The sequence below is a fragment of the Massilia sp. FBCC-B171 genome (genome assembly GCF_059134155.1).
Genome location: NZ_CP101443.1, coordinates 3245694 through 3302394 on the forward strand (window position 1 = coordinate 3245694; position 56701 = coordinate 3302394).

The following is a 56701-nucleotide window of genomic DNA, read 5'->3' on the forward strand; positions in this document are numbered from 1 at the left end:
CATGTCGTGCAGGCCCCAGGGATTCGGCGCGAACTGGCCGACCGGCGTGGTGCCGCGCCGGTACTCGCCGCGCTGGCCGCCGTTCCAGGTGAAATTGCCGTCGTAATTGGCCAGGCTGGTGTCGATCGCGTCGCCGAAGCTGAAGGCGGTCTTGGTGCCGGCGCGGCAGGCGTATTCCCATTCGGCTTCGCTCGGCAGCCGGTAGCGCTGGCCGGTGCGCTCGGCCAGCCAGGCCAGGTAGGCTTGCGCGTCAATCCAGGTGACGCCCACCACCGGATGCGCGTCAGTCTGCGCGAAGCCGGGCGCGGCCCAGTTGACCTCGCTGTCGGGCTGCCAGCCGGTGGCCTCGGCAAACGGGCGCCACTCGCCCACCGTGACCGGATAGCGCCCGATCGCAAAGGGCCGCGCGATGCCGACCCAGTGCTGCGGCGTCTCGCGCGCCAGCCAGTTTTTCTGGGCGCCCGAGGCCATGGCGATCTTGCGTTCGTGTTCGGAAGAGCCCATCTGGAAGCGGCCGGCGCGCAGCACGACCAGTTCCGGACCCTCGCCTTCGGCGTCAAGAAAACGGTCGCGCAGCAGCGTGGGTGGCTCGGCAGGGACGGATGCCGGCGCCGGCGCCTGCGGCGCGGGCTGGGCGCTGGCGCGCTCCTGTTCGGCCAGGTAAGCGGCGGCGGCCTTGACCTGCAGCGCCTTGCGCTGGGCTTCGTCCTGGGCCTGGCGCGTCTTCGCCACTTCTTCGTCGCGGCGCGCAGCCAGCTGCTCGCGCAGCGCTTCGCGGCGCGCCCGGCGCGACACTTCGGCTTCGGCGCGCTCGCGCTTTTGCTGTTCGCGCAGGCGCTGCTGGGCGGCCTGGGCGGCAGCGGCGCGCAGGCGTGCGGCCGCGTCGGCGGCTTGCTGGGCCGCTGGGTCGGGCGCCGCCGGAGCGGGAGGGGCGACGGGTGCCGGATCGGCAACCGCCACGGGTTCGGCCGGCGCCGCAAGCGGTTCAGCCTCGGCTGGCGCAGCGGGCGCGTCGAGCCGATCGAGCAGCTGCGTCACGCTCTGCGGCCGCGCCGCGGGGTCCTGGGCGAAGCCGCTGCGCAGCACTTCCCATTGGCCGTCGCGCAGTCCGTCGGGGCGCTCGGCTGGTCCCATGGCCGGGGTGGCCATGCCCGACACCATCTGGTGCACCATCACCGCCACCGAATACACATCCAGTGCGCGCGATGGCGCCGAACCCGGGGCGCCCGCTTCCGGCGCGCGGTAGCCGGGCGTGCCCGACAGCGCCGGTGCTTCGGTCGACGTAGTCCCGCTGCGTCCCACGGCACGGGCGCGCGCCGCGATGCCGAAGTCGAGCAGCTTGACTTCGCCGCGCGCGGTGACGAACAGGTTGCCCGGCTTGATGTCGCGGTGGACCAGGCGGTGCCGCTCCCAGGCATAGTCGAGGGCCGCGGCCACCGGGCGCAGCAGCGCCAGCGAACGCGCCAGCGGCAGCGCGCCTTCGCGCGCCAGCAGGCTTTCCAGGTCCTCGCCCTCCAGGCATTCCATGATGAGAAAAAAGCTGCTGGTGGCCGGGTCCTGGGCCCAGTCGTAGACGCGCACGATGTGTTCGTGGGCCAGGCGCCGCGCGCGCGTCGCTTCCTGCACCAGCAGCTTGGCGTGGCCCGAACTCTCGGTCAGTTCGGGCGACAGGATTTTCAGCGCGACCTGGGCGCTGTGGCCCAGTTCCGCATGGGTGGCCAGGTCGGTCGCCTGCCAGACCTGGCCCATGCCGCCCAGCGCGATCAGGCGTTCGAGGCGGTAGCGGCGGTTGGCCGGCCCGACCTGCTGGCCGGCCATCAGCCCAAGCTCGGTGCCGCGCGCAGCCGATGGTGCGGCGCCACCGGCCGCCGCCGGCAGCGCGTGGGCGGCGTCGAGGATCGCGTTCTTGCGCAGGTCGAACTCCTGGCGGCTCAGCAGGCCGTCCTCATGGAGGGCGCGCAGTTCGCGGATCTTGTCGATGGCTGTTTGCATCTGGCCTTCGTCAGTCCAGCGGCGCGCCGCAGGCGCCGCAGAAACGCTCGCTGCCTTGCGCAGGATGGCCGTTGGCGCAGGCGCGCCGCGCAGCCGGTGCACCGGCGGCCACGGCACCGGCCGCCGCGGCGGCCACCTGGGCCTGGGCGCCGAGCGCCGTCTTGTTCACGTCGTTCTGCAGCGCCAGCAAATCGAGCTGGTGGCGCCGGTCCTTGTCGACTTCGATCTCGCGCCGCACGCGCTCGCGCTCGAGCGCCTCCTGCGCCAGGCGCGCCGCGTCCATGGCGCTGAGCGCGCCGCCGGCCGCCACGACGCCCGCCAGCGCGGACAGCTGGCCGGCGTCCATCGTCGCGTGCACCCGCGTCTTCAGGTAGTCGGCCAGCACCGCCGCGTTCGGCGCACCGGCCACGGCCAATTTTGTGGTGTCGTCGAGTGCGTCGAGCGATTCGGCCCGTTCAATCTCGAGGCGCGCCAGCGCCAGTGTGTGTTCGAGCTGGGCGGCGCGCTCAGCGCGTTCCACGCCCAGGCGGCGCAGCTCCTGCTGCCAGCTCGCTTCCTGCTCGGCGCGGCGCTGCTGGTGGCGCCGTTCTTCGGCCAGCAGCTCGACTTCCTTGCTCGCGCGCGCCTGGCGGTGCTCGGCCTCGATCGTGCGCAGCAGTTTTTCGTGCTGGGCGATCGCTTCCTGCTGGCCGCTAGCGCGCCGCAGCGCATCGATCTTCTGCTGCACGGCTTCGGCTTCCAGGTCCGCACCCAGGCCTTGCTGGCGCACCTTGGCTTGCGCCAGCAGCTCGATCCACTCTTCTTCACGCTCGAGCGAACGCCGGCGCGCGGTATTGGCCAGCAGCACCAGGTCGAACTGGGCCTTGTGCTCCTCGTCGTCGAGTGCGCGCGCGCGCTCGGCGGCGGCTTCTTCGGCGCCGCGCAGGCGCGCCAGTTCCGCCCGCTGGCGCACGGCGTCCTCGATCTCCCTGGCCTGCTCGACCTTGTTGCGGATCTGCTGGGTCAGCAATTGCTGCGAGAAGCGCTGGCGCGCCACGGTGCGCGCCTGTTGGGCTTCCTGCTGCGCCACTTCCAGCGCGCTGCGCATGCGAATGCCGGCCAGCGCCTGCAGCTGGGCCCACTCGGCCGCTTCGCCCGCACGCTGGCCGCGCTTTTGCGCCATCGCGTGTTCCAGTTCGGCCAGCACCTCGCCGGCGCCGCGTTCAATCGCATCGCGCCGCGATTTCGCTTCCATCACGCGCCCGTACAGCTCGATCTCGCGCGAGCGCATGCTGAGGGCCCGCTCGGCATAGTCGAGCGTGACCTGGCCCCGGTCCAGGGTTTCCTTCTCCTGCACCTCAAAGCGCCGCACGCGCTGGCGCGCAAGCTGCTCCTCGTGCGCGATACGGTGCCAGGCCTGCTCGTCGTAGAGTTCTTCGAGCTGGCGCGCATGCGTCATCTGCACGCGGCGCTCGTCGGCGGCCAGCCAGAGTGTGCCGATGCGCGCGCGGTTGGCGTCGAATTTATCGTGGCGCAGCGCCAGCGTGTCGACCTGCACCACGCCCAGGCCGTAGTCGGCCAGCAGCAGGCGCAGCGCGCCCTGCAGGCGCTCGTCGAATTGCGCGCGCAGTTCGTTCTGGCCCGCCATCTCGCGCAGCGAACGCGCGCCGACGAATTCTGAAGCCAATTGGCGCACGGCCGGCAGCAGCAGTTCGCGCAGCTGCGCCGTTGTTACCGTCCCCGGCATGGTCATGAAGTGGCGCGCAAAGGCGGGCACGTTCTCGATGCGCAGGCTGACGGAAAATTGCGCGCCGACCGCCAGGTGTTCGGCTGTTTCCAGGTCGTCGAAACTGAAATTCACCGGCAAGGCATTCGTGCGCGTGATCAGGATTTCGGCGTGGCCGTCGCGCAGCAGGTGGTTCAGGCGCGAGAAGAAGCCTTCGATCTCGTATTCGCCCTGCGGCACTTCGGTTGCCTGCTCGCCCTGCAGGATGTAGGCGCGCGCGGTGGCCGGCACGCGCAGGGTTTTCACGAACAGCCCGGACAGCGCCTTGACGCCAAAGAACACGGCCAGCTCGTCGGGTCCCGCGACCCAGCGGTTTTCGACCAGCACCGGCGCATTCCTCGGCGCGCCCAGGGTAATGCCGCAGGCCGCACAGAAGCCTGCGCCACCCGCATTCCTGTGCTCACAACGCGGACATTTGCTGCCGCCAAAACCGAACATCTGGACCATGATCCGACTCCATCCTCAGGTAATTCTCAACGTCCGACGGTCCGCCGCCTTCGATTCTATCAGGCGGCGCCGCCTCAAATGATGCCGATGCGCTCGACGCAGACCAGGCTCGCGCCTTTGCCGCGCAGCGCGTCGTGCAGGCCGGGCGGCAGGCCCGCTTCCCAGGCGCGCGGCAGCAGCACGCGGTCGCCAGCCTGGGCCTCGCGTTCGATCAGGGCGCACTTCGGCCCCAGTCCCTCCACTGCCTCCACCACGCCCGCATGCCAGGCGCTGGAACAGCCGCTGGCAATGATGCGTCCGCGCGGCACGAACTCGCGCCCGCGCGCCAGGCGGTCGGCCAGCACCAGCGCCAGTTCCCAGGAGTTGCCGGAAATCGCGGCCTGACCCAATCGCACGGTGGTGCGCCAGCGCGCCGCGCGCTCGCCATCGAAATGGCGCGCGCCCAGCAAGACCTGGCGCAGCGCCTGCTGGCGTGCGTTGTCGATGCCAGGGGCGGCAATCGCGTCTTCCTCGCCTCCATCGCCCTCGCCCAGCGGATAGACGCTGACTTCGACCCAGCACAAGGCGTCGTGGACGCCGCCGCTATGTAGCGGGAACCAGGCGCGCGCGCTCGAGACCGAGGCCGCCACGTCCGGTTGGCCGGAAAATGCACCAATATGGTGCAAATTGCCGCGACCGCCCAACAAGGCGCCAGCCGGCGGGTTAACGGCGTCATGGCCTTCGATGCGGCCAAGTTGCCAGGCCTCGGACCAGCCGTTTGCGACAGCGCCCTCGCGCAGCACCAGCAGGCCACGCACCGCGCGGTCGGCCAGCACGACGGCCAGTTCCCAGTCGCGTTCGGCGTCGAGCGGCGCGCGGTCCAAGCTGATGACGACCTGGTCGCGGCTGTCCTGGCGCGCTTCGGTATGGCGCGCCAGGCGCACGACCAGCGCCATGCGCGCGGCTACGGCTGGATCACCCGGCGCGCTGCATTTGACCTCGGCGCGTCCGGCGCGCGGCCGGCGGGTTGCCGTCACGGTCACGAAACCGCCGCCGGCGAGAACGCTGCGCAGGGTTACCGTGTCGGGTCGCTTGAGCAAAGGGGCGTTCATGCTTGCTCCTCTTCGTCGAAGCGCACGCGCTTGCGCTCGGCCAGCGCCTGCTCCAGATTGGCCACGATGCGGTCGGCTTCATCGAACAGGCCTGCCAGGTCCTCGTCTCCCGCCACTTCGAGCCGCGCCAGCAAGGCCCAGGCTTCGTCCAGCGCGGCCCCCGCCTGCAGGCTGTGAGTTGCCCTCTGCAGCTGGACCTCCAGCGCCAGCGGCTGCCCGGGTGCGGCCAGGCCGAGCGCCGGCATGGTCGACGCGGCCAGGCAGACCAGGTCGAGCCGCTGCAGCAAGGCCTGCTGCTGGCGGAACAGCTGCGGCCCCTGCGGCAGCGCCGCCTCGCGCACGCGGCACATCACGCAGGGCAGTTCGAGGAAGAGGCGCCGCAGCGCATGGGCGTCGCCGGCCGGGGTCGGTACATTGGACGCGGCGGCGTCCTGCATCGGCGGCGCTTGCACGCCAGGCGTGTGAGCCACCGCACGCGCCGCCAGCGCTTTGGCAAAATCGTGGGTATCGGCCAGGTCGACCGGCACGCAGTCGTCGACGGTGACGCCGAAGCGGGTATAGAGCAGCTGATTAAAACCGCCGCGAAAGGCGTTCCACTCGTCGAGCGTGGTGCAGGGCGGCAGCTCCAGGTTGCCCTGGGCCAGTTCGCGCTGCAAGGCTGCCTCGATGCGCGCGGCGAGATCGGCCACCGTCAGCTCAATCTGCGCTTCGCTCGCCAGGAACAGGTCGAAGCGCTGCTGGTGCACGCGCGGATCGGGGCTGTCGATGGCGAAATGCACACGCAGCCCGATTTCGGGCGCGGCGGCAAAGGGCACCAGGTCGCAGCCATACGGGCCGCCATGGAAGCACCACCCAAGCTCGCCCTCGGCCAGGTTGACCCGCCCGCCGGCGCTGATGCGGCGCGTGTGGCCGCTGGCGGCCACGGCGACGCCCACGGCGCCGGGCGGCAGCATGCAGCCGGCGCCGATCGCCAGTGCGATGCGCTGCGTGCCCAATCCGGCGGCGTCGAAGGCGGGCGCACCTGCCATGCGCTTGAACAGTTCCAGCATCGTCAGGGCGCCGGCTGCACGCGGAAGGCCGCGCCATGGCGCTGGAAGTGCGCGGCGGGCGCCAGCGCGAACGGCCAGGCCGCTTCGCACTCGCCATCAATATCCAGGCGCCCGGCCAGCACTTCTTCGCCGGCGCCATCGAGCACCCGCAGCTTTGCGGCGCCCTGCAGCAGGCGCGCGGCGAACGGGGCTTCCGGCATGAGTTGCAGGATCACGCGCTGTCCTGCTGCGCCATCGACAAAATGCAGGCGCCAGAAACCGTCGTCGGTGGCCAGCTCCGCTAATGGGGCGCCGCTGTCCGCCGCGCGCAGCATGCCGCTGCTGCCCTGCCAGGCCTCGACCGCCGCTGTCCGGCGTTCAAGCGCCAGCGTGCGCAGGCGGCGCGCTGTCAGGGGCGAGGCCTGCAGGGCCGCGCGCTCGCCGGCGCTCAGGGGCCGGCTGCCGTCGAGCGCCGCCTGCAGCACGGCGTCGCCCAGCATCAGGCGGTCGCCTTCACGCGGCGCAAGCAGCAGGCGTTCGCGCAGCTTGCGCTCCATATCGCTATTCGTCTTCATTCGCTTTTCTCCTTCGGTGCTGCTGCGCTTAGCCGGGCAATGGCCGCATCGCGCCGTTTGCGCAAGGACGGCAGCGAGACGGCGTCGAGCGCCGCCAGCTGCGCCATGGTCGGCAAGGCATTCGTCGCCGGATCGCGCCATGCGTCGGGATAACTGTCGTCATCGATCCCGAGCAGCTTGGCGTAGACCGCCAGGCGCACCGCCATCGATTCGCCGGCCAGCATGCGCGCGCTCCAGCTGCCCGGATCCTGCGCCGCGCCCGCTGCAAGCACAAAGCCGGGGGGCAGTGAAACCGACTGCGCGCGCAGCATGGCAATCGGGTCATTTTCATCGGCCACCGGCGTTGGTTCGGGGGCTTGCTCGGCATCGAGTTCGTCCGCCAGCGCCTCCAGGATCAGGTCCGGCCCCGGCGTGCTGGCGGCCTGCGACTCGTCGAGCACGCGCCAGTAATCTTCGAGCCAGGCGGCAGAGGTATCGAGGTCCTGCAGCCAGTCGCGGTCGCGGTTGGCCGACAGGGTTTCGTATTCGCCGATCTCGGCCAGCATCTCGCCGATCTTTCCTGCGTTGCCTTTCAGGCTGTCGAAGCGCTTCGAGCGCGTGTGCAGGGGGCCGGGCGAGCCGGTGTAGCGCTCCAGGCTCTCGCTCCAGCGCAAAATCCATTCGGGGCGGCAGCCGGCGATCGAGCTTAGCTGGCGCACTTCGATCGGCAGCGCCGTGTCCAGCGCCCGGCCGAGGATGGCGCCGACCTGGGCGCGGTGCGCGTGCCAGTCGGCGAACAGGCGGGCGATCTCGCCATAGGCCGTGTCGAGCATGCGGTAGGCATAGATACGGTTCGGGCTGCAGGGGCGCCCGCAGGCGGCCTGGTAATTGTCGGCGTCGACCTTGTCGCGCAGGAGGGCGAACATGTCGTTGACCTTCTTGCGCAGCAGCGCTTCTCCGCCGCCCTGGCGCCAGAATTCCGGCAGGCGCGCATGCTCGCCGGCCAGCGCCGTGCGAAACGCTTCCCAGTCGGCCGGGCGCGCGGCCAATTCATAGGCCAGCAGCAGCGCCAGTTCGACGACGCTGTCGCCGTAGCTGTTGCCCGGCGCCTGGGCGCGCGCGCTGCGGCTGGCGGCGTGCAGCGATTCGGCCAGCAGGTCGACGTACAGGGCCAGCGCCGCGCCGCTGTCATCAAGCGCCAGCAGCTCGGCCAGGTCGCAGCGGGCGAAGGCGTCGAGCGAACATTGTCCGAGCAGTTTGCGCACCTGCTCCCAGCCTGGCTCCTGATACCGGGTTCCCGGCAAACGCATACTTCCTCTTGTGGTTGATGGCGTATCCGCCAGATAACGGATTTTGTAAATCATGCCATACAAACACAAAATCGAGGCGCGCTGGAGAGGGCTAGAATCCCTTCTGTTCCCCCGTTTGCGCCATGCTGCGCAGGAGCGCGGCCACCACCGGCGCCGCATGCTCGCCGCCGGTCGCGCTTGACCTGCTGACAAACACGGCGAACGCCAGGCGCCGGCTCTGCCCGGGGATGCTGCCCGGCTCGAGCCAACCGGTGAACCAGACCGTGGCCTGGCCCGCATCGCCCACCGGCGCGGTACCGGTCTTGGCGTACAGGCCGGCGCGCAGGCGGTCGAACTCTGCGCCCTTGAACACGCTCGCCGCGGTGCCGTGGGTGACGACGCCGTGCAGGCCGGCGCGCACGCGGTCCAGGCGCACGCCGAGCGGCGCCCCTTTCTGCGTAGCGGCCGTGCGTCCGTCGAGCCCGAGCAGCAAGCGCGGCGCGATCGCCCGCCCTTCGCCGACGGCGCCCGCGGCCAGCGCCATGTGCAGGGGCGTTGCCTGCATGCGCAGGCCGATCGCCATCTGGCGCAGCTCGTGGCGCGAGCCGATCGGATCGAACCCGGCCACGCTCGCCTGCAGCGCATCCCAGCCGCGCCAGTCGTAATCAAGCGGCAGCAGGCCGCCGTCGAGCAGCAAGGGACGCTCGAAGCCGAGGCGGCGCGCCATGTCGGCAATCGGTCGCACGCCGGCCAGGGCCTCGGCGTCGAGCGCGCGCAGGCTGGGCGCCCCGCCCTGCGCCTTGCCGAGCAGGCTGGCGTCGGACAGTTCCGCGCCCCAGGCGAACCAGGTGTTCAGGCTGTAGGCCAGCGCCTGGGCCAGACCCAGCTTGCCGTCCTGGGCGCGGCGGTCGAGGTTACCGTCGCGGAAATTGGTGATGCGGGCGCCACTGCCGGTGTTCGGATAACTCGGCGCATCGGTGCGAAAGGCAAAGCCGCGTGCTCCGGCGTGTGCATTGATCTCGGTCAGCGGCATTCCGCCCAGCAGCGCGTCCAGGCGCGGATCGCGCTGGGCCGCCAGTTCCAGCCCGAGCGCGCTGACGATTTTAAAAGTCGAGCCGGGACTGCGCTCGGCGCCGCCGTCGTGCTGCAGGGCCGCCTGGCGCAGCGGGCTCCTGGCAGGGTCGACCCGGTCGAAGTCGCGCACTTCAATCCAGGGCGCGTTCGCCGGCAGCGCTTCGGCTGCGCTGCCGGCGGCGGCCAGGATGTCGCCGCTGCCGGTGTCCAGCAGCACCAGGCCCGCCTGGCGTCCGGCCGGCGCCGCCGCGCCGCCCTGGCAGCGCCGGCCGTCCCACTGTCCGCGCCGCATGCCGACGCAGTCCAGCACCGCACTGGCCAGGCGCTGCAGGCCGAGGTCGAGGGTGAGCGTGGCCGCATGCGCGCGGCCATCGGGCGCCGGCAGGCGCGCCAGCATGCCGGCCACGCTGCCGGCATGACCGGAGTTCAGCCCCAGCAGCGTGGCCAGGCCCGCGTCCCGGGCGGCCTGCGTCGCGCTGCCGCCTTCCCACAAGGGCGTGCCGCTGCGGTCGGCCAGGCTGACCGGGACGGGCGCCGCGCGCAGCACAGGACCGGGCTGCGCGAGCGCCTGCCAGGCCAGCCGCCCATCCTTGACCTGCAGGTGGCGGTAGGCCGCGTCGCCCGAGCCCATGCCGGCCAGGTCGAGCGGCGCGGCGTCGATGGCGATCTCGCGCGCGCCGCGCTCTGGCGCCAATACCAGCATGCGCACGTCGTCCAGCTGGCGGCAGGCGCGCCCGCCGCAGGCCGGCTGCACCGCCAGCGGCGCGGCGCCGAGAATGGCGCCGACCCGGCCGGCGACCATCAGCTCGATGCGTTCATTGCCGCTGGCCGGCTGCGCCAGTCTCAGGACCAGGCGCGCTGTTCCCGCCCCGGCCGGCCAGTCGGCCATGCGGCGCCACGGCGCCCAGCCCTGCGGCAGGCTGTCGAACAGGCGCGAGGCGGCGAGCGGCATCGTCTCGCTGGCCGCGGCGGCGCTCATGCCCGCCTGCGCCTGCCAGGCGCTTGCCTCCAGGCCGGGCCGCACGCGCCAGGCCAGCAGGCGCCGCTCGCCATTGAAGACCCGGACCTGTTCGCGCACGAAGGCGCCGTCGGCCCGGTAATGCAGGCGCTCGAGCAGGCGCCGGCCGCTGTCGTCGAGCTCGACCCGGTCCCAGCTGCGCAGGTCGGCGCTGCGCTGGGCCGGGCTGGCGGCGCGCCACTGCAGCAGGTCGCGCGGCGCCAGTTCGATCATGCCGTTCGGCGCCAGGCGCACCAGCCCGCGCGCGAGCAGGCTGTCGAACAGGGCGCCGTCTTCCAGCGCCGCCGGCGCCGCGGTGGGGATGCGATAGTCGCCGGGCGCCAGGCGCGCGCTGTGCATGCCCCCGTGCTCGGGGAAGGCGGCGACGAAGGCCGCAGCGCTGGCGCCTGCTGCGGCCGCGTAGCGCGTCAGTACCAGTTCGCCCCCTTGCGGACAGGCGGCGCTGGCGCGGCGCGCGATGCGCAGCGCCTCGTGTTCGCCCCAGGCCAGCCAGCCCTCGCGCCCGAGCAGCGCCGTGCCGCGTTCGCCGCGCGCGATCATGCCGCTGCTGGCGTCGCCGATCCAGCGCGCCGCCTGGCCGCGCCAGGCCAGCTGCAGCGGCGCGGCCAGTGAGCCCGTGACGTCGACCTGCGGCATGGCCGCCCCGCTCAGCACGACATTGCGGAGCGTGACGGGACTGGCCGCCGTCTCGTTGCGCGCGGCCAGGCGCGCGAGCTCGGGGAAGCGGTAGCCGATGCGCAGGGGCGCGAGCCGACCGCCGCTGCCCGCCAGCGCCTGGCTGCACAGGTCGATCACGACCGGCCGTTCGGCGCGCAGGTTCGACACCACCAGCAAGGCGCCGCCCGGCTGGGCCGACAGGTTCACGCCCGGCTCGGCGGCGACACTGAAGGCCACGCCCGGCAGCGCCGGCTGGAAGGCCGCCAGGCTGCGCACCGGGCCGCCGGCGCCGGCCGCGCGGCTGCTTGCGGCGGCGCCGAGCGAACGCGCATGGCCGGCGATGAGGACGGCGCCGCCGGCGGCCAGGCACAGGGCCAGCAGGATCAGCCACAGGCGCGGTCCACCCGTCAGCTTGAAGGCAGGCCAGCTGAAAGCAGCCCGGGAAGCCGGCGCAGGACGCCCCCCTGCACGCAGGTTGCGCGAACGGCGCCAGGCCCTGCGGCTGGTACCCAGTGCGGCAAACGCCGTGGCGAACATCTCCCCCATCCCTGCCTCCCTCGCGGCCCACATGGCCGCATTAGTCTTAGAGCGTCTAACAAAACCGTCAGGGCAAGGCGCATCGGCGAAGACAGTACGCTAGTACGGCGAGACGCATGCAACGCAGCCATGGCGGTTTTGTTAGGCGCTCTTAGTTGGGGGAAGGGAAAAGCGCGCCGATACGGCCGGGATCGGCGACGTTCGCGGCATCGGTCGATCCCGAATTTGTGCAGGCCATCCCGCATTTCATGCGCCTCGTCGCAATCCGATGGAGCTCCAGGGAGGCTTTGGCTACATTGGACACATCGAAACCCCACCCGCAAGGAGAACTACCGTGAACATCGCCAAGCACATGGAAGCCGTTTTCGTCGTTGCCCTCGCCGCCGCCGGCTCGGCCAGCTTCATCAACGACCCATTGCCACAAGCCCAGGCCCGCCCGGCCCTCATCCAGGATTCGAGCATCGCCACCGAAACCAAAATGGCCGTCGTCGTCGTGAAAGGCAAGCGTCCCGCCGCCGAGCAGCGGACCCTGCTGGCCGATCGCCGCGCCGGCGGGAGCCGGATTTGAGCGCCCGTGCGCGCCGGGCAGCCCCCTGACGGGCGCCCGGCCCGTTTTACTATTCCTCCTGCTTTTCTCCTCCCTTTTCCAGCCTGTTGCAGCCGAGCTGCTGCAATCTGTTTCAGTTGTAAGCACATGCGTCAAACGCACCATTTCACTCAAGCGATTGATATATTGAATCATCCGCTTTTGGAGATGGAGAACGACATGAAATCCAGCCTGACCCTCGCAAGCCTGATCGCCCTCGGCGCTGCTGCCTTTGCACCGCTGCCCTCGATGGCGCAAGATGTTCAACTGTATATTGGCTCGGCCCCGCCGGCGCCGATGTACGAACGTGCTCCCGCCGTGCGCCGCGGTTACGTCTGGTCGCCGGGTTACTGGGACTGGCGCGGCCATCGCCACTACTGGGTGCCGGGCAGCTATATCGTCGAACGCCCCGGCTATGCCTACGCGCCGCCGGCCTGGCATCAACGCGGCGGACGCTGGTACATGCAGCAAGGCGGCTGGTCCGCGCACCGCGGCGACGGCTACTACGGCGGGCGTGACGGCTATTACGGCGGCCGCGATGGCTATGGCCGCCAGGGCTTCTACAGCAGTGGCTACAACGACGGCGGCTACCGCGGCCAGGGCTACCGTGACCGCGACCGCGACGGCGTGCCGGACCGCTACGAGCGCGGCGGCCGCCGCCTCGACACCGACCGCGACGGCGTCCCGAACCGTTACGACAACGACATCGACGGCGACGGCGTGCGCAACACCCGCGACCGCGACCGTGACGGCGACGGCCGCCGCAACGAGCATGACCGCCGGCCGGACAATCCGTACCGCCGCTGATCGAGAAGCTCTACTTACGAAAGCGCCCTGTCGCAGGCTGTGTAAATAGTCTGCGTCGAAGGTAAACCAACAAAGCCTCCCGAGGTCAAACTCGGGAGGCTTTGTTCATTCCGGGGGGGGGGCAGATGGCACATCGAAGAGGTGAAAGCAGGACACAGGCGGCGTTGTTTCCCGTCATGCTCGATGATCTGGTAGGGCCCGATGCGCTGGTACGGGTTATCGACGCCTGGATCGGGCGCCTGAATCTGACGGCGCTGGGCTTTTCGAAGACCCAGGCACAGCGCATGGGCCGTCCACCCTATGATCCGGCTGATCTGCTCAAGCTGTACGTATGCGGTTACCTCAATGGTGTGCGCTCGTCCCGTGCTCTGGAACGAGAGTGCCATCGCAACGTCGAAGTGATGTGGCTTCTTGGCCGACTGGCCCCGGATCACAAGACTATCGCAGAATTCCGGCGCGAGAACAGTGCCGGCCTGGTCGCCGTGTCGGCCTCTTTCGTCCAGTTCGCACGCCAGGCACGACTCATCCAGGGAGAGTTGGTTGCGATCGATGGCAGCAAGATTCGTGCAGTAGCATCGAAGAAAGCCCTGGCCCGCAAGGTCGATTTGCAACGCACGCAGCAGGCCATTGCCGAGGAGATCGCCGGCTACCTGTCGCGGCTGGACAATACAGACCAGGACGAGCTCGGTGAGACAACGGACCGCAAGGCTGTGCAGGCTGCCTTGACGCGACTGCAGCAGCGACAAACGGAAATCCACGGCGAGATCGACCGGATGGACGGCAGCGAGTCGACGCTGTCGGTGCAGGGTGAACCGCAGGCACGGGCCATGAAATCGTTGCACGGGGCTCCCGGCTACAACCTTCAAACGGCGGTTGACGCCCACAGCCATCTGATCGTGCATCACGAAGTGTGCAACGACACATCCGACATCAAGCAACTCGCTCCGATGGCGCAGGCAACAACACAGGTGCTGGACGCTGTTCCCGCAGTGGTAGCCGATGCCGGCTACGCTAACGCAGACCACTTGCAATTGCTGGACCAGGCTGGCCAAAAGGCATTCGTCGCTACGCTCGAGAGCGGCAATCCCCGGGGCAAAGGACAATACTACCGCCTCGAGACCTTCAGTTACGACCGCGAGCGCGACTGCTATGTATGCCCAGCCAACGAACTCTTGCAGCGCAGACAGGTCTTGCGCAAGGAGAAAACCGTGGTGTACGCAGCCCCGGCCGAACGCTGCAGGGTCTGTATCCTCAAGCCGCAGTGCACTGGCGCCAAGCAGCGCTTTGTATCGCGGTTACTCAATGCTGATGCCGTCGAGGCCAATGCACGCCGTGTCGCACAGCAACCGGAAATGATGAAGCTGCGCCGCCGAACCGTCGAACACCCATTTGGCACCATCAAACACGAAATCCTGCGCAACGCGCGCCTGTTGATGCGAGGTCTGAGCGGCGCTAAAGGCGAACTGAGCCTGGCGGTGCTTGCATATAACCTGAAACGCGTGACCAACTGGAAGGGCGCTGGTTGGACCCTGGCTGCCATCAGGGCCTGAGGGCTTTTACGTCTCCCCAAAAAAACAATGCCCCGCAAGACGCGGGGCATTGTTTTTTACTGCTCGTCACTCTGCAGACTATCTACACAGCCTGTGGAGAGCGTTTTAAGAGGCCGAGTGTCGCCGGCGTGCTGCCCGTTTTGCGTTTTTACACAGCCTGTGTCGGGCGCTTTTTTTCGTCCATGTGCGGGAGTGCCGAAAACGGTTATGCTCCCTTCATGACCGAACTCGACCTCCTGGAAGGCGCCGCCAACCGCAGCGAACTGGCCGCCACCCGCAAGCTGGCCCAGCGTACCGGCCTGCCGTATGAGGATGCGCTGCGCGCCACGCTCGGCGCCAGCGCCGGCGAAGCAGGCCTGGCCGCGCTGCTCGAGGCCCGTACCGCCCTGCGCGCAGCGGAAGAAGCACGCGCGCTGGACCGGCGCGCGGCGCGCGAAGCCGCTGCCGCCCTGCGGCGCGCCCGCCACGACGGCGCCTTGACCCCCTGGCGCGCCTGGTTCGACGGCTCGGCCCGGCCCAATCCGGGGCGCTGCGGCATCGGCGCGCGCCTGCTCGGCCCCGCTGGCCAAATCGTGGAGCTATCCGAACCTGCCGGCTACGGCAACAGCAGCGAAGCCGAATACCTGGCGCTGATCGCGGTGCTGGAAGCGGCCAGCACACTGGGCGCGGCTGAGCTCACCATTTACGGAGACAGCAGGGTCGTGATCGACGACGTCGGCGCGCCCGCTACCCACAGCGCCGCCGCCCTGCGCGGCTACCGTGCGCGCGTGCACGCGCTGCTGGCCGGATTGCCCGGCGCCAGGCTGCGTTGGGTGCCGCGCCACAAGAATCTGGAGGCCGATGCGCTCTCGCAGCGCGCCAGCCTTATGCACACTGCAGAGTCCGATGCCGTTTCCTGAACCCGGCCGCCGGCGCGGCTCCGCTGCTGCGCTACGGAGCCCGGCATGAAAGCGCCGCTCGCGTCTCCCGACACCCAGGCCGTCCCAGGCACGGGCAAGCTCAATTTCGTGCTGGTCAGCGTCTTCATCGACGTGCTCGGCATTGGCCTGATCATTCCCGTGATGCCGGTGCTGGTAGGCGCGTTTGTCGACGGGCGAGACCAGCAGGCGCTCTGGTACGGCATCCTGGCGGCGGTGTTCGGCCTGCTGCAGTTTTTCTTCATGCCGATGCTGGGCGCGGTCAGCGACCGCATCGGACGCCGCCCGGTGCTGCTGTATTCGATGCTGGGCATGTGCGCCAGTTTCCTGGTCACGGCCTGGGCCCCGAGCCTGGCCTGGCTCTTCGTCGGGCGCGCCATCGGCGGCGTGTCGGCGGCAAGCATGTCGGTCGCCTCGGCCTATGCCTCGGACGTCTCGACACCGGAGAACCGCGCCAGGAGTTTCGGCAAGATCGGGGCCGCTTTCGGCATCGGCTTCATTTGCGGACCGGTGCTGGGCGGCCTGCTGGGCGAGATCTCGCTGGCCCTGCCCTTCTGGGTCGCCGCTGCGTTGGCGGCGACCAATTTTGTCTACGGCTGGCTGTACCTGCCCGAGTCGCTCCCGCCCGGCGAGCGCGGTCCCTTCGACCGGCGCCGCCTCAACCCCTTCCGTGCGCTGCGTAAACTGCTGGGGCGGCGCGACATCCGCGGCTTGGTGCTGGTCTTCGTGCTGACCACCTTCGCCCAGATGATGACCCACGGCACCTGGGTGCTGTACACCACCTTCCGTTTCGGCTGGAGCCCGCGCGACAACGGCATCGCCCTGTGCTGCGTGGGCATTGCGACCGTCGTCGTCCAGGCCTGGCTGCTGTCGAAGCTGATCCGGCGCTTCGGCGAGGCGCGCCTGTCCGTGCTGGGACTGGCCTCGGGGGCGCTGACCTTCCTGCTGTATGGCCTGGCCACCCAGGGCTGGATGATGTACGTGCTCATCTTCAGCAACCTGCTCGCGTTTGCCGCGGGACCGGCCTTGCAGGCCATCCTTTCACGCGCGACCGACGCCGGCGAACAGGGCGAGCTGATGGGTTCGCTGCACTCGATCAACAGCCTCGCGGTGGTCCTGATGCCGCTGCTGGGCGCGGCGGTGCTGGGCGAAGTGAGCCACCTGGCGCCGGGCGACTGGCGCGTCGGCAGCAGCTTTTACCTGTCGGCTGCGATGCAGGGGCTGGCAGTGCTGGCGGCGGTACGCTATTTCCGCCGCAGGGCAAACATTGCCCTGTAAAACATTAATTTACTGTCGGAAATCTTTACAGTAGCTTTTCGGAATTACAACTTCCTTTACGCAACTAATTGATTTATAACAAATCTTTCCCGCTGGCACGGTTGTTGCTAAACAGTAGGCAGAGTCAAACCCACTACTGAAAGAGAACAATATGAACTTCCTGAAGAAAATCGGCTGCGCAGCAGCAATCGCACTCGCCGCCGGCACCGCGCAAGCAGAGATCATGAACGACTGGTTCTTCAACCCGATCGGTACCGGCAAGGCCACCGCTCAGCCGATCAATGAGTACCTGGACGTGAACGGCAATGCCTTCATCCAGATTACCGCGACCGGCGGCACCAGCTTCTCGTTCGCCGAACACGCAGTGTTCAACATCGTCCAGGCTGACAGCAACGGTCAGCTGTTCCCGGTGACCTACCCAGGCGGCAACATCACCGCCACCTTCGAAGCCTACGGTACCGGTAACTTCAGCGGCGCCTTCACCTTCGCCGGCGGCACCATTCGCATGTACCAGAATCCGGCCAACGGCCAATACGGTAGCGCAGCAGGCGTGTACGGCGCCAACCTGGGCAACCTGATCGCCGAGTTCGCCGTCCTCGCCGGCGGCGGCGGCACGGTCGATGCGTCGGGCAGCCCGGTCAAAAATGGCCAGGTCAGCATCCGCGCCCAGGCCAACGTGGCTGACCTGGCGCCAAATTACTTCTTCGCCGATAACGGCATCGACATGTCGACCGTCATGAACACCGCGTTTGCCTTCACCAATGCGAATACGGTCGGCTCCCCAACCGGCCGCCTGGTTAGCGAAGTCGCCTGCCAATACGCCGGCTTCACCGGCCCTGGCTGCGGCCCCGTCACCAACCCAGGCACCTACGCCAACGCTCCAGGCCAGTACTTCTTCGTCAGCAACAACGGCCAGCTCAAGTTCAACGACGTGCCTGAGCCAGCGTCGGTTGCTTTGTTCGGCATCGCCCTGTTCGGCATCGGCGCCCTGCGCCGCCGCGTGAAGTAATTCTTCACCGCTCGCGAGAGCAAGAACAAAGCCTGGCTTGCCAGGCTTTGTTCGTTTACACCTTCACCCATGTCCACTTCAGTGATCCTCGCCGTCCTCGCCGCGGCCTTCCTGCATGCGGGCTGGAACACGCTCGTCAAGGCGCATGGCGGCGCCGTTCCCACCATTCTCGTGGCAGCCGGCGGGGGCGTGCTGTGCGCGCTCGCCCTGCCCTTCGCGGCCGCGCCACACCCCGCGAGCTGGCCCTTCATCGGCGCTTCCACGCTCGTCCACCTGCTCTACTACGCGCTGCTGATCGAGACCTACCGCAGCGGCGAACTGAGTCACGCCTATCCGCTCATGCGCGGCTGCGCGCCGCTCATCGTGGCCCTGCTCGCGCCCCTCCCCGGCGAACGCCTGGGCGCTGGCCAGTGGCTCGCGGTGGGCCTGATCTGCGGCGGTGTGCTGTCGATGTTGGGCGGGTCCGGCGGCAGGCGCGCCGGCGGGCGCACGACGCTGCTGGCGCTGGCCACGGCCTGCGTCATCGCGCTCTATACGCTGATCGACGGCGCAGGCGTGCGCCGCGCGGGCTCGGCCGCCGGCTATACGATGTGGATTTTCGTGCTGAGCGCCGCCGGCGTGCTGGCACTGGCCTGGCGCACCCAGGGCGAGGCGCTGCTGCCGTTCGCGCGGCGCCATCCGGGCGTGCTGCTGGGCGGCGGCTTGATGACGGTGGGTTCCTACGGGATGGCGCTGTGGGCGATGACCCAGGCGCCGGTGGCGGTGGTGGCCGCCCTGCGCGAGACCTCGATCCTGTTCGCTACCGCGATCGCAGTGCTGGTGCTGCGCGAACGGGTCGGCCCGGCGCGCCTGCTGGGCGCCGGACTGATTGCGCTTGGCGCCGCCGCCATGCGCTTGACTTGAACCTGGCTTAGAACTTCAGCTCGAGCGTTGCACGCACGCTTGGCCCGGCCTCGAAGCGCGCTTCACGCAGCACCGGGCCGCGTCCTTCTTCCACGAAACTGCTGCGGTTGATGAAATCCTGGCCGAGCAGGTTCGACAGCGCCACGCGCACTTGCTGCTTCGGCGTGAATTTATACAGCGCGTAGGCTTCCAGGTCGCGCCGCGCCACGAGGAACGAGGTCTGGCGCTCCGACAGGCGCACCGTACCGCCCTGCTTCCAGGCGAAGCTGGCGCCCGTGGTCAGGTCGGCCCGCTTGTAGTCGAAGCCGAGGTTGGCGGACAGCGGCGTCTGGCCGTCGAGGCGGTTGTCCGGTCCCGGCACGCCATCCACGCGCGACCAGTTCGCGGAAACGCTGGCGCGCAGGTCGATTGCCGGCGCGTCCTTCATCAGGGCTTTCAGGGGGAACTTGGTTTCCAGTTCCAGCCCGCGCGTGAGGGCCTGGCCGGCGTTCATCGGCATCGCCACCCAGCGCGCGCCGTCGAAGCTGACCAGGTGGCGCGTGTAGCCGTCGATGCGGCGCATCGAGGCGCTGATCGAGAACATCGCACCCTCGGCCCAGTAATGCTCGTACGAGGCGTCGAAGCCGAGCGCCAGTTCAGGCTTGAGGTCCGGGTTGCCGGCGTAGTCGGGATCGGTCGAGCGGTTGTCGATCGAGGTCTGGCGGCGCGGGATCAATTGCTGGAAGCTCGGCGCCTTGTAGGTGCGCGTGACGGCGAAGCGGATCTGGTCGCCCTTGGTATCCGGGATCTTGAACAGGGTCTGCATGACCGGGCTCCAGACGTTCGAGCTCGAGCGGCCGGTAGTGAAGGTATTGCCGGACGTGGTCGTGCGGATGCCTTCCCAGCGTGCGCCCAGGTACACCGACCAGCGCGGCGTCAGGCTCCACTCGTCCTGCGCGTAGACCGCCAGGCGCGAGACCTCCGATTCGGACTCTTCGCCATTGGGCAGCAGCGGGAACACGAGGCGCCCCGCTTCGGTCTCCTCGCGGCTGTCCTTGCGCACCGAGTGACCCGCGTCCCAGCCCATGCCCAGCGCGTGGCCGGAACCGATGGTCTTGCTGAACTTGCCGACCGTGGTCGCGCCCAGTTCCTCGGCTTCGAGGTGGACCCGGTTGTCGACCGGGCGCACGGCCCCCGGCGGCGTGATGCGGCCGGTGTCGGTGGTGTTCTGGCCGCCGATCAGGCTGGCCTTGACGTCGAGCTTGGCGCCCTCGGCCATTTTGTGGACCCAATTCAGTTCAGTGCGCACGACATCGTTGTCGGACCTGACGAAGGAATCGATCTCCGGATAGGCGGCCGGCGCGCCGAGGGTGGTCGTGGTCAGCTCATGGCCCTGGTTGCGAAAGCGCACCGAGTTCACGAAACTTTGCGAGGTCAAGGTGTCGCCGTTCTCCAGCGCCCAGTTCAGGCGCGGGGCAAAGCTGAAATGGTTGAAGCGGCCGTGCTCCTGGCCGTCGCCGAGGCGCACCAGCGTGGGCGTGCCCGCCAGGTCGTAGCCCTGTTCGATGCTGGCCTGGCTGCGCGCGTATTGTTCGAACATGGCACTGGCCGCGATCGAATACGACATCTTGCCCAGCTTGTCCGAGAGCTGCAGGTTGGCCGTCGGGCCGCTGAAGCCGCTGCCGGTGCGTGCGCCGAGCTTGAATTCGCGCTGGCCGCTGCGCACCGTTTTCTTGAGCACGATGTTGACGGTGCCCGCGACCGACTGGGTCGAGAACTCGGCGCTGGCGGCGCGCAGCACTTCGATGCGCTCGATCACGTCGGGCGAGAGCGAGTCGAGCGTGAAGCCGTTCGGCGCGCGTTCGCCGTTGATCAGGATTTGCGTATAGCCGGCGCCCAGGCCGCGCATGCGGATTTCCGCATTGCGCCCGTTCGGGCTGTTCACCGTAATGCCGGGCACGCGCTTGAGCACGTCTGCGACGTTGGTATCGCCATAGCGGGCAATCTCTTCCTGGCCGACCACGATCTTGGTGGCGGTATCGTCGCGGCGCGGGTCGTAGCTGTCGGCGCTGCCGCGCACTTCGACTTTCTGCATTTTCTGCTCTGCTGCGGCCGGGGCGGCGGGATCGGCTTTCGGGGCTGCGGTGGACTGCGTTTGCGCAGTGCCTTGCTGGGCCAATGCGGGGAAGGCGGCTGCGAGCGCGGCGGCGAGCAGGGTCAGGCGGATCGGTGAGAGCATATACATATCAGAAAGCCAAGTTTATGAGAATGTATTGTCCTCTACTTGGCCCACAGATAGATGCTATGGAGAATATATTTTCGATATGCATGACCCGGAAAACCACGAAGGCCGCGCTCGCGCGCCTGCCGGGAGCGATGCGCTACACTGCCCTGGGGCATGCACGCCGAAAACAAAGATATGCAGCTGGACGCCCCTTATTTATAATTCGCCATCATCACAAGTAATAAAGGGCTGCCATCGTGTCCGACCGTTTCAAAGTACTGCCGCAATACGTCATGCCGAAGCAGGCGCTGACCACGTTCGCCGGGCGCGTCGCCGGCCACCGCGGAGGCAAGGTGACGACCCGCCTGATCCGCTGGTTCGTCGGCAAGTACGGCGTCAACATGGATGAAGCGGCCAACTCCGACATCGCCAGCTACCCGAGCTTCAACGAGTTCTTCACGCGTCCGCTGAAGGATGGCGTGCGTCCGCTGGCCGACGCCGATTTCGTCTGCCCGGTCGACGGCGCGATCAGCCAGTTCGGCGCGATCGACGACCACCACATCCTGCAGGCCAAGGGCCACAAGTTCACGACCACCCAGTTGGTTGGCGGCGACGCGCAGCTCGGTTCATTGTTCCAGCACGGCTCGTTTGCCAACCTGTATCTGAGCCCAAAGGATTACCACCGCCTGCACATGCCCTGCGACGGCCGCCTGACGCGCATGATTTACGTGCCGGGCGCCCTGTTCTCGGTGAACCCGACTACCGCGCGCGGCGTGCCGGGCCTGTTCGCGCGCAACGAGCGCGTCACCTGCGTGTTCGAGTCCGAAGAATTCGGCACCTTCGTCATGGTGCTGGTCGGCGCGACCATCGTCGGCAGCATGGCCACGCCCTGGCATGGCGTCGTCAATCCGCAGCGCACCGGGCGCATCTCGGAATGGACCTATGAATCGGAGCCGGTTGTCCTGAAAAAGGGCGAAGAGATGGGCCGCTTCCTGCTCGGCTCGACCGTCGTCATGCTGTTCAAGCAAAACACGATCGCCTTCAATCCGGACTGGGCGCCGGAACGCAAGGTGCGCCTGGGCGAAATGATGGGCAATCGCCCAGCCTGATATTGTCCTGGCAAGGAATTCGTGGGAGGATGGCTCGACCATTCTCCTGCGGATTTCGCCTTATGCCAGACGCATCCCCTGTCACGATCGCCAGCGCCCAGCGCGAGATGCGCGACGCCTACCTGGGCGGCGCGCCCGGCGTACTGGTCTCGGCCACGGCCTGGTGCATCGCCGGCCTGGTCTGCCTGTGGGGCTCGCCCCAGCAGGCGGTGTGGGCGCTGTTCATCGGCGGCGCCCTGATCCATCCATTGTCGGTTGCGCTGCTCAAGCTTCTCAAGCGCCCCGGCAGGCACGCGCCGAACAATCCCCTCGGGCCGCTGGCATTGAGCAGCACCCTGTGGATGATCATGTCGCTGCCCCTGGCCTGGGTCGCCTCGACCGTGAACGCCGGCTGGTTTTTCCCGGCCATGCTGCTCGTGATCGGCGGGCGCTACCTGAATTTTGCGACCGTGTACGGCATGCGCCTCTACTGGCCCTTCGGCGCCGCGCTGGCGCTGGCGGCCTGGGCGCTGGTGTCGGCCAAGGCCTCGCCTGCGCTGGGCGCCTTCAGCGGCGCCGCCATCGAGGCCGGGTTCGGAATGGCCCTCTGGTTTGCCCAGCGCCGGCGCCCCGCCCCAGTCATGCCGTGAACGCGGTCACGAAAAATCTTATCCACCGGCGCGGCTTCAAGCAGCCAGTCCGGCAATCCAGACGGTCGCGCCGCCGCAGTCCTCATCGTTTTCGACATAGCGCATGACCTGAAAGCCCTGCGCTTCCAGCAGGCTGCGGTATTCGGCCCGGTCGAGCGAGGCGTGGTACAAGGCTTGGCCGCCGTTCTCGCTCCAGGTCTCCCCGTGTTCGGTACCGGAGGTGAACATCAGCAGGCCGCCGGGACGCAGGTGGCGCGCAAAGGTGCCGAACATCGCGCGCTGCTCATCCGGCGCCAGATGAAACAGGCTGTGCCAGGCATTGATGGCGTCGAAGCGCGCGCCCAGTGCCAGGCCGCGCATGTCGGCAAGCACGAAGCGCGTCTCCGGGAAGCGCCTGCGGGCGATCGCGAGCATCGCGGCGCTGGCGTCCACGCCGGTCACCACGCAGCCGCGTTCGACCAGGTAGCGCAGGATCGGCTCGCCCGTGCCGCAGCCCAGGTCGAGCATCGCCGCACCGGGCGGCACATGGCGCATCAAGGCGTCCAGCCAGGGCCGTTCGATGAGCGTGCGCGTCCGATTGTCGTCGAACCAGCCGGCGATCTTGTTATAGGCGTCTGCGATGTCGTTCATGGTTTCCCCTGATTAAAGCCATCGGCCCGCGCACGCGACAGCGGCGCACCGGTAGCGCACTCATGGCATTCTACGGGCACAAGCTGATCCAAACGAAAGGAGAGCTGCATGGCAAGGCGCCCCGGGATTTTTCCCACATTCTTCCTGTCCGGCTTCGAATGCTCGAGCTTCCTGTGGAACGAGCGCGTGCGGCGCGACCTGGTAGCGGAAACCGGGCATGACGTGCACGCCAACGAGGATTACGAGATCTTGAGCACCCTGGGCATTGCGGTGGCGCGCGAAGGCATCCCCTGGCCCACCGTGGACAAGGGCGGGGAATATGACTTCTCCTGCATCGACCGCTTCATCGCCGCCATCAACTCGTCGAAAATCACCCCGATCTGGGACCTCTGCCACTACGGCTACCCGGATGACCTCGACCCGTTCTCCGACGAATTCACCGCCCGCTTTGCGCAATACTGCCGGGCGGCGGCCGATTATGTGAGGACCCGGGTCCGCGGCCCGCATTTCTTCACGCCCATCAACGAGATCACCTTCTTCTCCTACTGCGCCGGCGAATGGGGATGGGCCGCACCCTATCACTGCACCCGCGAAGACCGGATGCGCCTGCTGCTGGCGCTCGCCAAGGCCGCCATCGCAGGCGCCAAGGCGATCCGGGAAGTCGACCCGCAGGCGCGCATGGTGCACATCGATCCCCTGGTGCAAGTGGTGGCGCCGCGCGACCGTCCGGACCAGATCGAAGCGGCGCGCATTGAAACCGAGGTCGACACCTTCCTCGCCTGGGACATCATCAGCGGACGCGAGCATCGCGAATTCGGCGGCTCGCCCGAGATCCTCGATATCGTCGGCGCCAACAATTATTCCTTCGGGCAGATGGAATATCGCGAAAGCGGGCCCCACGCGGCGCTGCCGCCCGACGATGACCGCATCGTGCCGCTGTGCGACCTGCTCGAAACCGTATGGAAACGCTACGGGCGGCCGATGATCATCGGCGAAACCAGCGGCCTCGGCCACGGGCGCGCCGACTGGCTCAGGGACGTAATGGGCGAATCGCTGGCCGCCGTGCGGCGCGGAATCGACCTGCAGGGCATCTGCCTGTTCCCCGCCGTGGACATGCCGGACTGGCATACCGGCGAATGGGTGCACAACGGGATCTGCGACCTGGTCGCGGAAAGCGGCAACCTGCGGCGAATACCGAACCAGGCCTATGTCGAGGAACTGCGCCGCTGGCAAAAGGAGCTCAACCGCGTCACCCGGCTTGACGAAGACCCGTACAGCGACCCGGTTGAATTGCAGGATGTGATCGATGCGGCGCACAGGCTGGATATTCAGCCGGACAAGAACTGGTCTTGAGCGAGGGTGTTGAGATATGCGCGCAATTTTGACTACTACACTACCCATCCTGGCATCTCTCGCATTCAGCGCTGCGACGTCCGCATCCGCTCAGCCGACTGCCCCTACTCCCGCAGAAATGTTCACGCAGACCAGGGTCGCCCTTCCGACCCTGGTCGAGCAAGGACTGGAATACGACTCGGTCATATTCGCCGGCAAACGATGCAAGTTTTTCACGGTGGCCGAGCAGAATTACTGGAATGCGCTATGGAAGCTCTCGTCCGGCACGGTGTTGAGCCAGCACGATCAGCAGCTTTTCGACGAAGAACAACGCTCGAAACAAAGCGTCGATAAAATAGAAGCAAGGGTGAGCCATTTCAGGAAGGCGGGTTGCGCAAGCCGGGAATTGGTCGCCAAAATACGAGATATGAAGAAGCGCATGCGACTCCAGGGTTTTGCTCTAAGGCAGGCGACCGAGGCAAATGGTGCTGCAATGACGGACCTGTATAAAGAGCCTGCCGAATAGGCGCCGAAAGACTTTTTGGCGCGAATCGACTTGGCGCGATCGGCCCCGCATGATGGGCGTTTGCAAGCGGCCCAGGCAAACGGTGAACACCAATCAAACATTGAAGGATGCACTTCCCATGAAAGACACGCTGACGATTTCCGTGCCTCGCCTTCACACAGATCGGTTTACGCTTCGGGAATATCGTGTGGAAGACTTCGAATTATTTGCGGATCATTTGTCCAATGCTGAAAGCTCAGCGCATTTAGGCTCGGCAGACCGTCAGACCGCCTGGCGCATCTTCAACTCACATGCTGGATTGTGGCTCCTGCATCGGGCTGGTTGGTGGTCAATCGAGGATAGGCAGACAGGGGAGCTGGTGGGCAGCGTGGGAGCTTTCTACCGCTACGAATCCACTGTGATGGAAATGGGATGGAATACCTATCGCGCATTCTGGGGAAAAGGAATTGCGAACGAAGCGGCGGCGGCAGTCTTGAGTTATGCGTTCGAAGTGCGGCGCGAGCCGAAGGTTCGGGCACTGATCGCGCCTGGCAATGAATCATCGCTTCGTGTTGCCGAGCGCTTGGGCATGCAGTTCGAAATGAAAACCGAGCTGAACGGCAAAGAAGTCAATAGTTACATGCGTGAGCATTCCTAAGAGCGCCTAACAAAACCGTCAGGGCAAGGCGCAGCGCCGAAGACAGTACGCAGGTACGGCGAGGCGTTGCAACGCTGCCATGATGGTTTTGTCAGGCGCTGTAAAGCGGCTGGGGTCGGCGATTTGCAGATCTCGGCGCCGGCCGTTTCGGGGCCCGAAAGCGGAAGTTCGGCATTGTGGTGATTCACGTATTTCCAAGATACCGCGCCTGCTAGAATGCAAATTCTTCAATGTCCGAATGCCTATGAACCTCCTTGCTTGCAGCCGCACAGCCGTTCTCCTTGGTGGAGCCATTCTGCATCTCACCGTCTCGGCCGCTGACGTCGTTCCGCTAACCTTTGTCAATGGGCTACCTTTTGCGACGGTCAAGATCGGAGCAGTTGCTTCACGACTAATGATTGACTCAGGTGGTTCACTCGGCATCTCGATTCCGGAAAAAACAATCGAGGAGTCTGGCGCAATTAGGCTACTTGAGCAAAAAACAAAGTTTAGGGACCTGAAGGGCCAAGTGTATGAGGTTCAGAAATTCGTCGCAGACCAGGTCACGCTCGGGGCCACTAAACTTGGTCCGATTAACGGCCAAGTCCATGTTCAGTGGGGCGGAGCGCCAGAGGGGCCAGAAGCAGAGCTGACCAAAGCACGGCAGGCCGGAGCAATAGGCCTTGCGGCATTCGGAAAACGGCCAGTAATGTTCGACTACCAACTCGCCACGCTTTCGGTTTACGAGCCGGGAGAACGCCCGCAAGCAGGTCAGCAAGGTTGGCAAGCTTTGCGTCTAGAGTCTGGAAAAATAGGCCCTAACGTTACTCTCATCGTGAACGGCAAACCTCTTAAGTTCGTTCTAGACACTGGAGCGCAGGTGAATCTGGTCAACAGCAAAAGTCTTGTGCCTGTCGCTGCGGAATCTTTGTGTCAGCCTGCACCCAAGGGGGCTAATCACTGTGATCCCCGAGAACTAGGAGCAGTCCAGGACAGCAGTGGCCAGTCTCTGGGGAAGTTGAGAGCTGAGCGAATTGACTTGAATGGAGCACCCTTTGACGGCATTCTTGGCGCGCCCTTCTTTCAAAGCAATAAAGTGCTGTTCGACCTAGCGGCAGATCGCTTGCTGATTTCGCCTTTCAACGCGAAAGTCAGGAACGCGCATTGATTTTGCCGCCGCCGCGTTTCATGAGTGTGTTGTATCGACCGGTTGAATCCACAGTCGAAAGCCGACGCTCCTTAACCTCAACTGGCCACGAAACGACACCGAAACCGACCTGACGAGCGAATATGCATGAGCGACGTTGCTTTCACCATTCTGGATCGGCGAAGTGATCCACATTGAGTGATAAAAAGCTTCTTCAACTACTCCAGGTCTTCACTTCGATGGCGTGATGTTTGGCTCGCCTGGCTGAGCTGCCCCGGCCTGCGCATTAATGTCGTTCAGCCCTTCCCCGCCTCGCTGCAGAACATCTCATCCATCATGTCCAGAAAAGCCCGCGTCTTGGCCGGCATCAGGCGCCGTCCCGGGAACACGGCCCAGCCTGTCGCGGCCGGCAAATCCCATTCCGGCAGCACCCGCACCAGCTCCCCTTTGCGCACAAACGCCTCGGCAAACAGTTCGGAGCTGGCCGCGATGCCGGCGCCGCTGCAGGCGATGCGCGCCAGCAGGTCGGGCGAATTCGCCGTCAGGCGTGCCGGCAGTTCGCGCTGCCAGCGTGTCTTGCCGCGCGAAAGCGCCCAGGACACCGGTCCCCCGCCCCGGCTCAGCAGGCACAACAAATCGTGGCCGAGCAGGTCGTCCGGATGCTCGGGCAGGCCGCGCACGGCCGTGTAGCAGGGCGAGGCATACAGGCCGAAGCGCTGCAGGGTGACACGGCGCGCGGCCAGGGTCGCGTCGTCCGGCAGGTCGCCCATGCGGATCGCGATGTCGAAATTCTCGGCCACCAGGTCGACCCGGCGCGGCGACAGGTCGAGTTCGACACTCACGGCCGGATAGCGTTCCAGGAAGTGCCCGATCATCGCGCTCATGCCGAGATTCGCGAAATCCGCCGGCAGCGAGATGCGCAGGCGACCGCTGGGTGCGGCCTGGCGGTGCTGCGCCAGCGCGCCGGCCGCTTCCGACTCTTCCATCACCTTGCGCGCGTGCTCGAGCAGGCTCTCGCCGAACTCGGTCACCATGAGTTTGCGGGTCGTACGCTGCAGCAGGCGTTCGCCGAGGCGCCCTTCCAGCAGCGAGATGCGGCGCGAGACGGTCGATTTCGGCAGATTGACCCGGGCCGCTGCGGCAGAGAAGCTACCCGCTTCCACGATGCGCGCAAAGAGCAGCAGGTCGTTCGGTTCGATTTCCATGACATTGTTCCACTGACTGGATAATGTTATCCATTCTAGCGTCTTCTGGATTGATTTTGGAACTGCTAAAGTGGCTTCATTGCAGCAACCAACTCATACAAGGGACATCACATGAACATCCTCCAGATCACCTCCAGCCTGCGTGGCGCCGAATCCGAATCCAGCCGCGTCACCAACAGCATCGTCGCCAAACTGGTCGCCGCCAACCCGAACGCCACCGTCGTCACCCGCGACCTGGCCCGCGCACCGCACCCGCAGCTGGACGAAGCGGCGCTCGGCGCCCTGTTCACCCCGGTCGAATCGCGCAGCGCCGAACAGGCTGCCCGCGTGGCCCTGGACGACGCCCTGATCGCCCAGGTGCAGGCTGCCGACGTGGTCGTGATCGGCGCGCCGATGTACAACTTCGGCATCCCGGTGCAGCTGAAAAGCTGGTTCGACGCGATTGCCCGCGCCGGCGTGACCTTCCGCTATACCGAGACCGGTCCGGAAGGCCTGCTGAAGGGGAAGAAAGTGTATGTGGCGACCGCACGCGGCGGCATCTATCCGGCCGAGGCCGACCCGCAAGTGCCGTTCGTGCGCATGCTGCTGAACTTCCTGGGCATGACCGATCACACCTTCGTGCACTCGCCAGCCCAGGCGATGGGTCCGGAGGCATCGGCCAAGGGCCGCGCCGAAGCTGACGCAACGGTCGAAGCCGCACTGGCGTAATTTAATCGAGGGGCGTTTTCAAGGAGAAGATGATGAATGCAGTGATCAATGAGCGCGTGGCGCGGCCACGCGGTGTGGAACGTGTTGTGCAGGGCCAGTTCGTGATGGACGGCGCCGGCGTCAAGATCAACCGCGTCCTCACGCAAACCTTGCAGCGCCGCCTCGACCCCTTCCTGATGCTCGATGCGTTCGGCAGCGAGAAGGCGGGCGACTACATCGCCGGCTTCCCGGAGCACCCGCACCGCGGCTTCGAGACCATCACCTACATGCTCAATGGGCGCATGCGCCACCGCGACAGCGCCGGCAACGAAGGCCTGATCACGAACGGCGGCGTGCAGTGGATGACGGCGGGACGCGGCGTGATCCACTCCGAGATGCCGGAGCAGAACGAAGGTCTGATGGAAGGCTTCCAGTTGTGGCTCAACCTGCCGGCCAGGGACAAGATGCGCGAGCCCTGGTACCGCGACATCCCGAACGCCGAGCTGCCGCGCCTGACGCTGGAATCGGGCGTGACGGTGCAGGTGATCGCAGGCAGCGCGCACGGCGTCGAAGGCGCGGTGCAGCGCGAAGGCACCGAGCCGGTCTATCTCGACATCGAGATCCCGGCGGGCGCCAGCTTCGAGCAGGCGCTCCCAAGCGGGCACAATGCCTTCATCTACGTGTTTCGTGGTGAAGCCGTGGTGGCGGGCAAAGGCGTGCCGGCCGCGCGCATGGCGATCTTCGACAATGCCGAAGGAAGCGACGGCGTCGTCATCAAGGCTGCCAGCGCGACGCGCCTGCTGCTGATCGCGGGGCGGCCGCTGAACGAGCCGATCGCACAGCATGGCCCCTTCGTGATGAATACCCAGGCCGAACTGCAGAAAGCCGTCGAGGACTTCCGCGCCGGCCGCTTCACGAACTAAGCAGCTCCGTTTTACGCGCGCCTGGGCGGTCATTGGATCGCCCGGCGCGCTTGCGTTACACTGCCGGCATGCGCCTCATCCTCCTTTTCCCATGCCATTGATGCCCGTCCTGATGGACCTGCTCTCGCGCGCCAGCCATGCGCTCGGCTTCGAGACGGTCGACCGCTTCCCCGCAGGCCACGCCTATGCGCGCACGCACTGGGACCGGCGCTATTTCGACATCGCCTCCGACCTCAAGCCCGAGGCCATCGAGCGCGCGCTGTGCGCCTCGATCGACAACACGCCGGCCGTCTTCTCCCACATCGCCAACCCGACGCCGGCCATGCAGCGCACCCTGCTGGGTGTGATCGACACGCGCCTGCGCCGCTCGTGCGGCGCGCCCTCGGACCTGGTCATGCTGCTGATCGACGCCTACCGCAGCCCCTACACGCTCGAAGCGCGCCCCGGCCTGCGCGCGGCGATCCAGGCCACCGACGGCCAGGAGCCGCGCGAGCGCGTGCACGCGGTACTGGCCTTCCTGGGCGCGATGCCGGCGGCCTTCGACGTCATCGACGTCATCGCGATCAAGAACTGAACATCGGCCGCGCCAGGTTGCTCGGCACGTAGCGCGCGCGCAGCGCCATGAAGGGCGTCTCCACCAGCCGGTACAGCAGCCAGCCCGAGAGTACCGACAGCGCCAGCAGCAGCACGATCGCCACCTTGGTCTGCGGCCCGTAGCCCAGCGCCTGCAAGGGGCCGGCGGCAACCGCGCTGGCGCCGCGGTGGGTCAGGTAGATCGCGTACGACCAGACGGCCAGCTGCCCGGCGCCGGGAATGCGCAGCGCGCCCAGCAGCGAATGCTGCGACAGCGCGGCCAGGATCATGAGGCCAAAGCCGAGCGCCAGCAGCGGGTAGCCGAACACGGTGGCGGCAAAGCCGTAATGGTCATTCAGGAACAGCCAGAAGGTCGCGCCGGTCACCAGCAGGCCGGCCGCGAGCACGCGGTTGCCGTGGCTGGTGATGCGCGTCCACAGATCCGGATGGCGGTTCTTCACCAGCGCCAGCGCCACGCCCGCCACCAGTTCGTCGAGCCTGCATAAGCTCGCGTAATAAATGAGCTTGTAATAGAAGTAAATCCCATAGGTGTGCGCATCGACGTGGTCGATCCATAGCCGGGCGCGCAGCAGCATGCCTGCGACTATCACGCATGCGATGAAGACCCAGGCCGCGGCGATGCGCAGGCGCAGCGCGGCCCCGAGCAGGGCCAGGGCCGGCAGCAGCAGGTAGAACTGTTCTTCGATGGCGAGCGACCAGCTGTGCGAAAACGCGGTACCCGGCGCCAGGCCCAGGTTCTGGGTAAAGCTCAGGTAGCGCCAGAGGGGCGCGTGCGGCGCGTTTTCGCCCCAGGCCGGCCACATGACATACATCGCCAGGATCACGAGGTAATTCGGCAGCGTGCGCAGCAGGCGGCGCGCGTAGAAGGCGCTCAGGGACAGGCCGGCCTCGCTCTTCTGCGCGGCAAAGATCTGGTTGCCGATCAGGTAGCCCGAGAGTGCGAAGAACAGGTCGACCCCGGCCCAGCCGATGCGCCCGATCCAGCCGAAGGTATGGTCGTCGTTCGAGACGAACAGGGTGTAGTGGTGCAGGACCACCAGCGTGACGGCGAGTGCGCGCAGGGTATCGAGGCCATGCAGGCGCAGGCTGCGGGTGTGCATCATGGGTTCGTGTGAAAAACGCGGTAGCGGATCATGCCATGCCGTTTTCGCACCTGCCAGGGTTTCCCGATAAAATGACGACACCGATATTTCTTTGGATCATCACGCATGGCTTCCGCACCGAATCTGCAGTTCAAGTTTGTCAACTATACCGGTCTCGAAGAGGGCCCGAGCGTGATCATCATGGGCGCCACCCATGGCAACGAAATTTGCGGCACCGAGGCGATCCGCCGCGTCATGGCCGAGCTCGACAGCGGCGAACGCAAGATCGCCGCCGGCAGCGTCACCTTCGTGCCGATCGTAAATCCGCTTGCCTATTTTAAAAACGAGCGCAACGGCGACCGCAACCTGAACCGCAACCTGTTCCCGAAAGAAGATCCGCAGGACTTCGAAGACCGCATCGCCAACTGGCTGTGTCCATTGCTTGCACAACACGATGTGCTGCTCGACCTGCACTCGTTCAACGCGGCCCATGGCGAGCCTTTCGTGATGGTCGGCCCGGTCAACAATGCCGGCCCGCTCGAACCTTTCGCGCATGCCGACAAGGAACGCGCCCTGGCGCGCCGGCTGGGCGTGCGCCGCTTCGTCACCGGCTGGATGGCGGCCTATGGCGGCGGCGTGCAGCGCCGCTCGCGCGGCAATGCAGCCGAACTGGAAACCGTGCTGCGCTACGGCGTGGGCACCACCGAATACATGCGCAGCACGGGCGGATACGCCCTGACGCTCGAATGCGGCCAGCACGTCGACCCGCAGGCGCCGGAAACGGCTTACCGCGCGATCATCAACACGCTGGCGCACCTGAAGCTGATCGAGGCGCCGGAACCGGAGCCGGTGCCCTTCGAGGACATGGAAGCGCTGCACATGGTCGCCGTCTACGACAAGCTGGACGCGGCCGACAGTTTCTCGCGCAGCTGGGCCAGTTTCGACCCGGTTGCTGAAGGCGAGCAGATCGGCACACGCGCCGACGGCACGCCGGTGTTGGCCGAATTTTCGGGCCGCATCCTGTTCCCGGATGCGAAGGCAGGGGCGAATTCGGAGTGGTATTACCTGACGCGGGCCAATCCGGAGTTCGGGCGCGGCTAAACCCTGCGCGCCGGGACGTCGCCTGCGTGCGTGCGCGTACGGCGTTGTCCCGGCTCGCGATCTAGTGGATAATTCGCACCATGACCGATACCGCAACCCTCCCCCCTCTCCCAGACCGGCTCTCGATCGATCCGAGCAGCCCTTTCCACAACCGCGACGTATTCCAGCATGACGTCGGCATTCGCTTCAACGACAAGGACCGTTTCGACGTCGAAGAGTATTGCCTGAGCGAAGGCTGGATCAAGGTCGCCGCCGGCAAGACGCTCGACCGCAAGGGCAAATCGATGCTGATCAAACTGAAGGGCAAGGTCGAGGCCTTCTACCGCTGATCGACCCGCCGGCGGGCCGATCCAGGGCCGCCGGTTTCTTCCACCATTCCTCTGCACCGCCCGGCGGCCCAGGCATTGCGCCGCCTGCGCCCTGTCGCCCCGCGACAACATCAAATATTGCACTGCAGTAAAAATACTTGCCTGCACGAACGCCGGCCAATATCATCACGTCTTGAATTGCCGAGTGGCAATTCACTGACTGAATCAGCCGAGGCTGAGTTATTGGAATCCAGATGAAAATTACGAAGATTGTTTCCGTCCTGCTGGTCGCGCTGGCAGCGGCAAGCACCGCCCAGGCCGCCGAGATCGCAACGACCGCCAGCCTCGGCACCACCGGTTTCGGCCTGCACCTGACCACCCCGCTCGCCGCCAAGCTCAACGCCCGTGTCGGCGTCAACTACGGCCGCTTCACGTACGATGGCAACACCGACGACGTCCAGTACGATTTCAAGCTCAAGCTGGCCACCGTCGACGCGCTGCTCGACTACCACCCGTTCGACGGCGCTTTCCGCATCAGCGGCGGCCTGGTCTACAACGGCAACAACAGCGAAGCAATCGCCAAGCCGAACGGCAATGGCACCTACGAACTCAACGGCCGCATCTACCCGGCTACCGCCGTGGGCGACCTGAGCGGCAAAATGGAATTCCGCAAGACCGCGCCTTATCTCGGCATCGGCTTCGGCAATGCCGTCAAGGCGGCTGGCTGGAACTTCGGCATGGACCTGGGCGTGACCTTCCAGGGCGCGCCGGAAACCAGCCTCAGCAACCGCGGCTGCAACGCACCGGCTGCAGTGTGCACCCAGATCGCCAGCGACGTGGCGGCGGAAAACGCCAGCTTCAAGGAAGAAGTGAAGGATTTCGACGTGTATCCAGTGATTCGCGTGGGCGTCAGCTACCGCTTCTGATGCAAGCCATCAGGCAGGAATGAAAAAAAAAGCAGGCGCGGCCTGCTTTTTTTACGTCCGTACCGTCCTGCCTTCTCAGGCGGGCGTGAGCAGCTTCAGGCCCGCGATCCCGAGTGCGATCAGGCCGATCGAGCCGATGCGCAGCGCGCCGGCCGGTTCGCCCAGCATCATCATGCCGAACACAGCCGTGCCGATGGTGCCGATGCCGGTCCAGACGGCGTACGCCGTGCCCAGCGGCAGGTGGCGCAGCGCCAGGCCCAGCATGCCGACGCTGAGCAGCATCGCCAGCAGCGTAAAGGCCGTGGGAATCGGCCGCGTGAAGCCTTCCGTGTACTTCAGTCCGGCAGCCCATGCCACTTCCAGCAGGCCCGCCACCACCAGGTAAATCCAGCTCATGTTCAACCTTTCGCGGGGCCTGCCCGTCCGTAAAAACCGGGCGCAAGTATAGCACCGGCCTGGGCCATGCCAGGTACACGGACAAAAATGAGGCGTCCCCGGCAGGAATCCGCCGGGTCCCGTAAGATGCCCCGACTTAACTTCGAGGGACGAGCATGACCACTTTATTTGACCCGATCACCATCGGCGCGCTGCAGCTGCCGAACCGCATCATCATGGCGCCGCTGACCCGCGCCCGCGCCATCGGCCCGGACCGCGTGCCGAACGCGCTGATGCGCGAGTACTATGTCCAGCGCGCCAGCGCCGGCCTGATCCTGTCGGAAGCGACTTCGGTCACGCCGATGGGCGTGGGCTATGCCGATACGCCCGGCATCTGGTCCGAGGCCCAGGTGGCAGGCTGGAAGCAGATCACCGAGGCCGTGCATGCCGCGGGCGGACGCATCGTCATGCAGCTGTGGCACGTGGGCCGCATTTCGGATCCGGTTTTCCTCGATGGCGCCGCACCCGTCGCCCCGAGCGCCGTCAAGCCGGCCGGCACGGTGAGCCTGGTGCGTCCGAAGCGCGACTATGCCACCCCGCGCGCGCTCGAGACGGATGAGATCGCCGGTATCGTCGCCGCCTACCGCAAGGGTGCCGAGAACGCCAAGCTGGCCGGCTTCGACGGCGTCGAGATCCACGGCGCCAACGGTTACCTGCTCGACCAGTTCCTGCAAGACAGCACCAACCTGCGCACCGACGAATACGGCGGCACAATCGAAAAGCGCGCGCGCCTGATGCTGGAAGTGACGGACGCCTGCATCGCCGTCTGGGGCGCCGACCGCGTCGGCATGCACCTGGCGCCGCGCCGCGATGCGCACGACATGGGCGACTCGGACCCGGTCGCGACCTTCGGCTATGTGGCGCGCGAACTGGGCAAGCGCAAGATCGCCTTCATCTTCGCGCGCGAAGCGGTCGGCGCAGACAGCCTGGGCCCGCTGCTGAAGAAAGAATTCGGCGGCGTCTTCATCGCCAACGAAAAGATGACGGTCGAGGCGGCCGAGCGCCTGCTCACCGCGGGCAATGCGGACGCCATCGCCTTCGGCCTCTGGTTCATCGCCAATCCGGACCTGCCAGAGCGCCTGCAAAGCGGTGCACCGCTGAACGACTTGCGCGCCGACGTGATCTACGGCAGCGGCGCCGAAGGCTATACGGACTACGCGCCCCTGCAGCAGGCTTCGTAAGTCTTGCATCTGGAACCGGGCCAGTATTTACATATATGTACGGGGTATGCATGCCCCGTACATGGATGAAAATAGCGCCCGGTTTTCCCTGTGATTGCTCATGCGCGCATGATATTCTTGCGCGATTCGCATGGTGCGCCGGTGGCCGGCGCCTGCTCACAAGGAATCCGTCTTGAAGATCTTCGCTCCCCGCGTCATGGCGCTCGCCATCGCCTCCGCACTTGCCTTCACCGCTGCCCACGCCGCACCAGCAACTTCAGCCCCGCGTGCCGAGAATGCCTTCCTCTCGCAAGCCGATGCCGCCGCCCGTTCGGCGCGCGTGTCGAATGTCGAGTATGCGCTCGCGTTCACGCTGACCGGCAAGGAAAGCTTCAGCGGCGTTACCACCGCGAGCTTCGACCTGGCCGACAATGCGCAGCCCCTGACGATCGACCTCGACAAGGCGACCGTCAAATCGGTGAGCGTCAACGGCAAACAGGTCGAGGCGAAATACAATAACTGGTTCGTGACGCTTGCCGCCGCCGACCTGGTCAAGGGCCGCAACACCGTCGTCATCGCCTACGAGCGTTTGCACAGCACCAACGGCGAAGGCCTGCACCGCATGGTCGACCCGGTCGATGGCCGCGTCTATACCTATTCGCATTTCGAGCCGGCCGCCGCGCACCAGATGTTCGCCGTCTTCGACCAGCCCGACCTGAAGGCCACCTACCAGGTCACGGCCACGGCGCCGGCCGATTGGCAGGTGGTGTCGACCACGCGCGAAACGCGCATCGAGGACGCGGGTCAAGCCAAGCGCTGGATCTTCCCGACATCCAAAAAACTCAGCCCCTACAATTTCTCGCTGCACGCAGGCCCGTATAAAGTCTGGGAAGACAAGAGCGGCAAGTACCCGATGCGCCTGTTTGCGCGCCAGTCGGTCGCCGCCCAGGTGACGCCGGAAGACTGGTTCCGCTACACGAAGGACGGCCTGGTCTTCTTCGACAATTACTTCGGCCTCCCTTACCAGTTCGAAAAATACGACCAGCTGCTGGTGCCCGATTTCCTGTACGGCGCGATGGAAAACGCCGGCGCCGTCACCTTCGCCGAGCGTGGTTTCCTGCACAAGGCGAAGATGACCGATGCCGAGCGCCAGGGCCTGGCATCGACCATCATGCACGAGATGGCGCACCAGTGGTTCGGCGACCTGGTCACCATGAAGTGGTGGAACGGCCTGTGGCTGAACGAAAGCTTCGCGTCCTTCATGGGCACGCTGGCCACGGCCGAGGCGACCGAATTCAAGGATGCCTGGCAGGACTTCTACTCTAGCGGCAAGCAGGCGGCCTACACCCAGGACCAGAAATCGAACACCCACGCGATCGAGGTGCCGGTGCCCTCGACCGCGAACGCCTTCGACAACATCGATGCGATCACCTATTCGAAGGGCGCCTCGACCCTGATGCAGCTGCGCCACCTGCTGGGCGCGGAAGTGTTCCGCAAGGGCGTGCACAACTATCTGACCAAGTATGCCTACCAGAACGCCAAGCTCGACGACTTCATCGGCAGCCTGGGCGAAGCGGCCGGGCGCGACTTGTCGGGCTGGACCAAGGAGTGGCTGTACGAGGCTGGCGTGAACACGATCGCGGCCAACTACAGCTGCGCCAACGGCAAGATCAAATCGTTTACGCTGCAGCAGAGCGCGCCGAGCAAGGCATTGCCGACGCTGCGCGAGCAACGCGTGCAGGTGGCCACCTTCAAGGTCGACGGCGGCAAGTTCACCTCGCTGAAAACCGTGCCGGTGACGTACAAAGGCGCGCTGACGAAAGTACCGTCCCTGGTCGGCACTGCCTGCCCGGACATGGTCTATCCGAACTACCAGGACTGGGGCTTCGTGAAGGTGCAGCTCGACAAGCGTTCGTTCGACACCGCGCGCGCCAGCCTGGCCAATGTCGAGGATCCGCTGCTGCGCACGATGCTCTGGCAGAGCCTGTGGGATGGCGTGCGCGACGGCAAGCTGCCGCTGAACGAATTCATCAAGACCGCGCTCGTCAATGCCCCGCTGGAAAAGGACTACACCCTGCTCGGCGACGTGATCGGCAAGATCGGTGCCGCGAAATTCTATCTTGATGCGATGGGCCTGCAAAGCGCCTGGGCGCAGCAGACGCGCGCCCAGCTGGAAGAGATGGCCTGGAATGGCGTGCTCGCCAACAAGGGCAACGACAACTTCCAGCGCCGCTGGTTCAACACCTACGTCAGCGCGGCCAGCACCCCGGCCGCGCTCGATCGCCTGGCGGGAATCCTGGCAGGCACGGTCATGGTCGACGGCCTGGAAGTGAACCAGGACCTGCGCTGGTCCATTATCCGCCGCCTGAACCGCTACAACCACGCCGGCGCCGCCGCCCTGGTCGAGCAGGAAAGCAAGCGCGACAATTCCGACAGCGGCCAGGCCGCGGCGCTCGCCGCCACCGTGGTGCGCCCGGATCCGAAGGTAAAGGCCGAATGGCTGGGTACCGTGGAGGACCTGAAGACCACACTGCCGTTCTCGAAGATCCGCACGGCGATGGGCAGCCTGTATCCGGTCGAGCAGAACGCGCTGGCCGAACAGACGGCAGCCGCCCGCCTGGCGAAACTGCCGGCAATGGACAAGGCCGCCGGCCCGGTCTACATGCGCAGCTATGCCGGTTCGCTCATTCCTGCAAGCTGCACCCCGGCCAGCGTCAAGCGCCTGACCCAGGCCGCGGCAAGCATGAAGGACCTCTCGGCCGGCACCCGCCGCGCCTTGCTCGACGCCCAGCAGGAAGACCAGCGCTGCGTGAACATCAAGCAAGCCATGACGGCGCCGAAGTAAGCTTTGGGCGAGCGCGGCGGCGCACCAGGCCTGGCGGCGTCCCGTTCGTGGACGCCGCTGGCGCTGACGCTGGGCCTGCACCTGCTGCTGGTGCTGGCCTGGCTGACGGGCGCTCATAAACCCGCACCCGAGCCGGCGCCGCGCGCGTCGACCCTGGTGCTGGTGCGGCCGCTGGAGCGGCCAAAGCCGGCGCCGGCGGTAGCGCCGCCACCACTTAACCTTCCACGCACCCGCCAGCCGGCGGCCTTTGCCGCGCCCCTGCCTGCACCGGCAATCCCGTCCACCGCCCCCGCCTCGTCCGACCCGGAACCGGCCAGCGCAGCGCAGCCGGAGGCCGCCCCGGGCCAGGCGCAGCCGGGCGAGATACCGGGCGAGCTGCTGGCCAGATCGAAAGCGATGGCGGGCCGCATCGACCGCGAGCTGCGCAATGGCGCCAGCCCCATCACCGCCGAACCCGAGCGCAAATGGGAACGCTTCGCCGAAGCCTTCGCGGCTGCACGCAAGAACGCGTCCGACACCGTCACGCTCGAGAGCTATTCGGCGCCGGATGGTGTCGTCATCTACCGCAAGACCGCGGGCGGCAAGGCCAGGTGCTACCGCAGCGGCAGCGTCGGCGGGCTGGTGACAGGCTTCGGCAATGCCGACGGCCACGGCGCCGGCAGCACGACCTGCCCCTCCGGGGTCAGCTGGACGCGCCTCTAAGGCCCCCTTTCCCGAGTCGCTCCCGACCTTGCCGGCACACATAGCTCGGCCAGGCGGCGCCAGGCGCCGTCCGCCCCGCACTCGCCCGGCGGCTGCCCGCGCTCGAACAGCTGGCGCAAGTCGAGCGGCGCCAGTTCGTTCACTTTCACGTCGCGGTTGATCGGCAGGCAAACGGCGTCGTGCCAGGCCGCGGCATAGCCGCGCGGCGTCGGCAGCGGCCCGCGCGCGCGGCTGGCGGCTGCCTCGCACTCGGCGCGGGTGAGATAGGCGCCGCGCAGGCTGCTGCCCTCGAGCATGACCTCGAGGTGCTGCTGGACGTACAAGAGCAGGATGATCGTGAACACGTGGCTCTCCACATGCCGGTGTGTCGGTTGGATGCGTGGACGGGCAAGGGGGTTCGGTGCGCACGGCTGACCCGGATCAAGGCACAGCAGCAAGCCCGGCAAGTGGATAAAATGGCGTTTTGCCGGCGCAGCGCCGCCGGCTCGAGGGAGGAGCGACATTGAGCTGGGACTATCCGCAACCGTTTGAATTGACCCTCGCGCCAGGCGCCGGGGACATCGATGGACTGAACCACACGAACAACGCCGTCTACGTGCGCTGGTGCGAGCAGGCCGGCTGGGCGCATTCCGAGGCGCTGGGCCTGGGCATCGAAGATTACCTGCGCCTGGACCGGGCGATGGCGATCCGGCGCGCCGAATACGACTACATCCTGCCGACGCTGCTGGGGCAGGAACTGTTGCTGGGAACCTGGCTGGTCGGCGGCGACGGCAAGCTCTCGATGGAACGCCGTTTCCAGCTGCTGCGCGCGAGCGACGGCGCGACCGTGCTGCGAGGGCGCTGGGAGCTGGTGTGCATCGACGTCACCGGCGGGCGGCCGCGCCGGATGCCGTCCGAATTCCTCGACGCTTACATGCCGCAGGTCGTGAAAAGCAGCTGAAGGAGTCTTGCCGGCGGTCCATGCATGGGCTTGCGTGATTCACGTTGCGCCGGCTCAAAGGAAAACTTGAGGAAACCGGGCCGGGCGGCCTTCACGGCGGGCGACACTTCGTTGGTATCCGCCGTCCACGAGGTCCTGTCATGCCCGGTCCAGCGCATCGTCCCGCCTATTCCCTGCTCGCGGCATTGTTCTGCGCCATCCTGCTCGGGCTGGGCGGCTGTCGCCTGCGCGAAAGCGCCTCCGAGCAAATCGTCATTCCGGAAGTCGTGCGCACCAACCTGTTCGTCGCGCCAGGCGGCTCGGACGCCAATTCAGGCACCCAGTCCGAACCCTTCCGCACCATCGCGCGCGCAGCCCAGGTGGTCACCGCGGGCACGACGGTGTACGTGGCGCCGGGCCAGTACACGGGGGGCTTTCGCACCACCGTCAACGGCACCCCGGAAGCGCGCATCATCTTCGTCTCTTCCGAGCGCTGGGGCGCGAAAATTGTCCCGCCGCTCGACTCGCGCACCGCCAGCGCCTGGGACAACCGCGGCAACTATGTCGACATCGTCGGCTTCGACATCGACGGTTTCCAGTACCAGAGCGGCACCAAATGGCTCAACGGCATCTACAACGCGGGCTCCTACAACGGCATCCGCCATAACCACGTGCACCACCTCGCGCTCGACGTGCCCTGCGAGGCGAACGGCGGTTCCGGCATCGTGGTCGACAGCTACTACAAGGGCAAGCACGGCGAAGTCATCGGCAACAACGTGCACGACATCGGCCCGCCCGAATGCCCCGTGCACCACGGCATCCGCGTCAGCACCCCGTCGCGCGTGCGCAGCAACGTGATCTACCGCATTTCCGGCACCGGCATCCAGCTGTGGAACGATGCCCATCGGGTCGACATCACCGGCAATACGGTTGTCAGCTCCGGTTCGGGCATTCTCGTCGGCGGGGGCGATTTTTATTATTCGAAGGGGCCGAACGACCACACCGTCGTGGCCAACAACATCGTCTTCGACAACCTGCGCGGCATCCTCGAACAAGGCGCAACGGGCGCCAACAACCGCTACCTGCACAACCTGGTATTCCAGAACGCGGCCGGCGACTGGCGACTGGCGCCGGGACGCCAGCATGCGGGGACCGTGGCGGCCGAACCGGCCTTCCTCGAATACAGCCGCAGCGGCACACCGGATTTTCGCCTCACCAGCAAGTCGCCGGCGATCGGGCGCGGCATGGTCGTGGAGACGCCGGAACCGGATTTCGAGGGCAAGCAGCGCAGCGTCGCGACCGGCTTCGATATCGGCGCCTTCCAGCACGAGCAGCTGCCGGACGCGGAACTGTCGCGCTACGACGACCCCGACTCGGTGCGTTAGCGTCCTTGCCCCACACAGAGGCCCGGCTGGCTTTTACAGAATCTCGCGCACCGTTTCCGGCGGCCGGCACAGGCGCACGCCCTTTGGCGTCACCACGAAGGGCCGGTTCATCAGCACCGGATGCGCCAGCATCGCATCGACCAGGGCTGCGTCGCTCACCTCCGGCGCACCGAGCCCGAGTTCCGCATACAGGCTTTCCTTCCTGCGAATCGCGTCGCGCGGACCGAGTCCGGCAACGGCCAGCATGCGCACCAGTTCCTCGCACGAGGGCGGCGTGGCCAGGTAGTCGACGATCTGCGGCTCGAAGCCGGCCTCGCGGATGGCGGCCAGCGCAGCGCGCGAATTACTGCAGTGCGGGTTGTGGTAAATCGTGATGTCCATGATGATGACCCTGGCAAGCAAGACGGCCATGATACGGACCGGTCTTGCAACAGACCAGCTTTTTTGCTTGTCGCTCTTGCCCCGGCCCTATAAAATCCTCCGCTTCGTTTTCCGCAAGGTAATATCGCTTGCCGCGATCGTTGGCCGGCCCGTTTCGGCACGATGGCCGGCACGTTTCCTTGCGCGAGTCACACACTAGAACAAGACGGCCGCCCCGTGCGGCACGACGGAGAAATAATGAGCGACACCCTGATGCATCCGGCGGCCCTGCCTGCCTGGGGCCAGCGCACCGCGCTGCGCCTCTTGAACATGGCGGGCTGGAACCTGCGCTTCCGGCCCCTGCCCGGCCCGCACGGCATCGCCGTGGTCTATCCGCATACCTCGAACTGGGATTTCCCGATCGGCTTGCTCGCTAAATGGGCGATCGGCCTGCCGTTTCGCTGGCTGGCCAAGGATTCGCTGTTCCGCGGCCCGATGGGCAAGCTGATGCGCTACTGGGGCGGCGTGCCGGTCGACCGGCGCGCGCCGATGGGCGCAACGCGCATGCTGGCCGACAACATGCTGGCCGAGCCATGGTGCTGGGTCGGCATCACGCCGGAAGGCACGCGCAGCTACCGGCCGCACTGGAAGAGCGGCTTCTACCATCTCGCGATGGCCGCCAAGGTGCCGCTGGTGCTGGTGTATATCGACTACAGCAAGAAGGAACTGGGCCTGGTCGACTTCATCGACCTGAGCGGCGACCAGGATGCCGACATGGCCGCGATCGCCTCCGTCTACAAGGGCCGCCAGGGTCTGCGTCCGCAGGATGCGGCGCCGATCAAACTGGCCCCGCCCCACATCGGCCCGGACCGCCGCAAGGCTTGACGCCTACCGCGCGCCCGGCCGCTCGCGCAGGAACAGCGTCTTGTACCAGATGGCCGTAGCGCGCCATTCGCCGTCCGGCGTCGCGCAGTATTCGGGCAATTCGCCCACGCGGGTGTAGCCGAGGCGCGCATACAGCGCTTCGGCGTGCGAACCGGCTTCGGTATCGAGGAAGAGCAGGCCGCGCCGCAACGCCAGCGCCTGCATCTCGGCCGCTTCCATCAAGGCGCTGCCCACCCCGTCACGGCGCGCGCCGCTGTGCACCAGCAATTTTTGCACTTCGGCGCGGTTGCTGCCGTTGGCCTTCATGCACAGGTCCAGTTGCGCCGTCCCCACCAGCACGTGCTCGCGCCAGGCGGCCAGCAGGATGCGCGAGCCGCCCTCCACCGCCCGAATGACATCAACCCAATACCCGTCGGCCACATCAATCGCCAGCGGCATCACGAAGCCGACCGAGGCCCCGTGCGCGACAGCGTCCAGGAGCAGCGCGCGCAGTTGCGGCGCATGGCTTCTCACGCCGGCGGCGTCCAGCATCTTGATCTGCATGCTTTCTCCTCCTTATCGATACTGCAGAGCAAGCAGGATTCATGCCCCATCGGTCAGCCTGCGTTAGCAGCTGATTTGCACCATATTGGTGCAAATCAGCAACCCGTGCACTAAAACCGGACCCCGGCGGAGAGCGCGGCGACGTCGCGGTCGGCGACCTGGTTGTAGTCGCCGCCCCAGTTCGGCAGCCAGGACAGTTCCAGCAGGTAGCGCTTGCGGTACTCGAAGCGCAGCGCCAGGTTGGCCGTCTTGCGCCCTTCGTTGATCAGGAAGTCGCCGGCCCAGCCTTTCAGGTCGTGCGCGAAGCTCACGCTGGCGCCGCCGGCCAGACCGTCGAGCAGCGCCGGCATGCGCGCGTCGAAGCGCAGGCGGTAGCCATAGCTGTTCGGCGTGGCGTAGCCGCGCAGGCTGCACTGGCGCTCCGCATTGCCGGTCGTGACGGTGCAGGCGGTGTTGATCCGCCCCACGCCGAAGATGTCGGCCCGTCCATAGCGCCGCACCGAGGGATCCGGCAAGCCTGACAAATGCTTGCCGACGATCTCCGCGCTGGCCGACAGCACGGCTTTACCCACCTGCCACTCCTGCCCGGCGCCTAATTGCAGCTGCGACATGGCATACAGGTCGTAGCCGTGGAACACGCCGCCGGCCGGCACCGCGTTGGCGCTGGCGCGCAGCAGGGACGGCGCCGTGGCGCTGAGAAATGGCGGCAGCACGTCGCCCGGCGCCAGCATCAGGGGCAGGCGCGGCCGGTAGGAGGCTTCGCCATAGAAGCTGGTGCGTTCGCGCTTGTGGGCGAAGCTCAAGGCGGTGAGCGCGAGGCCTTCCACGTACTCGGTGAAATAGGCCATGTTGCGACCGTCCGGATTGCCCGCAATCAGGGGCGGACCGCCGGCGCGGGTGCTGCGGCGCAGGCTCGGCAGCGCGGTGCGCGCGTTGTAGCGGGCGTGATAGAGGCCGAACTCGAGCGGCCCCGGCTTCCAGATAAGACCCAGACCGTATTCGCCCTTCTCCACCCTGGGCGTCGGCAGGCGTCCCATGGTCGCGCCGAGCGGGATGCGGGCGCGGTCGCTCACTGGCGGCTGGCCCGACATCACGCGGTCGCAGCCGGGCGTCAGGTAGTCGCTCAGCGACCACAGGGTGCCGCACATGTCGATCGCGGTCGGGGTGTGATGCCGCTGGTACCAGGCCTCGACGCCGACGGCCGGGCCGAGGTCGGCGCGGCCGAACAGCATGGGCGCGGCCACCCGCATTTCCTGGGGCACGGCGCCAGCGCGGCGCAGGGCCGGCAAGTCTTTCGGATTGAGCGCTTCGAGTCCGCCCGGTGTGCCGGCCATGCCGGGACGCTCGCCCCAGTTCAGGGATTGACGGCCCAGGCGCGCCGTATAGCGCGGCCCGCCCGGGGCGCCTTGGGTGTTGTACTGCAGCCAGGCTTCGCCCAGCGCGACGCCGGAAAAGCGCGACAGGCGCGGCGCCCCCGCGTCGCTCAAGGGCGCGCCGGGCGCATAGCCGTTGGCGACATTGCCCCAGGGGTGCTTGCGCTCTTCCAGGGCGAAGTCGTGCCAGGCCTTGACGCGCACCAGGGCCGACCACGCGCCCTCGCGCGCGGCCAGGTCGAGATAGGCTTTGATGGCCGTCGAGGCGGCGTCGCCGCGCGCGTAATTCATGTTGGCGTCGTCGGCATTGCCGCCGCTGCCGAAACCCTGCAAGCCGATGGCGGCGGCGTTGACCCCGGTGAGCAGCTGCGGATCGCGCGCTTCCAGGCGCACCACCGAGCCGAAAGTCATGCGGCCGCTGGTCGTGACTTCGGCCGCCTGTGCGGGCGGCAGGCCGGCCAGGGCCAGCAGCAACAGTTTACGCGTGCACGGCCGGCACGGAGCGAGCGTGGCCATGGCGCATTGCGCTCAGGCCAAACGGCGCGACGACAGGCGCGCCCAGAACAGCAGCTCGAAGGCGCCAGCCGCGACCAGCAAGAGCGCCGGGCCGCCATTGACGCCGGCGATCCAGAGGATGGTGGCGATCACCATGCATGCGAAGGTCATCAAGCGGTGCATCGCACTCTCCCTGTTATTGATTGTTCGCAAATACTGCCATAGCAATGTCGCCATCGCAATGCTGCCTGCATTAAAGGAGACTTAAGCCGGCCTGGCGCTCTCACCGGCCTCGGCGGACAACGCATCCCAGGCCATCGCCGTACTCAGGAACAGCTTGCCGTTGAGTGCGCCGAGCAGCGCGCTGTGTTTCAGCCGGTCCATCACCGGCCCCTTCACTTCGGCCAGGTGCAGGCCGATGCCGCGGGTGCGCAGCATCGCGTTCAGTTCGCCGAGGGCGAACAGCGCCGAGGTATCGATCGCATTCACCGCCGACAGCACCAGCACCAGGTGGCGCGTGCAGGGACGCGCCGCGATCTCGTCCTCGATGCGCTCGTTAACCGCTTCGACATTGCCGAAAAAGAGACCCGCATCGACCCGCAGCAGGAGCAGCCCGCTGGCGGTATCGGCCGTGTAGCGCTCGATGTTGCGGAAGTGTTCGGTGCCGGCGATGCGGCCCAGCACCGCGATGTGCGGACGGCTGGCGCGCCAGATCAGCGCCCCCATCGACAGCGCGACCCCGACCACGACCCCGGCCTCGACGCCCAGCGCCAGCACGCCGCCGGCCGTTGCGAGCAGCGCGATCGCGTCCGCCCGGTCATAGCGCCATGCGGTGCGCAGGGTGGTCGTGTCGAGCATGCCCAGCACGGCGACGATGATGGTGGCCGCCAGCGCCGGCAGGGGCAGCAGCGCCAGCCAGCCGGTCGGCGCGGACAGGGCCAGCGCCAGCAGGATTGCGGTGATCAGGCTGGCGAGCTGGGTGTTGGCGCCGGCCGCGAAATTCACCGCCGAGCGCGACAGGCTGCCGGTGACGGGAAAGCCGCCCGTCAAGGCGCTGCCGACGTTCGCCGCGCCCAGGCCAATGAGTTCGTAATTGCTGTGCAGCTTTTCGGCGCGTTTCAGGGCCAGGGTCTGGGCGCCCGACATGCTGATCAGGAAAACCATGAAGCCGATCAGCAGCGCCGGCTGCAGCAAGCTCTGCCAGTGTTCATGCGAGAGCGTGAGATGAAACAGCGGCAGCCCGGCCGGCACGCTGCCCGTGGTGCGCACGCCGAGCGCTTCCAGGCCAAGGAGGGGCACCAGCGCGGTGGCGCCCAGCACCACCACCATGGGCGCGAGCTTGGCCCCGATGTCGGCCACGGCGGCACTCAGTCCGAGCCGGCGCAGCAGCGGCGCGAGTGCGCTGCGCGAGGCCAGCAGCAGGAGCAGCGAGCCGCCGCCGAGGAGCGCGCTCGGCAGGTGCAGCGCCGGCAAGCGCGCACCCAGCAGCGCCGGCAACTGGCCGAGCGCGATCACGACCGCCGAGCCGATCGTAAAGCCGCTCATCACCGGCCGCGAAAAGAAGTTTGCCATGAAGCCGATGCGCAGCAGGCCGCAGGCCAGCAGCATCAGGCCCGACAGCAGGGCCAGCTGGGCGGCCAGGGTCGTGTACAGCTCGCTGCCGGCGGCGGCCAGCGGCGCCAGGGCGGACGCCGTCATCAGCGAAATGATGGCCATGGGGCCGACGGATTGGGTGCTGCTGGTGCCGAACAGGGCGTAGAGGGCGGGCGGGATGATGCTGGCATAGATGCCGACCACCGGCGGCAGCCCGGCCACCAGGGCGTAGGCCATGCCTTGCGGGATCATCATCATCGCCACCACCACGCCGGCGCTGATATCGCCAGGCAGCATGGCGCGCCGGTAGTGCCTCAACCAGTGCAGCATTGCTCGTCCGTTTCAAAAGGCGCAAGGGTAGCATGCGGCGGTGTGCGGGGGTATGTGGGGCTGTTGCCTGATGCTGTATCGGTTCGTTCAATCCGCGTGGGCACGGGTGCCCACCCTACGAAGCACGCCGCGGGCTCGTGCCTCGATGGCCTAAGGCCCGCGGCTTTATCCGTAGGGTGGGCACCCCGTGCCCACGCGGACTAAACGAATCGATACCGCATCAGGCAACAGCCCCACGACCGCCGCCCACCTACCCCATCGCCAGCTCAACGCAATTGCGCCCCGCCCGCTTGGCCCGCCCGAGCGCCGCATTCACGCGCACCGTCAGCGAATCGGCACTCTCATGCTCGCCCAGCTGGGCCACCCCCAGGCTGATGGTGACCTGGTCGACCCCGGGCATGGCCGTGTCCTCGATCGCCGTGCGCAGCTTCTCGGCCATTTTGAGGCCGTCGATGGCGCTGGTATGCGGGGCGATCACCTGGAATTCCTCGCCGCCCGCGCGCACCAGCACGTCGCTGGCGCGCACCAGCTTGTGGGCGGCGTCGGCCACCGAGCGCAGCACCATGTCGCCGACCGGATGGCCATAGCGGTCGTTCACGCCTTTAAAACGGTCGATGTCGAAGGCGATCAGGGCCAGCGGCACCTTGTAGCGGCGCGCGCGCTTGATTTCCTGTTCCAGCAGGGTCTCGCCGTGGCGGCGGTTGGCCACGCCCGTCAGGGCGTCGAGCGTCGACAGGTGCGTCACGCGCACCAGCATCTCTTCGCCCTCGCGGTTCATGTCGGCCATGCGCAAGGCCACTGCCGCCAGGTCGGCCAGCTCGGCCAGCGCCTCGAGTTCGTCGCGCGAAAAACGGCGCGCTTCGCGAAACAGCAGGCACAGCGACCCGCGCGGCGTGCCCGGGCCGTTCGAGGGAATCGGCAGCGCCAGCACCATGCCGATGCCGTGTTCCTGCAAGGCCTCGGCCAGGGCCGGCTCGCCCGATTTGTCCAGGTCGTCGAGGAGCGCAATCGTGTTCCCGGCCGCCGCCAGCAAGCCCGGGAATGCATGCCGCAGCGGCGACTGCAGCAGGCGGTCGGCGCGGCCCAGCACCTGCGCCAGGTTCAGGTTGCGGTCGCCCTGCTGGGCTTGCAGCTGCAGGTCGCCGCCCGGCTGCAGGTAGAACAGCGCGGCATGCGCGACGCCTGGCCAGCCGCACAGGGCCCGGCACAGCCGTTCGGCCAGCGCTTCGAGCTCTTCCCCTTCGCCCAGCGCCTGGCGCACCCGCGCGCGCAGCGCCTGCAGGGCGTCGAGTTCCTGTTCGCGCGGGCTGGGCGCGGCCACCTCGGTCGGCCCGGCGGCCAGGCGCGTGCGGATCGCTTCGCGCAGGGCCTCGGCGCCCAGCGGGGCGATCGCGTATTCGACCGGCCCGCAGGCCATCAGGGCCGGCAGCCAGCGCGCATTCGCAAACGGGCACAGGACGAAGGTGGGAGCACCCGCGCGCGCGCTCACCAGGCGCGCCAGGCCCTCGTGGTCGAGCGCCGGGTCGAAATGGTCGAGGTCGATGACCAGCAGTCCCGCCGACGCAAGCGCCGGGTTGGCGAGCGCCGCGTCGGCGCCGTCGGCCAGCGCCAGATTGGCGAACTGCCCGCCGCAGGCTGCCTCGAAATCGGCGCGGCGCCCGGCCGCCGGGTTGACGAACAACCCGGTCCTGGAGCCTTGCGGCGCGGCCTGCTGGGGCATGATTTTCTCCTTGGCTACATATTTGTTACATTACGATGCCAATTTTGACATAAATGGCGCCGACCGAACAGGCGAACTGCCGTCCTGTGTGTGGGAGCGCACCGTCGCGTCCAATTGTGCGTTCGATACTGAACGGGTTCAGAACATGCAGAGGGAAGGAAGCGCAATGGCCAACCAGGACGATGTAGCGAATCACCAGAAGGCAATCCAGAACCGCCAGGACCAGATCGACGCCAGCGGCAAGGCAGAGGAAGGCGAAAAGCCGGTCCAGATCGGCGCCCAGCAGCCGGTGCCGCCGATGCCCGGCCAGCACCTGGCCAAGCCCGGCCTGGAAGCGCAAATGGACGTCAAGCCGCGCTTCATGGCCGAGAACTACAAGGGCAGCGGCAAGCTCGAAGGCCTGGTGGCGATCGTCACCGGCGGCGACTCGGGCATCGGGCGCGCGGTCGCGGTGCTGTTCGCGCGCGAAGGCGCCGACGTCGCCATCCTCTACCTGAACGAACACGAAGACGCCGAAGAAACTCAGCGCGTAATCGAGGCCGAAGGCCGGCGCTGCGTGACGATCGCCGGCGACGTCAAGGACATGGACTTCTGCCAGCAGGCGGTCGACACCGTCGTCAAGCAGTGGGGCCGCCTGGACGTGCTGGTGAATAACGCCGCCTTCCAGATGCATGCCGATTCCCTGCTCGACATCACCGAAGAGCGCTTCGACGAGACGATGCGCACGAATATCTACGGCTACTTCCATATGGCGAAAGCCGCCCTGCCCTACCTGAAGCGCGGCGCGTCCATCATCAATACCGGCTCGGTGACGGGCATCAAGGGCTCGAAGCTCCTGCTCGACTATTCGTCGACGAAGGGCGCGATCCATGCCTTCACCATGTCGCTGGCGGCCAACCTGTTAGATAAGGGCATCCGCGTCAACTGCGTCGCCCCGGGCCCGGTCTGGACGCCCCTGAATCCCGCCGACCAGTCGCCGGACAAGATCGTCCACTTCGGCGAGAGCACCACCTACGGCCGCGCAGCCCAGCCGGAAGAGCTGTCGCCGGCCTACGTGTTCCTCGCCTCGAACGCCTGCTCGAGCTATATCACGGGCATCGTGCTGCCGGTGACCGGCAGCGTCGGCGAATAATCCAGGAGATTTCTATGACACGCAGCATGTGGAAAGGTGCGATCAGCTTCGGGCTGGTGCACATCCCGGTCGACCTGTATCCGGCAACGAGCAACAAGGGGCTCGACCTGCACATGCTGGATCGCCGCGACTTCTCCCCGATCGGTTTCAAGCGCTACAACAAGAACACCGAGAAGGAAGTCGGCTGGGACGACATCATCAAGGGCTACGAATATACCGACGGCGAATATGTGGTGCTGTCGGACGAAGACCTGCGCCGCGCCAACCCGGAAGCGACGCAGACGATCGACATCCTGGCCTTCGTGGACGCCGACCAGGTGCCGCTCATCTATTACGACCAGCCCTATTACCTCGCGCCCGGCAAGGGCGGCGACAAGGTGTATGCGCTCCTGCGCGACACCCTGAAAAAAGCCGGCAAGATCGGCATCGCCCACGTCGTCATCCGCGTCAAGCAGCACCTGGCCGCGCTGCACTGCGTCGGCAACACCATCGTCATGAACACGCTGCGCTATGCCGACGAGATCCGCGATCCTGGCGAACTCAAGATCCCGGCGAAGAACGCCAAGAACGCCTCGGTCACCGACAAGGAACTGAACATGGCGATGGCCCTGGTGGAGGGCATGAGCGAGGACTGGGACCCGGAGCAGTACCACGACAGCTACCGCGAAGACGTGCTGGCCCTGGTCGAGAAGAAGGTCAAGGCCAAGCAGACCAAGACCATCACCATGCCGGACAAGGAAGACAAGCCGGCCAAGGCGACCAATGTCATCGACCTGGTGTCGCTCCTGCAGGCCAGCCTGGGCAAGAAGCCCGGCAAGGCGCTAGCTGCCGACGAGGACGACGACGACGAACCGCCGCCGCCGAAGCGCTCGCGCAAACCTGCGGAGGAAGAGGAAGACGAAGAACCGGTCCCGCGTGCGCGCAAGACGGCGTCCGGCAGCCGCGAAGCAGTCGCGGCCAAGGCTGCGCCGAAAAAGGCGGCCGCTGCGAAAAAGGCGCCGGCCAAGGCAGTGGCAAAAGCGCCCGCGCGGCGCAAGAAAGCGGCCTGACGGATGGATGAATTCCTCGATTTCCTCCAGTGGCCCGCAATGGCGGTGAGCCTGTACGCCGCCTTCCTGATCGGCTCGAAAAAAGCGGACAAGCGCATCTTCGGTTTCTGGACCTTCATTCTCAGTAACGTGTTGTGGATCGTCTGGGGCCTGCATGACGAAGCCTGGGCCCTGATCGCGCTGCAGGTGGCGCTGATGGCGATGAACGTGCGCGGGATTTTCAAGAACGAGTCGCCGAGCTGAGGGCCGCGGCGGCCGGTAGCAGCAGCAAAACACATTCAACCGGACGGCATGACGCTGTCCACAACAAGGAGGTTTTCCATGCGTAAGATGATCATGATGGCAATCGCAGGTTTCATCTGGAAGAAAATCCAGGCCAAGATGAACAAGCAAACCTATAACGGCACGACCAGTACGCGCCGCTATTGATGGTGTGCGCCGCGGTGCAATGCCGCGGCGCTTACCGGCTCGCCATGCCTGTTTTAGGTAATTCCTATCGATTCAATAAAATCAATTGGCTTTGTCTTTAGCTCAGCAATACGTAGAATCTCCTCATCGCATTATCGATTTGCAACGAGGAGAACGCATGACCCAGCCCCGCCTGACCACCGCTTCCGGCATCCCCATCGCCGACGACCAGAATTCGCTCAGTGCAGGCCCGCGCGGCCCGCTCCTGCTGCAGGACTTCCACCTGATCGAAAAGCTCCAGCATTTCAACCGCGAACGCATCCCGGAACGCGTCGTCCACGCCAAGGGCTCGGGCGCCTATGGCAGCTTCACGGTCACCCACGACATCAGCCACTTCACCAAGGCCAGGCTGTTCGCCGAAGTCGGCAAAGAGACCCCGACCTTCCTGCGCTTCTCGACCGTCGGCGGCGAAAAAGGCAGTGCCGATACCGAGCGCGACCCGCGCGGCTTCGCGCTGCGCTTCTATACCGAGGAAGGCAACTGGGACCTGGTCGGCAACAACACGCCGGTGTTCTTCATCAAGGACCCGATCAAGTTCCCCGACTTCATCCATACCCAGAAGCGCCAGCCCGACAGCAACCTCAAGTCGGCCAACATGATGTTCGACTTCTGGAGCCGCGCGCCGGAAAGCCTGCACCAGGTGACGATCCTGTTCTCAAGCCGCGGCACGCCGGACGGCTACCGCCACATGGACGGCTTCGGCAGCCACACCTACAGCCTGGTCAACGAGGCCGGTGAACGCGTCTACGTCAAATGGCATTTCAAGACCCGCCAGGGCATCCGCAACCTTTCCAGCGCCGAGGCAACCGGCATCGCCGGCACGGATCCCGATCATGCCCAGCGCGACCTGTTCGAAGCGATCGCCGCCGGCGACTTTCCCCAGTGGGACGTCAAGGTGCAGGTCGCCACGCCCGAGCAGCTGCGCGAGTGGGAAGCGCGCACCGGCTGGAATCCGTTCGACCTGACCAAGGTCTGGCCACATGGCGACTTCCCGCTGCATCCGGTCGGCGTGCTGGAGCTGAACCGCAATCCGGTGAATTACCACGCCGAGGTCGAGCAGGCCGCTTTCTCGCCGGCCAACGTGGTGCCGGGGATGGGCTATTCGCCGGACAAGATGCTGCAGGGCCGCCTGTTCGCCTACCACGACGCCCAGCTCTACCGGGTCGGCACCAACCACCAGCACCTGCCGGTGAACGCGCCGCGCTGCCCCTTCCACAACCAGCAGCGCGACGGGGCCATGGCCTACGGCAATGGCGGCAATGCGCCGAACTACGCCACCATCGACGCGGTCGGGCGCGGTGCAACCGGCATGGGGCATGGCGAGCAGGAGCTGCCGCTGGACGGCAATGCCGGGCGCTTCGATTTCCGCGGACAGGAGGACGATTACACGCAGCCGGGCAACCTGTTCCGCCTGATGAGCGCCGAAGAGAAACAGGCCTTGTGCGACAACCTGGCCGCGCCGCTGTCGCAGGTGATGGACGAGATCCTGGAGCGCCAGCTGCGCCAGTTCGACAAGGCCGATCCGGATTATGGGCGTGGCGTGCGGGCCTCGCTCAAGCGCTTGGGGCGCAACGTGGACTGAGCGTTCTTCACTGGTCGGGGGGCTGTTCCCTGATGCGCAGGCGGTATGCGAAAACCGCGTGGGCACGGGGTGCCCACCCTACGGGATGCATTGCGTATCAAAGGCTCGTAGGAGCTTGCCGTTTGCAGGGATCGTAGGGTGGGCTCTCCGAGCCCACGCGGATTTCGCAGACCGATAACGTATCAGGCAACAGCCCCAGATCCCTCTGCATCACGGCTTGTAGCCCAGGAGATACTGGAACGCCAGCTGCGCCAGTTCGACAAGGCCGATCCGGATTATGGGCGTGGCGTGCGGGCCTCGCTCAAGCGCTTGGGGCGCAACGTGGACTGAGCGTTCTTCACTGGTCGGGGGGCTGTTCCCTGATGCGCAGGCGGTATGCGAAAACCGCGTGGGCACGGGGTGCCCACGCTACGGGATGCATTGCGTATCAGGGGCTCGCAGGAGCTTGCCGTTTGCAGGGATCGTAGGGTGGGCTCTCCGAGCCCACGCGGATTTCGCAGACCGATAACGTATCAGGCAACAGCCCCAGATCCCTCTGCATCACGGCTTGTAGCCGAGCGCCTTCATCGCCCCCGTCAGCGTCTTGGCCGCCTTCGCATACCCCTCCCAAGGATCGTTGCCCTTGTCCAGCCGCGTGTGCGCATTCTTCACATTCCACTGGTCGCTCGACTTCATCGACTCCAGTTCGTCCCAGGCCAAAGGCACCGAGATCCCCAGCCCCGGACGCGCGCGCGCCGACCAGGCGCAGACGGTGGTCGCGCCCTGGCCGTTGCGCAGGTAGTCGATGAAGATCTTGCCGACCCGGTTCTTGGGGCCGCTCTTGGCCGAATAGCGGTCGGGGAAAGTCGTGGCCAGGTGGTTCACGATGGCTTGCGAAAAGCCTTTCACGGTATCCCAGTCCTTGCCGCCCTTGATCGGCACCACCACGTGCAGGCCCTTGCCGCCGCTGGTCTTCAGGAAGGCCGGCAGGCCGAGTTCCTCGAGGAAGGCGCGCATCACCTGGGCCGCTTCCTGCATCGCCGGCCATTCGGCGCCCTCGCCCGGGTCGAGGTCGAACACCATGCGGTCGGGCTTGTCGTAGGATTTGCCGACCGCGTTCTGGGTGTGGAACTCGAGCGCATTCCACTGCGCGGCCGCCAGGATGCCGGCGACCTTGTCGACGGTGAGCATGGGCGGATGCTCCGGATCGAGCGCCTGGTCCATGTGCTTCATGCCGGGCAGCTTCTTGATGTCGGCGTGCTTCTGGAAGATCAGCTCGCCCTTGATGCCGCTCGGGGCGCGCACCAGCGACACCGGGCGGCCCTTCAGGTGTTCCATCATCAGTTCGCCCACCAGGGCGTAATAGCGCACCACGTCCATCTTGGTCGCGCCGCTCTTCTCGTCCACCACGCGGTCGCCGTTGCTGATTTTCAGGCTGGCGGGCAGCTTGCCTTCCAGGGTGCCCGCTTCGTCGGCGGCTGCTGCGTGTTCGCTCATCTCGATGTCCTTCACGGGTGTAGGGAGTTCGCGCTTGATGCCTTTGGCCGGCTTGTCGCTGCGCAGTCCCTGGAATACCGGGTGGCGCACGGCGCCGGCGCTGGTCCACTCGGAAAAGCTCACTTCGGCGATCAGTTCCGGTTTGACCCAGTGGTGCTTGCGTCCCGGGACCGAACGCGGCGGGAAGGGGCTGGTGTCGGTCGCGAGGGCCTTCATTTTGGCGGCGATGTCGCGCAGGCTCTCGCCATTGAAGCCGCTGCCGACATTGCCGGCATAGCGCAGCACGCCTTTCTCGTCATAGGTGCCCAGCAAGAGCGCGCCGATGCCGGTGCGCGAACCCTTGGGATCGGTGTAGCCGGCGATGACGAATTCCTGGCGCTGCCCGCATTTGAGCTTGATCCAGTCGGGCGAGCGGCGCGAGACATAAAACGAATCGCGCCGCTTGCCGATCACGCCTTCCAGGCCGATCTTGCAGGCGGCGGCGATCAGGCCTTCCGGGTCGGTGCCGAACTCGGCGGAAAAGCGCACGATGCTTGATTTCTTCGCCTTGGCAAGCGTTGCTTCGAGCAGCGCACGGCGCTCGACCAGCGCCACCTTGCGCAAGTCGTAGCCGCCGAGATAAGGCGCATCAAAAATAAAATAGGCGATCTCGGCCTTGTTGCTGCCGTCGAAGGCCATCTGCAGCAAGCCGAAGTTCGGGTTGCCGTTGGCATCGTGCACGACAATTTCGCCGTCGTACCAGCCGTCCGGCAGCCCCATGCGTGCGATTTCCTCTTGCAGCGGGCGCAGCTTGTCGGTCCAGTCGTTGTTGTTGCGCGTAATCAGGCGCACTTCGCCGTCCGCAATGCGCGCGAGCATCCGGTAGCCGTCGAACTTGACCTCGAACACCCATTCTTCGGGGTTGGCCGGCGGGGCGTCGACCAGGGTCGCCAGTTCGGGCGCGAATTCCTTGGGCGGCGCGGCTTCCACCACGCCTTCGGGCAGGCGCGCGTCGCCCGCCTTGGCTTTGACGGCACGCCCCTTCTTCGCAGGAGCAGCGGGCGCAGCGGCGGCTTTCGCCTTGCCCTTCACCTTGGCCGGCAGCTTCTCGTGCGTGCCCGGCATCGGCAGCGCCTTGACGCTGTCGGGCATGTCATCGACGACCGAGAACTCCTCTGCCGGCCGGGTGTACTCGTCCTTTTCCTTGATCAGGAGCCATGGCTCCTGCTTCTCGCCGCGGCCCTTCATGCGCACCAGCACCCAACGGCCGTGCATCTTGTGGCCGCGCAATTCGAATTTCAGGTTGCCCTTGCGGTAGCCTTCTTCGGGATCGCCATCCGGTTCCCAAGTGCCCTTGTCCCAGATAATCACCTTGCCGGCGCCGTACTGCTTTTCGGGAATCGTGCCTTCAAAATCGGAATACGAAATCGGGTGATCCTCGACGTGCACGGCCATGCGTTTGTCATGGGTGTCGTAGCTCGGCCCTTTCGGCACGGCCCAGCTTTTCATGATGCCGTCGAGCTCGAGACGAAAATCGTAATGCAGGCGGCTGGCCCAATGTTTCTGGATCACGAAGGTGAGTGCCTCCTTGCCCGGCTGGCCGCCTTCGGCCGGCTCGGAGGTGATCGAGAAATCGCGCTTGGACTTGTAGAGCTTGAGGGCATCGGGCATGGCAAACTCCTGCGTTTTCCGGTAAGGACCAGTGTATTCAGGGCTCTTTCTTGCGACTGTACGGCAGCTAACGGTCGCGCTTTCGGGGAGTGCCTGCGACGATTGTAACGGGATGTAATTGGCGTCAACGTTGGCAGTTTGGCCCGCGTTATTGGGCACAGCAGCACCGGGAAGCCGGCCACCGGCTCCCGACATTTCCCTCTCCTTTAAGGAATGACACCATGAGCAAAATCGTCGCTACCCTGATCGCCGGCCTGTTTGCCACCTCGGCATTCGCCCAGAGTACCGCTACCCAGACGACCGCACCGGCCACCAAGGCCGAAGCCAAGGAAGCGAAGGAAGTGGCGAAGGCCGATGCCAAGGTAGAGAAAGCCTCGGCCGAAGCAAAGTCCGACGTCGCCGAAGCAAAAGCGGACGCTGCGAAAGACAAGGCCAAGGCAGTCAAGAAAGCCAGCAAGCAAAAAGCGGAAGCCAAGAAGGATGCCGCCGAGGCAAAAGCCGAGCACAAGGCCGACACCACTGCGCACACCACGCACACCACCACGACTACCAGCACCAAATAATTACAGGCCGCTCCAGCCCCACCATAGCCCAAAAAAAGACAGGGTTCGCCCTGTCTTTTTTTCGCCCGTTTAGAACCTATCCCGGTAGGGAAGAGGAAGTTAATGGCGATGCATGGCAAGTGGGAGCAAGGCGCGAGGAGGCCGCGTGGCGAGCCACGCAACGACGAGCAACGCGGCACCCGCTTGCCAGGCGCGCCAGTAACGACTCTTCCCTGCCGGGATAGGTTCTTACTGGACTGCGCTTCGAAACGGGCGCATCCTTTACCCGCGGCGGGTAGCGACTCATCCCGCCCGCCGGACCGATTTCCTTCCCCATCAAGCGCATGCTCTACAATATGCGCACCCCTTCCTGGAGCGCGCCATGCACAAGATCGTCTTCCTCGACCGCGACAGCCTGCTTGCCAAGGTACGGCGTCCCGCTTTTGACCACGACTGGCAGGACTATCCGGCCACCGCGCCCGACCAGGTTGTCGAACGCCTGCGCGGCGCGACCATCGCCGTCACCAACAAGGTGCC

The 56701-nt window shown here is 66.4% G+C and carries 51 protein-coding genes (2 of these 51 only partly in view); 31 read left to right on the forward strand and 20 right to left on the reverse strand.

Annotation, left to right across the window (positions count from 1 at the left end):
* The 7 genes from NMB41_RS14690 to NMB41_RS14720 form a co-directional block, all read right to left on the reverse strand.
* Nucleotides 1-1992 carry the 5' portion of a bifunctional serine/threonine-protein kinase/formylglycine-generating enzyme family protein gene (locus NMB41_RS14690; protein WP_494378555.1) on the reverse strand. 255 nt of this gene lie to the left of the window's left edge, so 1992 of the gene's 2247 nt are visible here — the first part of the coding sequence; the start codon lies at nt 1990-1992; its stop codon lies beyond the left edge, outside the window.
* Between the two features lie 10 nt (nt 1993-2002).
* Nucleotides 2003-4204: a hypothetical protein gene (locus NMB41_RS14695; RefSeq protein WP_494378556.1), complete on the reverse strand. Its 2202-nt coding sequence runs from the start codon at nt 4202-4204 to the stop codon at nt 2003-2005.
* 74 nt (nt 4205-4278) lie between these two features.
* Nucleotides 4279-5295 (reverse strand): hypothetical protein, encoded by a 1017-nt coding sequence (locus tag NMB41_RS14700; RefSeq protein WP_494378557.1) that lies wholly within the window; start codon nt 5293-5295, stop codon nt 4279-4281.
* A complete protein-coding gene (locus NMB41_RS14705) occupies nt 5292-6344 on the reverse strand; it encodes a hypothetical protein (protein ID WP_494378558.1) in 1053 nt (350 codons plus the stop codon). The genes NMB41_RS14700 and NMB41_RS14705 overlap by 4 nt, the downstream gene beginning before the upstream one ends.
* A 2-nt stretch (nt 6345-6346) precedes the next feature.
* On the reverse strand, nt 6347-6898 hold the full coding sequence (locus NMB41_RS14710) for a hypothetical protein (RefSeq protein ID WP_494378559.1): 552 nt from the start codon (nt 6896-6898) through the stop codon (nt 6347-6349).
* Nucleotides 6895-8187 (reverse strand): hypothetical protein, encoded by a 1293-nt coding sequence (locus NMB41_RS14715; RefSeq protein WP_494378560.1) that lies wholly within the window; start codon nt 8185-8187, stop codon nt 6895-6897. Before NMB41_RS14715 ends, NMB41_RS14710 begins: the two co-directional genes overlap by 4 nt.
* Nucleotides 8188-8278: 91 nt before the next feature.
* Nucleotides 8279-11461, reverse strand: a complete 3183-nt coding sequence (locus NMB41_RS14720; RefSeq protein WP_494378561.1) for a penicillin-binding transpeptidase domain-containing protein — start codon at nt 11459-11461, stop codon at nt 8279-8281.
* Between the two features lie 325 nt (nt 11462-11786).
* Between NMB41_RS14720 and NMB41_RS14725 the strand changes: the two genes are divergently transcribed.
* The 7 genes from NMB41_RS14725 to NMB41_RS14755 all read left to right on the forward strand — a co-directional run bounded on the left by NMB41_RS14725 (nt 11787) and on the right by NMB41_RS14755 (nt 18502).
* Nucleotides 11787-12020, forward strand: a complete 234-nt coding sequence (locus tag NMB41_RS14725) for a hypothetical protein (RefSeq protein WP_494378562.1) — start codon at nt 11787-11789, stop codon at nt 12018-12020.
* Between the two features lie 198 nt (nt 12021-12218).
* Nucleotides 12219-12845 carry a YXWGXW repeat-containing protein gene (locus NMB41_RS14730; RefSeq protein ID WP_494378563.1) on the forward strand — a complete coding sequence of 209 codons (627 nt, stop codon included), beginning with the start codon at nt 12219-12221 and terminating at the stop codon, nt 12843-12845.
* A gap of 176 nt (nt 12846-13021) precedes the next feature.
* Nucleotides 13022-14395 (forward strand): IS1182 family transposase, encoded by a 1374-nt coding sequence (locus NMB41_RS14735; RefSeq protein WP_494378564.1) that lies wholly within the window; start codon nt 13022-13024, stop codon nt 14393-14395.
* Nucleotides 14396-14613: 218 nt separating this feature from the next.
* Complete coding sequence (locus NMB41_RS14740; protein ID WP_494378565.1) at nt 14614-15294, forward strand: ribonuclease HI family protein; 681 nt, start codon at nt 14614-14616, stop codon at nt 15292-15294.
* Nucleotides 15295-15339: 45 nt separating this feature from the next.
* The gene (locus NMB41_RS14745; RefSeq protein ID WP_494378566.1) at nt 15340-16590 is read left to right on the forward strand and encodes a TCR/Tet family MFS transporter; all 1251 of its coding nucleotides are present in this window, start codon (nt 15340-15342) and stop codon (nt 16588-16590) included.
* A gap of 151 nt (nt 16591-16741) precedes the next feature.
* Nucleotides 16742-17599: a flocculation-associated PEP-CTERM protein PepA gene (gene pepA, locus NMB41_RS14750; protein ID WP_494378567.1), complete on the forward strand. Its 858-nt coding sequence runs from the start codon at nt 16742-16744 to the stop codon at nt 17597-17599.
* 69 nt (nt 17600-17668) lie between these two features.
* A complete protein-coding gene (locus NMB41_RS14755; protein WP_494378568.1) occupies nt 17669-18502 on the forward strand; it encodes an EamA family transporter in 834 nt (277 codons plus the stop codon).
* Nucleotides 18503-18509: 7 nt separating this feature from the next.
* On the opposite strand, the gene NMB41_RS14760 is transcribed toward NMB41_RS14755, so the two are convergent.
* On the reverse strand, nt 18510-20720 hold the full coding sequence (locus NMB41_RS14760; protein ID WP_494378569.1) for a TonB-dependent receptor plug domain-containing protein: 2211 nt from the start codon (nt 20718-20720) through the stop codon (nt 18510-18512).
* A 242-nt stretch (nt 20721-20962) separates the two neighbouring features.
* On the opposite strand from NMB41_RS14760, the gene asd reads away from it, so the two are divergent.
* Together asd and NMB41_RS14770 are read left to right on the forward strand one after the other, a co-directional pair.
* Complete coding sequence (gene asd, locus NMB41_RS14765) at nt 20963-21814, forward strand: archaetidylserine decarboxylase (RefSeq protein ID WP_494378570.1); 852 nt, start codon at nt 20963-20965, stop codon at nt 21812-21814.
* Nucleotides 21815-21876: 62 nt separating this feature from the next.
* Nucleotides 21877-22443, forward strand: a complete 567-nt coding sequence (locus NMB41_RS14770; protein ID WP_494378571.1) for a DUF7010 family protein — start codon at nt 21877-21879, stop codon at nt 22441-22443.
* 36 nt (nt 22444-22479) lie between these two features.
* Here NMB41_RS14770 and NMB41_RS14775 read toward each other — a convergent pair whose 3' ends face one another.
* Complete coding sequence (locus NMB41_RS14775; RefSeq protein WP_494378572.1) at nt 22480-23073, reverse strand: class I SAM-dependent DNA methyltransferase; 594 nt, start codon at nt 23071-23073, stop codon at nt 22480-22482.
* 108 nt (nt 23074-23181) lie between these two features.
* On the opposite strand from NMB41_RS14775, the gene NMB41_RS14780 reads away from it, so the two are divergent.
* The 4 genes from NMB41_RS14780 (at nt 23182) to NMB41_RS14795 (ending at nt 26715) form a co-directional block, all read left to right on the forward strand.
* Entirely contained in the window at nt 23182-24426 is a 1245-nt protein-coding gene (locus tag NMB41_RS14780; protein ID WP_494378573.1) for a glycoside hydrolase family protein, read from the forward strand.
* 118 nt (nt 24427-24544) lie between these two features.
* Nucleotides 24545-24931: a hypothetical protein gene (locus NMB41_RS14785; RefSeq protein WP_494378574.1), complete on the forward strand. Its 387-nt coding sequence runs from the start codon at nt 24545-24547 to the stop codon at nt 24929-24931.
* A gap of 118 nt (nt 24932-25049) precedes the next feature.
* Nucleotides 25050-25568, forward strand: a complete 519-nt coding sequence (locus tag NMB41_RS14790) for a GNAT family N-acetyltransferase (protein ID WP_494378575.1) — start codon at nt 25050-25052, stop codon at nt 25566-25568.
* 244 nt (nt 25569-25812) lie between these two features.
* Nucleotides 25813-26715 carry a retropepsin-like aspartic protease gene (locus NMB41_RS14795; RefSeq protein WP_494378576.1) on the forward strand — a complete coding sequence of 301 codons (903 nt, stop codon included), beginning with the start codon at nt 25813-25815 and terminating at the stop codon, nt 26713-26715.
* A 275-nt stretch (nt 26716-26990) separates the two neighbouring features.
* Here the strand turns inward: NMB41_RS14795 and NMB41_RS14800 are convergent, their stop codons facing one another.
* The gene (locus NMB41_RS14800) at nt 26991-27899 is read right to left on the reverse strand and encodes a LysR family transcriptional regulator (RefSeq protein WP_494378577.1); all 909 of its coding nucleotides are present in this window, start codon (nt 27897-27899) and stop codon (nt 26991-26993) included.
* 111 nt (nt 27900-28010) lie between these two features.
* Here NMB41_RS14800 and NMB41_RS14805 point away from each other — a divergent pair, with 111 nt between their 5' ends.
* The 3 genes from NMB41_RS14805 (at nt 28011) to NMB41_RS14815 (ending at nt 30083) form a co-directional block, all read left to right on the forward strand.
* Nucleotides 28011-28607, forward strand: a complete 597-nt coding sequence (locus tag NMB41_RS14805) for an FMN-dependent NADH-azoreductase (protein ID WP_494378578.1) — start codon at nt 28011-28013, stop codon at nt 28605-28607.
* A gap of 32 nt (nt 28608-28639) precedes the next feature.
* Nucleotides 28640-29509, forward strand: coding sequence for a pirin family protein (locus NMB41_RS14810; RefSeq protein ID WP_494378579.1), 870 nt, complete (start codon nt 28640-28642; stop codon nt 29507-29509).
* A gap of 91 nt (nt 29510-29600) precedes the next feature.
* Nucleotides 29601-30083: a hypothetical protein gene (locus tag NMB41_RS14815; RefSeq protein WP_494378580.1), complete on the forward strand. Its 483-nt coding sequence runs from the start codon at nt 29601-29603 to the stop codon at nt 30081-30083.
* Here NMB41_RS14815 and NMB41_RS14820 read toward each other — a convergent pair.
* On the reverse strand, nt 30073-31206 hold the full coding sequence (locus NMB41_RS14820; protein WP_494378581.1) for an acyltransferase family protein: 1134 nt from the start codon (nt 31204-31206) through the stop codon (nt 30073-30075). The genes NMB41_RS14815 and NMB41_RS14820 overlap by 11 nt on opposite strands.
* Before the next feature lie 105 nt (nt 31207-31311).
* Here NMB41_RS14820 and NMB41_RS14825 point away from each other — a divergent pair, with 105 nt between their 5' ends.
* The 3 genes from NMB41_RS14825 to NMB41_RS14835 all read left to right on the forward strand — a co-directional run bounded on the left by NMB41_RS14825 (nt 31312) and on the right by NMB41_RS14835 (nt 33520).
* On the forward strand, nt 31312-32286 hold the full coding sequence (locus NMB41_RS14825; RefSeq protein WP_494378582.1) for a succinylglutamate desuccinylase/aspartoacylase family protein: 975 nt from the start codon (nt 31312-31314) through the stop codon (nt 32284-32286).
* 80 nt (nt 32287-32366) lie between these two features.
* Nucleotides 32367-32615: a DUF3297 family protein gene (locus NMB41_RS14830; protein ID WP_494378583.1), complete on the forward strand. Its 249-nt coding sequence runs from the start codon at nt 32367-32369 to the stop codon at nt 32613-32615.
* 233 nt (nt 32616-32848) lie between these two features.
* The gene (locus NMB41_RS14835; protein WP_494378584.1) at nt 32849-33520 is read left to right on the forward strand and encodes a hypothetical protein; all 672 of its coding nucleotides are present in this window, start codon (nt 32849-32851) and stop codon (nt 33518-33520) included.
* 75 nt (nt 33521-33595) lie between these two features.
* Here the strand turns inward: NMB41_RS14835 and sugE are convergent, their stop codons facing one another.
* A complete protein-coding gene (gene sugE / locus NMB41_RS14840; RefSeq protein WP_494378585.1) occupies nt 33596-33916 on the reverse strand; it encodes a quaternary ammonium compound efflux SMR transporter SugE in 321 nt (106 codons plus the stop codon).
* A gap of 155 nt (nt 33917-34071) precedes the next feature.
* On the opposite strand from sugE, the gene NMB41_RS14845 reads away from it, so the two are divergent.
* The 3 genes from NMB41_RS14845 (at nt 34072) to NMB41_RS14855 (ending at nt 38662) form a co-directional block, all read left to right on the forward strand.
* Nucleotides 34072-35136: an alkene reductase gene (locus NMB41_RS14845; RefSeq protein ID WP_494378586.1), complete on the forward strand. Its 1065-nt coding sequence runs from the start codon at nt 34072-34074 to the stop codon at nt 35134-35136.
* A 172-nt stretch (nt 35137-35308) separates the two neighbouring features.
* Complete coding sequence (gene pepN, locus NMB41_RS14850) at nt 35309-37960, forward strand: aminopeptidase N (RefSeq protein ID WP_494378587.1); 2652 nt, start codon at nt 35309-35311, stop codon at nt 37958-37960.
* Between the two features lie 3 nt (nt 37961-37963).
* Nucleotides 37964-38662 (forward strand): hypothetical protein, encoded by a 699-nt coding sequence (locus NMB41_RS14855; RefSeq protein WP_494378588.1) that lies wholly within the window; start codon nt 37964-37966, stop codon nt 38660-38662.
* On the opposite strand, the gene NMB41_RS14860 is transcribed toward NMB41_RS14855, so the two are convergent.
* Nucleotides 38659-39006: a hypothetical protein gene (locus NMB41_RS14860; RefSeq protein WP_494378589.1), complete on the reverse strand. Its 348-nt coding sequence runs from the start codon at nt 39004-39006 to the stop codon at nt 38659-38661. The two genes, NMB41_RS14855 and NMB41_RS14860, sit on opposite strands and share 4 nt — an antisense overlap.
* Nucleotides 39007-39164: 158 nt before the next feature.
* On the opposite strand from NMB41_RS14860, the gene NMB41_RS14865 reads away from it, so the two are divergent.
* Nucleotides 39165-39602 (forward strand): acyl-CoA thioesterase, encoded by a 438-nt coding sequence (locus NMB41_RS14865; RefSeq protein ID WP_494378590.1) that lies wholly within the window; start codon nt 39165-39167, stop codon nt 39600-39602.
* Between the two features lie 140 nt (nt 39603-39742).
* The gene (locus NMB41_RS14870) at nt 39743-40966 is read left to right on the forward strand and encodes a right-handed parallel beta-helix repeat-containing protein (protein ID WP_494378591.1); all 1224 of its coding nucleotides are present in this window, start codon (nt 39743-39745) and stop codon (nt 40964-40966) included.
* A 33-nt stretch (nt 40967-40999) separates the two neighbouring features.
* Here the strand turns inward: NMB41_RS14870 and arsC are convergent, their stop codons facing one another.
* Entirely contained in the window at nt 41000-41377 is a 378-nt protein-coding gene (arsC, locus tag NMB41_RS14875) for an arsenate reductase (glutaredoxin) (RefSeq protein ID WP_494378592.1), read from the reverse strand.
* Between the two features lie 207 nt (nt 41378-41584).
* Between arsC and NMB41_RS14880 the strand changes: the two genes are divergently transcribed.
* On the forward strand, nt 41585-42211 hold the full coding sequence (locus NMB41_RS14880; protein WP_494378593.1) for a 1-acyl-sn-glycerol-3-phosphate acyltransferase: 627 nt from the start codon (nt 41585-41587) through the stop codon (nt 42209-42211).
* Between the two features lie 3 nt (nt 42212-42214).
* Here the strand turns inward: NMB41_RS14880 and NMB41_RS14885 are convergent, their stop codons facing one another.
* The 5 genes from NMB41_RS14885 to NMB41_RS14905 form a co-directional block, all read right to left on the reverse strand.
* Nucleotides 42215-42754 carry a GNAT family N-acetyltransferase gene (locus NMB41_RS14885; RefSeq protein WP_494378594.1) on the reverse strand — a complete coding sequence of 180 codons (540 nt, stop codon included), beginning with the start codon at nt 42752-42754 and terminating at the stop codon, nt 42215-42217.
* Between the two features lie 110 nt (nt 42755-42864).
* On the reverse strand, nt 42865-44643 hold the full coding sequence (locus tag NMB41_RS14890; protein WP_494378595.1) for a DUF1302 domain-containing protein: 1779 nt from the start codon (nt 44641-44643) through the stop codon (nt 42865-42867).
* Between the two features lie 12 nt (nt 44644-44655).
* Complete coding sequence (locus tag NMB41_RS14895) at nt 44656-44805, reverse strand: hypothetical protein (RefSeq protein WP_494378596.1); 150 nt, start codon at nt 44803-44805, stop codon at nt 44656-44658.
* Nucleotides 44806-44886: 81 nt separating this feature from the next.
* Complete coding sequence (locus NMB41_RS14900; RefSeq protein ID WP_494378597.1) at nt 44887-46545, reverse strand: SulP family inorganic anion transporter; 1659 nt, start codon at nt 46543-46545, stop codon at nt 44887-44889.
* Nucleotides 46546-46795: 250 nt separating this feature from the next.
* Nucleotides 46796-48265 (reverse strand): GGDEF domain-containing protein, encoded by a 1470-nt coding sequence (locus tag NMB41_RS14905; protein WP_494378598.1) that lies wholly within the window; start codon nt 48263-48265, stop codon nt 46796-46798.
* Nucleotides 48266-48431: 166 nt separating this feature from the next.
* Between NMB41_RS14905 and NMB41_RS14910 the strand changes: the two genes are divergently transcribed.
* From NMB41_RS14910 to NMB41_RS14925, 4 genes are all read left to right on the forward strand, one after another.
* On the forward strand, nt 48432-49397 hold the full coding sequence (locus NMB41_RS14910; protein ID WP_494378599.1) for an SDR family oxidoreductase: 966 nt from the start codon (nt 48432-48434) through the stop codon (nt 49395-49397).
* A gap of 14 nt (nt 49398-49411) precedes the next feature.
* Nucleotides 49412-50446, forward strand: a complete 1035-nt coding sequence (ku, locus tag NMB41_RS14915) for a non-homologous end joining protein Ku (protein ID WP_494378600.1) — start codon at nt 49412-49414, stop codon at nt 50444-50446.
* Between the two features lie 3 nt (nt 50447-50449).
* On the forward strand, nt 50450-50689 hold the full coding sequence (locus tag NMB41_RS14920) for a hypothetical protein (RefSeq protein WP_494378601.1): 240 nt from the start codon (nt 50450-50452) through the stop codon (nt 50687-50689).
* Between the two features lie 343 nt (nt 50690-51032).
* The gene (locus NMB41_RS14925) at nt 51033-52496 is read left to right on the forward strand and encodes a catalase (protein ID WP_494378602.1); all 1464 of its coding nucleotides are present in this window, start codon (nt 51033-51035) and stop codon (nt 52494-52496) included.
* A 540-nt stretch (nt 52497-53036) separates the two neighbouring features.
* Here the strand turns inward: NMB41_RS14925 and ligD are convergent.
* Nucleotides 53037-55622, reverse strand: coding sequence for a DNA ligase D (ligD, locus tag NMB41_RS14930; protein ID WP_494378603.1), 2586 nt, complete (start codon nt 55620-55622; stop codon nt 53037-53039).
* Between the two features lie 221 nt (nt 55623-55843).
* Here ligD and NMB41_RS14935 point away from each other — a divergent pair, with 221 nt between their 5' ends.
* Both NMB41_RS14935 and NMB41_RS14940 read left to right on the forward strand, forming a co-directional pair.
* Nucleotides 55844-56185 carry a hypothetical protein gene (locus NMB41_RS14935; protein WP_494378604.1) on the forward strand — a complete coding sequence of 114 codons (342 nt, stop codon included), beginning with the start codon at nt 55844-55846 and terminating at the stop codon, nt 56183-56185.
* A 361-nt stretch (nt 56186-56546) separates the two neighbouring features.
* A protein-coding gene (locus NMB41_RS14940; RefSeq protein WP_494378605.1) for a D-2-hydroxyacid dehydrogenase crosses the window boundary here: on the forward strand, nt 56547-56701 show its 5' end (the start). The gene runs 793 nt beyond the window's last position; only the first 155 of its 948 coding nucleotides appear in the window; it begins with the start codon at nt 56547-56549; its stop codon lies beyond the right edge, outside the window.

What these genes read in the sequence shown, in the direction of transcription:
- NMB41_RS14695 (WP_494378556.1), bottom strand. Translation starts at nt 4,204, where the DNA reads ATGGTCCAGATGTTCGGTTTTGGCGGCAGCAAATGTCCGCGTTGTGAG.
- NMB41_RS14700 (WP_494378557.1), bottom strand. Translation starts at nt 5,295, where the DNA reads ATGAACGCCCCTTTGCTCAAGCGACCCGACACGGTAACCCTGCGCAGC.
- NMB41_RS14705 (WP_494378558.1), bottom strand. Translation starts at nt 6,344, where the DNA reads ATGCTGGAACTGTTCAAGCGCATGGCAGGTGCGCCCGCCTTCGACGCC.
- NMB41_RS14710 (WP_494378559.1), bottom strand. Translation starts at nt 6,898, where the DNA reads ATGAAGACGAATAGCGATATGGAGCGCAAGCTGCGCGAACGCCTGCTG.
- NMB41_RS14715 (WP_494378560.1), bottom strand. Translation starts at nt 8,187, where the DNA reads ATGCGTTTGCCGGGAACCCGGTATCAGGAGCCAGGCTGGGAGCAGGTG.
- NMB41_RS14720 (WP_494378561.1), bottom strand. Translation starts at nt 11,461, where the DNA reads ATGGGGGAGATGTTCGCCACGGCGTTTGCCGCACTGGGTACCAGCCGC.
- NMB41_RS14730 (WP_494378563.1), top strand. Translation starts at nt 12,219, where the DNA reads ATGAAATCCAGCCTGACCCTCGCAAGCCTGATCGCCCTCGGCGCTGCT.
- NMB41_RS14735 (WP_494378564.1), top strand. Translation starts at nt 13,022, where the DNA reads ATGCTCGATGATCTGGTAGGGCCCGATGCGCTGGTACGGGTTATCGAC.
- NMB41_RS14740 (WP_494378565.1), top strand. Translation starts at nt 14,614, where the DNA reads ATGACCGAACTCGACCTCCTGGAAGGCGCCGCCAACCGCAGCGAACTG.
- NMB41_RS14745 (WP_494378566.1), top strand. Translation starts at nt 15,340, where the DNA reads ATGAAAGCGCCGCTCGCGTCTCCCGACACCCAGGCCGTCCCAGGCACG.
- pepA (WP_494378567.1), top strand. Translation starts at nt 16,742, where the DNA reads ATGAACTTCCTGAAGAAAATCGGCTGCGCAGCAGCAATCGCACTCGCC.
- NMB41_RS14755 (WP_494378568.1), top strand. Translation starts at nt 17,669, where the DNA reads ATGTCCACTTCAGTGATCCTCGCCGTCCTCGCCGCGGCCTTCCTGCAT.
- NMB41_RS14760 (WP_494378569.1), bottom strand. Translation starts at nt 20,720, where the DNA reads ATGCTCTCACCGATCCGCCTGACCCTGCTCGCCGCCGCGCTCGCAGCC.
- NMB41_RS14770 (WP_494378571.1), top strand. Translation starts at nt 21,877, where the DNA reads ATGCCAGACGCATCCCCTGTCACGATCGCCAGCGCCCAGCGCGAGATG.
- NMB41_RS14775 (WP_494378572.1), bottom strand. Translation starts at nt 23,073, where the DNA reads ATGAACGACATCGCAGACGCCTATAACAAGATCGCCGGCTGGTTCGAC.
- NMB41_RS14780 (WP_494378573.1), top strand. Translation starts at nt 23,182, where the DNA reads ATGGCAAGGCGCCCCGGGATTTTTCCCACATTCTTCCTGTCCGGCTTC.
- NMB41_RS14785 (WP_494378574.1), top strand. Translation starts at nt 24,545, where the DNA reads ATGTTCACGCAGACCAGGGTCGCCCTTCCGACCCTGGTCGAGCAAGGA.
- NMB41_RS14790 (WP_494378575.1), top strand. Translation starts at nt 25,050, where the DNA reads ATGAAAGACACGCTGACGATTTCCGTGCCTCGCCTTCACACAGATCGG.
- NMB41_RS14795 (WP_494378576.1), top strand. Translation starts at nt 25,813, where the DNA reads ATGAACCTCCTTGCTTGCAGCCGCACAGCCGTTCTCCTTGGTGGAGCC.
- NMB41_RS14800 (WP_494378577.1), bottom strand. Translation starts at nt 27,899, where the DNA reads ATGGAAATCGAACCGAACGACCTGCTGCTCTTTGCGCGCATCGTGGAA.
- NMB41_RS14805 (WP_494378578.1), top strand. Translation starts at nt 28,011, where the DNA reads ATGAACATCCTCCAGATCACCTCCAGCCTGCGTGGCGCCGAATCCGAA.
- NMB41_RS14810 (WP_494378579.1), top strand. Translation starts at nt 28,640, where the DNA reads ATGAATGCAGTGATCAATGAGCGCGTGGCGCGGCCACGCGGTGTGGAA.
- NMB41_RS14815 (WP_494378580.1), top strand. Translation starts at nt 29,601, where the DNA reads ATGCCATTGATGCCCGTCCTGATGGACCTGCTCTCGCGCGCCAGCCAT.
- NMB41_RS14820 (WP_494378581.1), bottom strand. Translation starts at nt 31,206, where the DNA reads ATGATGCACACCCGCAGCCTGCGCCTGCATGGCCTCGATACCCTGCGC.
- NMB41_RS14825 (WP_494378582.1), top strand. Translation starts at nt 31,312, where the DNA reads ATGGCTTCCGCACCGAATCTGCAGTTCAAGTTTGTCAACTATACCGGT.
- NMB41_RS14830 (WP_494378583.1), top strand. Translation starts at nt 32,367, where the DNA reads ATGACCGATACCGCAACCCTCCCCCCTCTCCCAGACCGGCTCTCGATC.
- NMB41_RS14835 (WP_494378584.1), top strand. Translation starts at nt 32,849, where the DNA reads ATGAAAATTACGAAGATTGTTTCCGTCCTGCTGGTCGCGCTGGCAGCG.
- sugE (WP_494378585.1), bottom strand. Translation starts at nt 33,916, where the DNA reads ATGAGCTGGATTTACCTGGTGGTGGCGGGCCTGCTGGAAGTGGCATGG.
- NMB41_RS14845 (WP_494378586.1), top strand. Translation starts at nt 34,072, where the DNA reads ATGACCACTTTATTTGACCCGATCACCATCGGCGCGCTGCAGCTGCCG.
- NMB41_RS14870 (WP_494378591.1), top strand. Translation starts at nt 39,743, where the DNA reads ATGCCCGGTCCAGCGCATCGTCCCGCCTATTCCCTGCTCGCGGCATTG.
- arsC (WP_494378592.1), bottom strand. Translation starts at nt 41,377, where the DNA reads ATGGCCGTCTTGCTTGCCAGGGTCATCATCATGGACATCACGATTTAC.
- NMB41_RS14880 (WP_494378593.1), top strand. Translation starts at nt 41,585, where the DNA reads ATGAGCGACACCCTGATGCATCCGGCGGCCCTGCCTGCCTGGGGCCAG.
- NMB41_RS14885 (WP_494378594.1), bottom strand. Translation starts at nt 42,754, where the DNA reads ATGCAGATCAAGATGCTGGACGCCGCCGGCGTGAGAAGCCATGCGCCG.
- NMB41_RS14890 (WP_494378595.1), bottom strand. Translation starts at nt 44,643, where the DNA reads ATGGCCACGCTCGCTCCGTGCCGGCCGTGCACGCGTAAACTGTTGCTG.
- NMB41_RS14895 (WP_494378596.1), bottom strand. Translation starts at nt 44,805, where the DNA reads ATGCACCGCTTGATGACCTTCGCATGCATGGTGATCGCCACCATCCTC.
- NMB41_RS14900 (WP_494378597.1), bottom strand. Translation starts at nt 46,545, where the DNA reads ATGCTGCACTGGTTGAGGCACTACCGGCGCGCCATGCTGCCTGGCGAT.
- NMB41_RS14905 (WP_494378598.1), bottom strand. Translation starts at nt 48,265, where the DNA reads ATGCCCCAGCAGGCCGCGCCGCAAGGCTCCAGGACCGGGTTGTTCGTC.
- NMB41_RS14910 (WP_494378599.1), top strand. Translation starts at nt 48,432, where the DNA reads ATGGCCAACCAGGACGATGTAGCGAATCACCAGAAGGCAATCCAGAAC.
- ku (WP_494378600.1), top strand. Translation starts at nt 49,412, where the DNA reads ATGACACGCAGCATGTGGAAAGGTGCGATCAGCTTCGGGCTGGTGCAC.
- NMB41_RS14920 (WP_494378601.1), top strand. Translation starts at nt 50,450, where the DNA reads ATGGATGAATTCCTCGATTTCCTCCAGTGGCCCGCAATGGCGGTGAGC.
- NMB41_RS14925 (WP_494378602.1), top strand. Translation starts at nt 51,033, where the DNA reads ATGACCCAGCCCCGCCTGACCACCGCTTCCGGCATCCCCATCGCCGAC.
- ligD (WP_494378603.1), bottom strand. Translation starts at nt 55,622, where the DNA reads ATGCCCGATGCCCTCAAGCTCTACAAGTCCAAGCGCGATTTCTCGATC.
- NMB41_RS14935 (WP_494378604.1), top strand. Translation starts at nt 55,844, where the DNA reads ATGAGCAAAATCGTCGCTACCCTGATCGCCGGCCTGTTTGCCACCTCG.